The sequence below is a fragment of the Microbacterium gilvum genome (assembly GCF_039543865.1).
Lineage (GTDB): Bacteria > Actinomycetota > Actinomycetes > Actinomycetales > Microbacteriaceae > Microbacterium > Microbacterium gilvum.
The window spans coordinates 279878-334820 of record NZ_BAABKO010000003.1 but is presented as its reverse complement, the minus strand read 5'-3'; the positions used below and the strand labels follow the sequence as shown (position 1 = coordinate 334820).

The window sequence follows — 54943 nt, the reverse complement described above, 5'->3', positions numbered from 1 at the left end:
GGCAAGCACCTGCTGCACCGCATCGGAGAGCACACCCTCCACACGCACCTGCGCATGGAGGGCGAGTGGCACGTCTACCCGCCCGGCGGGCGATGGCGGCGCCCCGCCTACCAGGCCCGCGCGATCGTCTGCGCGGACGGCGCCGACACGGTCGGCTTCGAGCTCGGGATCGTCGAGCTGCTCCGCACGCGCGACGAGGACAGCGCCGTCGGCCATCTCGGGCCCGATCCGCTCGGGCCGGATTGGGACCCGGACGAGGCGGCGCGTCGGCTCTCTCTCGACACCCGCGCGGCTCACGTCGCCCTCCTCGATCAGCGCAACGTCGCCGGGTTCGGCACCGAGTACGTCAACGAGCTGCTCTTCCTGCGCGGCATCGCGCCCACGCGGCGCATGGCCGACGTCGACACCGCGGCGCTCGTCGATCTCGGCGCCCGCACGATCCGCCGCAACGTCGACCAGCCGCAGCGGTCGTTCACGGGCGACGCGCGGCCGGGGCGGCGGATGTGGGTCTACGGCCGCGAGCGCCGGCCCTGCCTGCGATGCGGGTCCCCCGTCCGCAAGAGCGCGATGGGACCCGACCCGACGCGCGAGCGGCTCGTCTACTGGTGCCCCGTCTGCCAGCCCGCGGAGTGATCCTGCCATGTCGGGTCGGAGCCCCTGCGCGCGGCGGGGCCGGGCGCTAGCTTCGGTCTCATGACGAACTCCGCCGCAGCCGCCCACTTCCGCGCCAAGCTGTCGCTCGAGACCGACGCGTCCGACGTCCGCGCCGACCAGCTGGCCGGCGCACCCTTCGTCCTCGTCGACACGCGCTCGCGCGAGGCATGGGATCAGGGGCACGCCGTCGGCGCCGTGCATCTCCCCACGCGCGAGATCGAGGCGCGCGCCGCAGCCGAGATCCCCGCCGGCACCCCCGTGGTGGTGTACTGCTGGAGCCCCGGCTGCAACGGCGGCGACAAGGCGGCTCTCGCCTTCGCCCTGCTCGGCTACGAGGTGCGGCTCCTCATCGGCGGCTTCGAGTACTGGGCGCGCGAGGGCTACCCGGTCGAGGACGCCGGCGGACCGGTCGTCCGCGCCGTCGATCCCCTCGTCGGCCCCGTCGGCGCTCCCGCCTGCGCCTGCTGAGCACGCACGCACGACGACCCCGGCCTTCGGCCGGGGTCGTCGTGCGTGTCGGGGTCGTCAGGCGGCGAGCAGGAAGCCCTTGCGGTCGGTCGCGACCGCCTCGCCCTGACGGATGGTGATGTCGTCGCCGATGAGCGATCCGGCGGCGACGCGCGCTCCCTCTCCCACCGACGTCCGCACGCCGATGTGGGCGTTCGCCCCGATCATGGCCCCCGGCCCGATGTGCGCTCCGGCGTCGATCATGGCCTTGGGCCCGATCAGCGCATTGGCGTCGATCCAGGCTCCGCTCGCGATGCGCGCGCCCGCGGAGATGCGCGCACCCGGTTCGACATACGCCCCCGCCTCGACACGCGCGTCGGGGTGGACCTTCGCTCCTGTGGCGATGAGCCCCCGACCGTTCACGTGCTTGCGGTAGCGCAGCAGCTCGCCCTGGTCGTTCTCGATGTCGACGTAGTTCTTACCCACGATGCCCTTCTGCGGCCCCTGGTGAGGCCGGACACCTGCGACAACGAGCGGCCCCCACGGGATATTCCCGTGAATGGACATCGCCCGTCGCCCGCAGCCGCCTCGGCCGTCGGGAGCCTCGATTGCGGTGGTCCGATGCGGCGCGGGGCAGCGGATGGCCGCCCGTGCGGTCGCCGCGTAGGCTGGCGAGATGACGCAGGGCAGGGGTTCCGGGGGTCGCGCGCGCGGACGCGCGCCGAAGCCGTCCGGGCGCACGCCGAAGCGCGCCGCGAGTCCGCGCCGCTCCGTCTCGCCGGACCCCGCTCCGGCCCCCCTCGCTCCGGGCGTCCTCCGTCTGGGCGCCGTGCCCGGTGCGACACCGGGGCGGTGGATCGACCGGTGGAACGAGCGGATGCCCCGCATCGCCCTCGAGCTCGTCCCGCTCGAAGCCGACGATGCGCGCCGCGCTCTCGACGAGCGCAGGGTCGACGCCGCCATCGTCCGCCGGCCGATCGACGAGACGGGCCTCCACGTCATCCCGCTCTACGACGAGGTGCCCGTCGTCGTCGTCTCGGTCGATTCCGAGCTCACCGTCGTCGACGAGCTCACGCCCGACGACCTCGCCGGCAGCGTCGTCCTCGTTCCTCGCGACGACGTCCTCGGCCCCCTCGACCTCCCCGGCACGGTCGCGCCCTCTTTCGAACCGCTCGAGACGACGGCCGACGCCATCGCGACCGCGGCGACGGGCGTCGGCGTCGTCGTGGTGCCGATGTCCCTCGCTCGGTTGCATCATCGACGCGACGTGACGTACCGGCCGCTCGCGGGCGGGCCGCTCTCTCCCGTCGCGTTCGCGTGGCTCCGCGACCGCGACGGCGACGATGTGCAGGCGCTCGTCGGCATCATCCGAGGGCGCACGGCGAACTCCTCGCGCTGACCGCGATCCGGCGGCGGCGTCGTCATGCCGAGGCACGCGCCGTCCGCCGCACGAGAGCCGCGGCGGCGATGACGACCGCCACGACGATCGCGGCGACCCCGATGGCGGTGTCTGCCGGCTCCCCCGCGAGGCGCCCCACGGCGAGCCACGCGAGCCCCCATGCGAGGGCCGCGGCCGGCGCGACGCGGCCCCGCCCCTGCCATCCGATCGCGATGCCGACGACGGCGACCACCGCGAGCACGACGACGCCGACGACCGAGGCGAACGCCGCCCAGTCGTCAGGAGCCGTCTGGGTCAGCCACGCGGCGACGTTGGCGACGGTCGCGAGCGTCACCCATCCGAGGTGGAGACCCGTGACCCCGTCCACGAGGATCGCCGAGACGACGCCGCGGCCGGGACGGCGGACGATGCGCCGGAAGGTCAGACCGAGCACGGCCGCGAGCGCGGCGATGACGACGACCGTCATCGGGAGGGTCGTGAACTGCGCCGCGAGCAGCCACAGGCCGTTGAGGACCTCCGTCGCGGCGATCCACCACCCGAGGCTCCGCTGCCGCTCGCTGTCGCGCTGGCCGGGGAGCGCCTGCCAGACGGCATAGGCGATGAGCCCGGCGTAGATCGCCGTCCAGATCGAGAAGGCCTGGCGTGCGGGCGCGAGGAAGCTCGCGTCGGCGTCGAGTGCGCCGCCCTGCAGCTCCTGCACGGGCGTGCCGCCGAGAAGCCCCGTGCCCACCATGGCGGCGATGATCATGAAGGTGGTCGCCGAGAGGACGGCGACCTGGCGGAGGATGTCGGACGAGCGCGTCGCGGTCATGCCGTCACGCTAACGACCGCTTCGCCCGCGCTCACGGGCTTGACAGCGGCGCCTCAGTCGGGAAGGCCGACGGCGAGCCGCACCTGCTCGTCGAGGTACTCGTCGAGCGGCCGGAGGAATCCTGCCGGCGACCACCGGACGAGGAGGCGTCCGTCGCGCCACGACAGCGGACCGTCCGCCCCGCCCGCCGCCACGCGGTCGACGTCGACGGGCCGCCAGTCGAGATGGAAGGTCTCGCCCTCGGCGAACCCCCCGCGGAACGCCATCGCCCGCAGCTCCGCTCGCTGCCGCTGCGACTCGGCGGCATAGCCGCGGCGCACCTCCTCGGCCGCACGCAGGATGGTCCCGGTGGCGGCGAGCAGATCGTCCCCGACGAGCAGGACGCCGAGATGCCGTGCGGCGCCGACCCGCACGATGCGGGGGCGCGCGCCGAGCGCGCGCACGACGCGGCCCCGCTCGACGAACGACCCCAGGCCCTCCTCGGGGACGCCGTCGAGCCGCGCGCGGGTCGCGGCGAGCAGGGCGGGCAGGTCGTCCATCCGGCCACCCTACCGGCGGCGCGGGAGAGGCCTGTCGGGACCCGAGGAGAGGAGCCGTCGCGTCAGGCCGCGGTCGGCCCGCCGTCGCCGCGCGCGAGCAGCTGGAGGGGTGCGACGGGAGCGGGCCGCTCTCCGTGCAGCTCGCGGTGGAGGCGCTCCATGCGGTCGTCGAGCTCGGCGGCCGTCAGCGCGGCGTCGCGGAGGCTGTCGGTGAGACGTCCCGGCACCTGCTTGTCGTACTTGTAGTAGATCTTGTGCTCGAGGCTGGCCCAGAAATCCATCGCGATCGTCCGGAACTGCACCTCGACGGGGACCTGGACCGGCCCCGTCGAGAGGAAGACCGGCACCTCGACGATGGCGTGCAGGCTCTTGTACCCGTTGTCCTTGGGGTTCGCGATGTAGTCCTTCACCTCGCGGACCGTGATGTCGTCCTGCCGGACGAGCAGCTCGAACAGCCGGTACGCGTCGGTCACGAAGCTGCACGTGACGCGGACCCCCGCGATGTCGAGGATGCTCTCCCTGATGGCCGCGATGGACGGCTCGAGGCCCTTGCGGTCGGCCTTCTCCGCGATGCTGTCCATCGTCTTCAACCGGCTCGAGACGTGCTCGATGGGGTTGTACGCGTGCGCATGCTCGAAGTCCTCGCGGAGGATGGAGAGCTTCGTCTCGATCTCGCGCATCCCGAAGCGGTACTCGTTGAGGAACCGCTGCATCTCGTCACGGAGGGCTCGAGCCTGCTCGAGCATGTCGTCGTCGACGGGAGTCGGGCTCATGGTCACCACGCTAGCGCCGGGCACTATGCGGCGGCTGTGAGACCGCACGCGACGCGCTACGGTGGCGCCATGGGCACCCTCTACTACGGCGCATCGGCGTCGCCGATCCACATCGAGGACCGCGCGCTCGCGCACCTGAAGGTCGTCATCATCTCCAAGCTCCGGCGCGACGAGAGCTTCGCCGTGTCGTGGCGCCATCCCGAGGACCAGCCGGCCGGTCGCAGCACCATCTGGGTGCACCCCGCGATCCCGGTCCGCTTCGAGTTCGACGAGCCCGTCGCGCCCGAGCTCAACCGCGAGTGGCTCGAAGAGCTCGCGCAGTCGGCGAACGCGCTCGGCGGCATCACGCTCGTCGAGGAGCACATCATCTCCCCCGACGAGGCGTGACGGCCTCCGGCGCTGTCAACCCCCTTCGCCGACGTCCGCCCGCCGCCGAGGCTGGTGCGACCGGCGAGACGAGGAGGCGGCGCGATGAAGGCGCTCACGTGGCAGGGACGACGACGGATCGAGACGAGCACGGTGCCGGACCCCCGGATCGAGGAGCGGACCGACGCGATCATCCGCATCACCTCGTCGGCGATCTGCGGATCGGATCTGCACCTGTACGAGCTCATGAAGCCGTTCCTCGACCGGGGGGACATCCTCGGGCACGAGGCGATGGGCGTCGTCGAGGAGGTCGGCGCCGACGTGCGGGACCTGCGCGTCGGTCAGCGCGTCGTCGTCCCCTTCAACATCGCGTGCGGCGACTGCTTCATGTGCCGACGCGGCCTGCAGTCGCAATGCGAGACGACGCAGGTGCGCGAGCACGGCACGGGAGCCGCGTTGTTCGGGTACACGAAGCTGTACGGTCAGGTGCCGGGCGGCCAGGCCGAGCTGCTGCGCGTTCCGCTCGCCGACCACAACACGATCCCCGTCGGCGACGACCTTCCCGACGACCGCTACCTGTTCCTCAGCGACATCCTGCCGACCGCGTGGCAGGCGGTCCAGTACGCCGACGTGCCGGAGGGTGGGACGCTCCTCGTCCTCGGCCTCGGGCCCGTCGGCCAGTTCGCAGCCCGCGTCGGCGCGCACCTCGGCCGGCGTGTCATCGCCGTCGACCCGGTGGCCGAGCGGCGCGCCCTCGCGCGTGCGCACGGCGTCGAGGCGTGGGAGGACGCGGACCTCGACGAGCGGATCGCCGACGAGACGGCCGGCCGCGGGGCCGACTCGGTCATCGACGCCGTCGGGCTCGAGGCGCACGGCTCGCCCGTGGTCCACGGCCTGCACGCGGCGATGGGGGTCCTGCCCTCGGCTGTGTCGAAGCCCGTCATGGAGCACGCGGGTGTGGATCGCCTCGCGGCCCTCCACCGCGCCGTCGACCTCGTCCGTCGCGGCGGGACGATCTCGATCTCCGGCGTGTACGCGGGAGACGCCGACGTCATGCCCATGAAGACGCTGTTCGACAAGCAGGTGACGCTGCGGATGGGCCAATGCAACGTGAAGCGCTGGACGGATGCGCTCATGCCGCTCGTCGAGGCGGACGACGACCCGCTCGGCACCGAGCGCCTCGTGACGCACCGCGGCGGCCTCGACGAGGGCCCCGGACTCTACGAGACCTTCCAGAGGAAGGACGACGGCTGCATCAAGGTCGTGCTGCAGCCCGCACCCTGATTCCGACGATCGTCGGAATCGCTGTCGCTCAGACGGCGTCCGTCGCGTGCGGGTCGTCGGTCGGCTCGATCGGCTCCGGCATGATCGTGAGGCCCGACGGGCCGCTCGCCGCCTTCATGAGCTCATCGAGCCACAGGCGGTTGAGCCGCGGAGAGCGTCCGCCCGAGAACTGGAACTGCAGGGGCACGGAGGGGTGGAGCCAGAACGACCGGCGCCCTGTCCCCTCGCCGAGGGAGGCGTCGAACATGAACGGCTCTGAGCGGCGCAGCTTGTTCATCACGACGATGCGGAGGTGTGCGAGCGCGCGGTCGTCGATGTCGACGGAGTCCCCGCCGGAACCGTAGATGAATCTGCCCATGCCGCGAGCCTATCCGCCATCGCGCGCGGCGTCTGGTGGTCAGAGCGCGTCTGCGGGACCGCTGCGGTCGTCGTGGATCTCTCCGCGCCATGCGCCGGTCGCCTCGTCGCGCTCCTCGATGAAGGCCTTGAACCGCTCGAGATCGCGCTGCGCCTGCCGGCTGTCGACACCGAGCGCGGCGCCGAAGGTCTCGAACACGCCGTCCGGCTCCCACACCATGCGCAGGCGGATGCGCGTGCCTCCGTCGACGGGGGCGAAGTCCACACGGCCGACGTGGAAGATGCCGTCCGTGCTCTGCCAGACGATGTGGTCGTCCGGCACCTGGTCGACGACGTCGGCGTAGAAGTCCTCCGTGCGGCCGCCGATGCGCACCGACCACCGCGAGCGCACGTCGTCGATCTGGCGGACCGACTGCACGGCGCCGAGATACTCGGGGAACGTCTCGATCTGCGTCCACTGGTCGTACACGCGCGCGACGGGTGCGGCGACGTCGATCTCCGCGGTGAGCGCGGTGGCCATGATGACTCCCTCCGGGGCCGGCGAAGCGCCGTCCCTTGTCCCCGCCCGATGCTACGAATCGCGCCGGGCGCCGCGACACGGGTTGACGATCGAGGCGATCCGCTATATCACCGCTCGGCTACCGCGGCACGCGACGCGGGTCAACCGCCTGGGCGGCCGGCCGACGCCGGCATAGCGTCGTCGACATGCGCACATCCGAGAGCTCCCGCGACACGTCCGGCATGCGGGCCGTGTTCTGGGTCTGGGCCGCCATCGTGGGCGGCGGCCTCGCGGTGATGATCGCCCTGCCCCTCCTCGGCCGCTGAGAGGAGACGTCATGCGACGCATCGCCGACCACGGCCTGTCACTCCTCTTCCTCGGCCTCTTCCTCGCCGCGATCGCCGGGCAGGCGGTCGTCGGGCTCGCCAACGAGAACGAGGAGCTCGTGCGGCACGGCCGCCCTCCCGTCGGGCTCGGCGAGTTCGTGACCTCGTCCTCGTTCCTCGTCGACGTCGCGGAGAACTGGCAGAGCGAGTTCCTGCAGTTCTTCCTGTTCATCCTCGCGACGGTCTGGCTCGTGCAGCGCGGATCGCCCGAGTCGAAGAAGCCCGGTGACGCAGGCCCCGGCGACGATCGCAGTCAGCTCGTCGGCCGGCACGCGAGCGCCGACTCGCCCCGGTGGGCGCGCATCGGCGGATGGCGCACGGCCGTCTACGGCAACTCGCTGCTGCTGGTCATGGGCGCGGTCTTCCTCCTCTCCTGGCTCGCACAGTCCCTGGCGGGCGTCGTCGTCGCGAACGAGGAGGCCGCCGAGCACGGCGAGGCGCCGATCGCGTGGATCGACTACGTGACGGGTCCGGAGTTCTGGAACCGCACCCTGCAGAACTGGCAGTCGGAGCTGCTGGCGGTGGGATGCATGGTGGCGTTCTCGATCTACCTGCGCCAGCGCGGTTCGGCGGAGTCCAAGCCCGTCGGGGCGCCGCACGCGGAGTCGTCCATCGAATCGGAGTGAGACGATGGCGGGATGACCGCGACCCTCGTCGCCGGCGGCCTCGCCGGCGGATACGGCCACCGCACGCTCTTCGACGGCGTCGACCTCACGGTCGCCCCCGGGGACGTCGTCGGCGTCGTGGGCGTCAACGGCGCCGGCAAGTCGACGCTGCTGCGGATCCTCGGCGGCGTCCTCGCGCCCCAGGCGGGAACGGTCGCGATCTCACCGCCCGACGCCTTCGTGGGGCTGCTGCCGCAGGAGCACGAGCGCGTGCCGGGCGAGACCGTCGCCGCCTATCTCGCGAGGCGGACCGGGTGCGCGCAGGCGACCGCCGACATGGACGCCGCGGCGACCGCGCTCGCCGACCCCGAGGCGGCCGACGCCGACGCCTACGCGGCCGCGCTCGACCGCTGGCTCGCGAGCGGCGCCGCCGACCTCGACGAGCGCATCCCCGCCGTGCTCGCCGAGCTGGGCCTCCCCTTCGACGGAGAGACGGCGCAGACGGCCCTCATGACCTCGCTCTCGGGCGGCCAGGCCGCGCGCGTCGGCCTCGCGGCGCTCCTGCTCTCGCGGTTCGACATCGTGCTGCTCGACGAGCCGACCAACGACCTCGACCTCGACGGGCTCGCGCGCCTGGAGCAGTTCGTGCACGGGCTCCGCGGCGGCGTCGTGCTCATCAGCCACGACCGCGAGTTCCTCTCCCGGTGCGTCACGCGCGTGCTCGAACTCGATCTGCCGCAGGCCTCGCACCGGGTGTACGGCGGCGGATACGAGGCGTACCTCGAGGAGCGCGCGACGGCTCGACGCCATGCCCGCGAGGCGTACGACGAGTTCGCCGACAAGAAGGCCGACCTCGTCGCCCGGGCGCGCGTGCAGCGCGAGTGGTCGAGCCAGGGTGTCCGCAATGCGCTCCGCAAGGCGCCCGACAGCGACAAGATCCGCCGGCGCGCCTCGCAGGAGTCGTCGGAGAAGCAGGCCCAGAAGGTCCGTCAGATGGAGAGCCGGATCGCGCGCCTGGAGGAGGTGGACGAGCCGCGGAAGGAATGGCAGCTGCAGTTCTCCATCGGGAGCGCCCCTCGCTCATCGAGCGTCGTGGCGACGCTGTCGAACGCGGTCTTCCGACGAGGGTCCTTCGCGCTCGGACCGGTCTCGCTGCAGGTCGACGGCGGCGACCGCATCGGCATCACGGGCCCCAACGGCGCGGGCAAGACGACGCTGCTGGCGGGCCTGCTCGGGCGCATCGCGCCGGACGAGGGCGCGGCGAGCCTCGGTGCGAGCGTGCGCATCGGCGAGATCGACCAGGCGAGGGCCCTGCTGCGCGGCGACGGTCCGCTGCTGTCGCGCTTCGAGGCGGCCGTGCCGTCGCTCGCCGGCGCCGAGGCGCGCACGCTCCTCGCGAAGTTCGGACTCAAGGCCGATCACGTCGACCGGCCGCTCGGCGCCCTCTCACCCGGCGAGCGCACACGAGCCGGCATGGCCGTGCTGCAGGCCGAGGGCGTCAACGTCCTCGTGCTCGACGAGCCGACCAACCACCTCGACCTCGCGGCGATCGAGCAGCTCGAGCAGGCGCTGGACGCCTACGACGGCACCCTGCTCCTCGTCACGCACGACCGCCGCATGCTGCAGCACACCCGCGTCGACCGCCGGTGGGAGGTCGACGCGGGTGCCGTGACGGAACGCTGATCAGGCGCCGACGAGCTCGCGCAGGCGCGTGGCCAGCTCTTCGCTCGTGTGGATCTCCTGCTCGGCGTTCTCGGTCAGCAGCGCGAGGGCGTCCGTCGCCCCCAGCGCCTCGACGGGGATGATGATGCCCTGGTACGCGGCCATCTCGTAGTGCTCGTTGCCGAGAGCCGCCGACAGGGCGATCTGGTCGCGCAGGGGCTTCGCCGCCTTCCCGAGCAGCGTCTCGGCCTGACGGCTGATGCCCTTCGTGCTGGGCGACGCCGCGGTCGACTCCGGCAGCTCGAGCAGCCGGAACACCTTCTCGAGGTTGTCGATCTGCTGCCGCGTCTCGTCGGCGTGGTGGCGGAAGAGCTTCTTGACGTCCGCTGACACGGACGCCTCCTCCAGCTCGCCCAGGGCGGCGAGCGAGTCGTGCTCCATCGTGAGTGCCGTGCGCAGCTGCATGCGCAGCAGGTCCTCCGGCGTCTCAAGTGCGGTCTGGCTCATGCGTCCTCCTTCGATCGGAACGTGCGCGTGCGACGCTAGGCCGACGAGCGCACGCTCTCCCACGGGGTTGCCATCCGCGACTGCCGCCTGCTATCAGCGCGGAAGGGGCGCCGGGCGGTCCTCACACGGCCGCCGGGCGCCCCGATGCGCGAACCCGTCAGTCGACGGGCTCCGTCTGAGTGCGGATGTACTGCACGTCGCGCTCGCTCAGCGTCGCGCCGTCGTCGATCAGTGCGCCCGTCGCGTTCGCGATCTCCTGGCGCACCGTTCCGACGAGCGGCGCGGAGGGGTACTCCAGCAGCACGTTCCGCGTGTCGATCGAGAGGTGCGGCCACCACTCGTTGATGGGAGGCAGTTCGTCGGCCATGACAGCTCCTTCCGTCGGTGATCGCACGGTAGGCGCACGGATCGGCACCGGGCCATCCGATTGACACGCACGCGTGCGCGGTGCTAGCGGCGCCGCCCGTTACGTCCGCGCGAACGCCGCCACGCGCGCGATCGAGAACGGGGTCGCCGCCTCGCGCGCGATGAGCGCGCGCTCGGCGGCGAGCGCGTCGGAGTACGACCCGCCTGCCGAGAGCAGGCCCTTCGTCGCGGCCGGCGCCGTGGGCCCGGCACGGCGGATGGACGACACGACGTCGCCGACGGCCTCATCGAGCCCGTCGGCCGGGGCCATCCGCTCGACGAGGCCCCAGTCGAGGGCGGTCGCGGCGTCGATGCGCCGGCCGGTCAGCAGCAGGTCGCTCGCACGGCGCCCGCCGATCGCGCGCGGCAGCAGCGCCGTCGCCCCGCAGTCGGGCACGAGGCCGATCGCGCCGTAGGCGGGGGTGAACGTCGCCCCCTCGACCGCGACCGCGATGTCGCTCGCGAGGAGGATCCCGATCCCCGCCCCAGCGACGATTCCGTTGACGCGGGCCACGACGGGCTGCGGGATGGCGGCGAGCGCCTCCATGGCGCGGTTCGCCGCACCGACGAGGTCGAGCATGTACGCCGACCTGTCGTCCGCGCCCGCCATAGCCTGCACGTCGCCGCCCGCGGTGAAGGCGCGCCCCGACCCCGTGACGACGACGACCTCGGCGCCAGACGAGGCGGCACGGAGCGCGGCGTCGGCGAGCGCGGTCGCGACGGGGATGTCGAGGACGTTGAGGCGCTCCGGGCGGTTCATCGTGATCGTCGCGACGCCGTCGGCGACCTCGAGCAGCACGTCGTCCATGGGGTTCCCCTCTCGGCCGCATCCCCTCTGACGCGGCCCCGGCCATCCTGCCACGTGCCGCCCCTTCCCCCGACGACGGCCACCGGGGTAGCGTCGGAGACGGGCGCGACGCGGCGCCCGGACGACCCAGGCGCCCACGAGGCGCCGAGGAGGGAACGGGTGGGGCGATGGAGCTCGCGGGCGCATCCGCTGTCGTGACGGGAGGCGCGTCGGGCCTCGGCCTCGCGACCGCGAGACGCCTTTCTGCGGAGGGGGCGCACGTCGTCGTGCTCGATCTCCCGGCCTCCGCGGGCGACCGGGCGGCGGCGGAGATCGGCGGCGCCTTCGTCCCCGCCGACGTCGTCGACGACGCGCAGGTGGACGCGGCGCTCGACGCCGCCGTCGCCCACGGCCCCCTGCGTGCGCTCGTGCACTGCGCGGGCGTGCTCTCCCCCGTCCGCGTCGTCGAGCGCGACGGCTCCCCCGGCTCGCTCGAGGCGTTCGAGCGGGTCGTGCGCGTCAACCTCGTCGGCACCTTCAACGTGCTCCGCCTCGCGGCGGCGCGGATGGCCTCGAACGATCCCCTCGACGGCGAGCGCGGCGTGTGCGTGCTGACGGCGTCCGTCGCGGCGTTCGAGGGCCAGATCGGCCAGATCCCCTACTCCGCGTCGAAGGCGGGCGTCGCGGGCATGACGATCGTCGCGGCGCGCGACCTCGCCTCGAAGCTCATCCGCGTGGCGACGATCGCGCCCGGCACGTTCGACACGCCCATGCTGGCCGCCCTCCCCGACGACGTGCGCGCCGGCCTCGCGGCGGCCGTCCCCCATCCCTCCCGTCTCGGCCGGCCGGAGGAGTACGCGGCCCTCGCGGCGCACATCGTCGCCAACCCCATGATCAACGGGGAGACCATCCGCCTCGACGGCGCCATCCGGATGCCGCCGCGATGACCGCGCTCCCCGCGCGCGTGGCACGCTGGAGACATCCCCTCACGACCCCGGAGGCCCGCCGATGACCGTCGTCCACCCCGTCCGCACGTACCGCAGCGACGAGCCGCTGCCGCGCGAGGAGCAGCTCGCCTGGAGGATCGCGGAGGTCGCCGCCGACCCGGTCGCGGTCCCGGACGAGACCGTCGACATGGTGATCAACCGGGTCATCGACAACGCCGCGGTCGCCGCCGCGTCGCTCACGCGGGCGCCCGTCGTGTCGGCACGCGCGCAGGCGATGGACCATCCCGTCTCGCGCGGCGGCCACGGCGCGGCCGTGACGGGCTGCGCGCTCGACGCCCGCACGAGCCCGGAATGGGCGGCGTGGGCGAACGGCGTCGCCGTGCGCGAGCTCGACTACCACGACACGTTCCTGGCGGCGGAGTACTCCCACCCGGGCGACAACATCCCGCCGATCCTCGCCGTCGCGCAACACGTCGGGGCGGATGGCGCGGCCCTCGTGCGCGGCATCGCGACCGGATACGAGATCCAGATGGACCTCGTGCGGGCCATCTCGCTGCACCGCCACAAGATCGACCATGTCGCGCACCTGGGCCCCTCGGCCGCCGCGGGCATCGGCACCCTGCTCGGTCTCGCGACGGAGACGATCTTCCAGGCCGTCGGGCAGGCCCTCCACACCACGACCGCGACGCGGCAGTCGCGGAAGGGCGAGATCTCGACGTGGAAGGCGCATGCGCCCGCGTTCGCGGGCAAGATGGCCGTCGAGGCCGTCGACCGCGCCATGCGCGGGCAGACGAGCCCGTCGCCGATCTACGAGGGCGAGGACGGCGTCATCGCGTGGCTCCTCGACGGGCCCGAGGGCCGATACTCCGTGCCGCTGCCCGCTCCGGGGGAGCCCAAGCGCGCCATCCTCGACTCGTACACGAAGGAGCACTCCGCCGAGTACCAGGCGCAGGCGTGGATCGACCTCGCCCGCCGGCTCGGCGCCGAGAGCCCCGAGCTGCGCGACCCCGAGAACGTCCGCTCGATCGTGCTGCACACCTCGCATCACACGCACGTCGTCATCGGCTCGGGATCGGGAGACCCGCAGAAGTACGATCCGACGGCATCGCGCGAGACGCTCGACCACTCGATCCCGTACATCTTCACCGTCGCTCTGCAGGACGGCGGATGGCACCACGTCGACTCGTATGCGCCCGAGCGCGCCGCGCGGCCCGACACGGTCGCCCTGTGGCAGAAGGTGACGACGGCGCTCGACGACGAGTGGACGCGGCGGTACCACTCCGACGACCCCGACGAGAAGGCGTTCGGCGGCCGCGTCGAGATCGCCCTCGCCGACGGCTCGACGATCGGCGACGAGATCGCCGTCGCCGATGCCCATCCCCTCGGCGCCCGGCCGTTCGCGCGCGCCGACTACGAGAGGAAGTTCCGCAGGCTCGCGGAGCCCGTGCTCGACGCAGCCGAGATCGAGCGCTTCCTCGACCTCGCCCGACGTCTGCCCGAGCTCGCACCGGCCGAGGTCGCCGACCTCTCCCTCGTCGCCCGCGCCGGCGTGCTCGACTCCGTGCCGTCGCCGAGGGGGCTGTTCTGATGACCGCGTGCACGGCGCAGGAGATCCGGGGCGCTCGGGAGCCGGGAGGCGTTTCCGCACACGGATCGGACCGGGATCTCCTGCGGTGTGTCCGCGACGGCGGCGGCTTCCCACCCGCGTCGACGTCGGAAGGAGACCGCTGATGCTGTACGCGCAGACCCCCGCGCACGAGAAGCGGCGCCTGTTCCGCGATGCGCTCGCCTCGGGCGAGCTGCTGCGGCTCCCCGGCGCGTTCAACCCGCTCTCGGCACGGCTCATCGAGCGCAAGGGCTTCGACGGGGTGTACATCTCGGGCGCCGTGCTGTCGGCCGACCTCGGCCTGCCCGACATCGGCCTCACGACGCTCACCGAGGTCGCGCAGCGCGCGGGTCAGATCGCGCGCATGACCGAGCTGCCCGCGATCGTCGACGCCGACACGGGCTTCGGCGAGCCCATGAACGTCGCCCGCACCATCCAGACCCTCGAAGACGCCGGTCTCGCGGGAACCCACATCGAGGACCAGGTCAACCCCAAGCGCTGCGGCCACCTCGACGGGAAGGAGGTCGTCGACCTCGCCACCGCGACCCAGCGCATCCGCGCCGCCGCCGATGCGCGTCGCGATGCGAACTTCCTCATCATGGCGCGCACCGACATCCGTGCCGTCGAGGGCCTCGCGGCGACGATCGACCGCGCGAAGGCGCTCGTCGACGCGGGCGCCGACGCGGTCTTCCCCGAGGCCCTGCGCGGCCTCGGCGAGTTCGAGGCCGTCGCCACGGCGCTCGACGTGCCCGTGCTCGCGAACATGACCGAGTTCGGCAAGAGCGCGCTGTTCACGGTCGACGAGCTGCGGGCCGCCGGCGTGCGGATGGCGATCTGGCCGGTCTCGCTGCTGCGGATGGCCATGGGCGCCGCGGAGCGCGCGCTCGACACGCTGCTCGCCGACGGCGCCCTCGACACGCAGCTGGGCGCCATGCAGCACCGCGCCGACCTCTACGACCTGATCGACTACCAGGGCTACAGCCGATTCGACGCGGGGGTGTTCGACTTCACGGTCGAGCGCTGACCGGCGCGACGCACGGGACACGACGCAAAGGAGCGGACATGACGGACGAGATCAGGAGGGGCCTCGCGGGGGTCGTCGTCGACGAGACGGCGATCTCGAAGGTCAACCCCGAGACGAACAGCCTGCTGTACCGCGGCTACCCCGTGCAGGAGCTCGCCGAGACGCAGCCGTTCGAGGCCGTCGCGCATCTGCTCTGGCACGGCGAGCTGCCGACGGGCGACGAACTGGCCGCGTTGCGGGCCGAGGAGCGCCGGCACCGCCCCCTCGCCCCCGACGTCAAGGCGATCGTCGACCTCACGTCGCTCGGCGCGCATCCCATGGACGAGGTGCGCACGGCCGTGAGCGCGCTCGGCGCCGACGACCTCGCGGGCACGGGCACGGTCCTCGACGCGAGCGGATCGCACGACGACAACCTCGCGCGCAGCGTGAGGCTGTTCGCCGCCCTGCCCGCGATCGTCGCCTACGGGCAGCGGCGCCGGCGCGGGCTCGGCCCCGTCCACCCGCGCGACGACCTCGACTACGCGGCGAACTTCCTGTGGATGACGTTCGGCGAGGAGGCCGACCCCGTCGTGGTGTCGGCCTTCGAGCGCTCGATGATCCTCTACGCCGAGCACTCGTTCAACGCGTCGACGTTCACCGCCCGCGTCGTCGCCTCCACGCTGAGCGACCTGTACTCGGCCGTCACCGCCGCCATCGGCGCGCTCAAGGGGCCGCTGCACGGCGGCGCGAACGAGGCCGTCATGCACGTGCTCCGCGAGATCGGCACGCCCGACGAGGTCGGGCCATGGCTCGACCGCGCCCTCGCCGAGAAGCGCAGGATCATGGGCTTCGGGCACCGCGTCTACAAGAACGGCGACTCACGGGTCCCGACCATGAAGCACGCACTCGTCGCGCTCGCCGAGCACGTCGGGCGCCCCGACGTGCTCGCGCTGAGCGACGCGCTCGAGCGCGAGTTCGTCGCCCGCAAGGGCATCCATCCGAACCTCGACTACCCGTCGGGGCCGGCCTACGACCTGATGGGGTTCGACACCGCGACGTTCACCCCGCTGTTCGCGGCCGCGCGCGTGACCGGATGGACGGCGCACATCCTCGAGCAGCAGGCCGCGAACGCGCTCATCCGCCCCTTGTCGGCCTACGTCGGCCCCGACGAGCGCCACGTGCCGGGATCTGCGGGCGGGTGAACGGCACGGGCCGCATGCGCGAGAAGGTCGTCATCGCCGCAGGAGCGCGCACGCCCGTGGGGTCGTTCGGCGGCGTCTTCGCCGACACCGACGCGCACCTGCTCGGCGCCGCCGCCGTGAGCGAGGCGCTGCGACGCGCAGGGGTCGACGGCGCCGACGTCGACGAGGTCGTGATGGGCTGCGTCGGCCAGTACGGCCCCGACGCCTACAACGCGCGACGCGTCGCCCTCGCGGCGGGACTGCCCGACCGCGTGCCGGCGCTGACCGTCAACAGGCTGTGCGGGTCGGGCGTCCAGGCGATCTGGTCGGGCGCGCAGGAGCTGCTCTGGGGCGGCGTCGACGTCGTCGTGGCCGGCGGCGACGAGAGCATGTCGCGGACGCCCTTTCTGGCGTACGGAGAGCGCGGAAATGCGCGGCTCGGCGATCGCGCGCTCCAGGACGGCACGCTCGCCTACCTCGTCGACCCGTTCAGCGGCCGCCACATGGGCACGACGGCCGAGAACGTCGCCGAGCGCTACAGCGTCTCGCGGGCCGAGCAGGACGCCTTCGCCCTCGAGAGCCAGCGGCGCGCGGCGTCGGATGGCGCGCAGGCCGCGTTCGCGGACGAGATCGTCGCCGTGCGCACGGCCGGGCGCTCCCCCGTCGAGGTCGCGCATGACGAGCATCCCCGCCCCGAGACGACGTCGGAGGCGCTCGCGCGGCTGCGACCCGCCTTCCAGGAGGGCGGCTCGGTGACGGCCGGCAACTCCTCGGGCGTCAACGACGGCGCGGCGGCGACCGTGCTGCTGCGCGAGGCCGACGCGCGGGAGAGGGGGCTGCGCGGACTCGCGACGATCGAGGCGGTCACGACGGCCGGCATCGACCCCGCGCTCATGGGCTACGCCCCCGTGCTCGCGCTCTTGCGGCTCTGGGAGCGCACGGGTCTCGCCGCGGACGACGTCGACGTGTTCGAGGTGAACGAGGCGTTCGCCGCGCAGGCGGTCGCCGTCATCCGCGACGCCGGCCTCGATCCCGAGCGGGTGAACCCGTATGGCGGCGCGATCGCGCTCGGCCACCCCGTCGGCGCGACGGGCGCCATCCTCACGGTGCGCGCCGCCCTCGACCTGCACCGCCGCGATCTCGAGCTCGCCGTCGTGACGCTGTGCATCGGCGGCGGCCAGGCCATCGCGATGCTCCTGCGCCGGTGGGACGGCTGATCAGATGCGGTACGAGGACTCGTCCTCGCGGTGCAGGTGGCGGTACTCGCCCTTGAAGTAGAGGAGGGGCGTGCCCTCGCCGTGCCAGTCCTCGGGGCTGAGCTCGACGACGCGTCCGACGACGATCCAGTGGTCCCCCGCGTCGTACTCGGCCCACAGCTCGGCGTCGACCCACATGAGGGTGCTCGCGATGACTGGGTCGCCCGATGCGGCGGCGTTCCAGTCGATGCCGGCCCACTTGTCCGTGCCCTTGCGCGCGAACTGGCTGGAGACGCCGATCTGCTCGCTCTCGAGGACGTTGACCGCGAAGCGGCCGGTCTCGCGGATGCGGGGCCACGTGGTGGACGTCTTCATGACGCTGAAGGAGACGAGGGGCGGATCGACCGAGACGCTGTAGAACGACTGGCACGTGAACCCGATGGGCTCTGCCCCGTCGTGACCCGTCACGATCGTGATGCCCGAGGCGTAGTGGCCCAGCGCGTCGCGGAAGCGGCGCGCGTCGATCGCGGGCGCCTCGAGTGCCGTCTCGGTCATGCTGCTCCTCCGCGTCGGGGCCGGCGTCTCCGGCCCTCCCGAGTATGGAAGGTCCGCGGCGCGGGCGGGTGCGGTGTTGCGGGAGGTTTCACCGCCTGACGGCGTGTGACGCGCGAAGCCGTCTGCGCCGCCACGTCGGCGGGTCGATAGGTCGCTCCATCGGGAGAGCGCATTCCTGCATGCACGTACCAGGTCAATCACCCGATCAGGTTTCTCCTGGGATCAAGATCGACGGAAATTAACACGAGACGGCCCATCCGACGCACGTCGACGCGGCGCATTCTGGAACCACCTCAGCCCCCGCACGATGGAGTGACCGTGACAGACGCCCTGCTCGCGACCGCCGCGCCCGACGCGGCGATCCCCCCGACCGTCTCGGCCGGGCACGCGATCGTCCGCTCGCTGGAGGCGCACGGCATCCCGCGCGCCTACGTCGTGCCGGGAGAGAGCTTCCTCGAGGTCCTCGACGGCCTGCACTCCTCCTCGATCGAGACGATCGTCTGCCGTCAGGAGGGCGGAGCGGCGTACATGGCAGAGGCGGAGGGCAAGCTCTCCGACCTGCCCGGCGTCGCCATGGTGACCCGCGGACCGGGCGCCGCGAACGCCCTCGTCGGGCTCCACACCGCCTGGCAGGACTCGACGCCGCTCATCCTCTTCGTCGGTCTCATCCCGAAGGACCATCGCGACCGCGAGGCCTTCCAGGAGTTCGACATCCACGGCTGGTTCGACAAGGGCGCCAAGCGCGTGCTCGTCCTCGACTCCGCGGAGCGCGCCAGCGAGACCGTCGCGGAGGCGGTGTTCGCCGCGCGCTCGGGCCGGCCGGGACCGGTCGTCGTCGGCCTTCCCGAGGACGTCATCCGCGAGCACGTCGACGCCTCCGTGCACCCGCCCATCCCCGTGGCATGCGGCGGCATCGCCGGCCTCGACGCCGCGGCCCTCGTCGACGCGCTCGCGCAGGCGGAGAAGCCCCTCTTCGTCACGGGCGGCAGTGACTGGACCCCCGAGTCGGCCGCACAGCTCACGGGATGGCTCGAGCGCCAGGGCGTCGCGGCCGCCGCGGAATGGCGCACGGAGGGGGTCGTCGCCTTCGATTCGCCGTCGTACGTCGGCCCCATCGGCTACGGCCGCCCGAAGCCGACCTTCGACCTCTTCGAGGAGACCGACCTGCTCGTCTTCATCGGCACGGTCCCGGGCGACGTCCTCACGAGCGGCTACATCGCACGGCAGGGATGGCACCGGCGCAACTTCCTCGTCTCGATGGACCCGCTCCTTCGCGGGCGGTCGGGTGCCGTCTCGCACCAGATCGTCGCGAAGCCGCCCGCGTTCGTCCGCGACCTCGTCGCGCTCGACATCCCGGCGCGCCCGCAGTGGGCGGCGTGGACCGCGCGGATGCGGGCCCAGCAGGAGCGCTTCGCCGCCCTCCCCGCCGCCGGGGCGTCGGGACCCGCTCGCATGGACACCCTCATGGCCGTGCTCGTGCCGCAGCTCGACGACGACGCCCTCGTCACCTTCGGCGCAGGGGAGCACACGAACTGGGCGCACCGGTACTTCCCGACGCGCGCGTACCCGGCCATGGTGAGCGCGGGCAACGGGTCGATGGGCTACTCGGTGCCGTCGGCCGTCACGGCGGCGCTGCGTTTCCCCGGCCGGCAGATCGTGACGATCGCGGGCGACGGCGAGTTCCTCATGAACGGCCAGGAGCTCGCGACGGCACGCCAGCACGGCGCCGCCCCTCTCGTCGTCGTCATGGACAACCAGGAGTACGGCACCATCCGCACGCACCAGGAGCGGCACCATCCCGGTCGCGTCTCCGGCACGCAGCTCGTGAACCCCGACTTCGCCGCGATGGCGACCGCCTTCGGGGGCACGGGCTTCCGGGTCGAGCACGACGCCGACGTGCCGGATGCCGTCGCCGGCGCCCTCTCCGCCACACGGGAGGGGCGCTTCGCCCTCATCCACCTCATCGTCGGCCAGCGCGAGCAGGCCTACTGAACGGGCTCATCCGAGCCGTCACCGGAAACACACGAAGGAGAATCCCATGAACGCTCCCGCAGCGACCCTCGAGTTCGACGCCGATGCCCTCGACTTCGCGCAGGTGCCGGTCTGGTACGACCGCCACCCCTCGCAGGCCGAGGGGGAGGACGACTGACACCGAAAGGCCATCCGCCTGCCGACCCCACATCTGATTCCGCGTTTTCCGGTGTGCTTTCGTCCAACGGATATCCGTTGGACGAAAGCACACCGGATTTCGGGTGAACGGGTGGGCTTTCGGCACGGAGATGTGCGCTCGAGGAGGACGAGGAGGCGCTCGTCGAAGCGCGCCTTGTCAAGGCCCTCACGGGATGGCGCACCGCGCGGTTGCATGGAGGCAACCGATGAGAAGAGGTGCGACATGAGCGACACGCAGCGGCCATCCGACCCGGGCACCGGCCACCCCTCGCAGGCGGAGGGAGAGGATCCGGACCGTCCGCTCGGCGCCCCGGACCCGCGCGAGGACGACCACCCCTCGCAGGCCGAAGGCGGAGACGACTGACACCGAAAGGCCATCCGCCTGCCGACCGCACATCTGATTCCGCGTTTTCCGGTGTGCTCTCGTCCAACGGATATCCGTTGGACGAGAGCACAGGCCGGGTCAGAGCGCGGCGATCGTCCAGGCGGCGACTTCGCGGGATGAGCCCGGATCCAGCACCACGAGGTCGTCACCCGAGTTGAACGCATCGGGCGGGCAGGTCATCGGCTCGACGGCGAGGCCGGAGCGGTGGCCGGAGCCGCCGCCGGGCAGATCGGCGGTATGGATCTGGACCCATGGGCACCGGTCATCCCAGGTCATGCGCACGCCCGCGCCGTCGGGGGCGGTGAGCCGCACGCTCGCCGCGCCTTCTGCGTCGCGCGCGAGGCCCGTGAACGCGTGGTCGATCTCGGCTGCGCCGATCGGGCGGTCGACGCGGAAGTCGAACCGATCCGCGTCGACCGACACGGAGGCCGTGCCCGTCGGCGCGAGCCGGTCGGGGGTGACTTCGAGCACGGTGTCGGCGGGCAGCTCGAGCGTCCAGTCGTCGACGACGCCGGCGCCCGCCACGAGGTAGGGGTGGGGGCCGGTGCCGAACGGCGCGCGCGTCGCGCTCGCGTTCGCGGCCGACACCGTCTGCGTGAGCCCCGTCTCGGCGTCGAGGGCGTAGGTCGTCGTCACGGTCACTCGCCACGGGTACGCATCCTGCGGGGCGATCGTCGCCGCGAGCGTCACGGACGAGCCCGTCTCGGCGACGACGGAGAAGTCGGCCCACGACAGCAGGCCGTGGAGTGCGTGGCCGCGCGCCGGCTCCGTGAGCGCGAGCTGGAACTCCGCGCCGTCGAAGGCGTAGCGGCCGTCGACGACGCGGTTGGGCCAGGGCGCGAGCGTCGTGCCGCGGTACGCGGGGCGCACCTCGGCTGCGGCGAACGGCACGACGAGATCCCGCCCCTCGAAGGTGAGGGCGCGGAGCGATGCTCCGACGCTCGCGACGGCGGCTTCGTAGCCGCCTGCGCGGAGGATGTGCTGCGTTCCCGAGACGTCGGCGTGCGTGGTCATATCGTTCCCTCGTCGGATGTGCGCGCTCACATGGCGCGGATGCCAGTATCGCGTGCGCCGGCCGTCGACGCGAACCGACGCCATCCGTGCGCGACGCTGCGTCAGGGCGGGGCTCCGTGAGCGCCGTGTGAGGATCCCGCTCCGCTCCCGTATGGGTTCCGTGAGGACCCGGGAGACGACGGTGCCGGCGGTGTTGCATCGGGACGTGCGCCCGACCGGGCGCCCGGCCCCCGCTGGCCGCACGCCTTCCGAATGGAGTCGCTGTGCTCGACGTCGCCTACCTGCTCGGTGCGCTCGTCCTCTTCCTCGTCGTCGGACTCGTCGCGAAGGCGGTGGAGCGGCTGTGATCGCCTTCGCCGCGATCGCGGCCGCGCTCGGCGTGTCCGCCGTCGTCTACCTCGTGATCGCGCTCGTGAAGCCGGAGCGGTTCTGATGCCGTGGCTCCTCGCCCTCGCGGGCCTCGCCACCGTCGCCGTCATCCTGGCGGTGCTGTACCGTCCCCTCGGCGACTACATGGCGCGCGTCTACGCGTCGCCGCGCGACCTCCTCGTCGAGCGCGGGGTGTACCGCCTCGTCGGCGTGTCCCCGCGCTCCGAGCAGACCTGGCAGGCGTACCTGCGCGGGGTGCTCGCGCTGTCGGCCGTGGGCGTCGTCCTGCTCTACGCGCTGCAGCGCGCTCAGCCGCTCCTCCCCCTCGCATTCGGGCTCCCCGCCCCGTCGGAGGACCTGTCGTTCAACACGGCGATCTCGTTCGTCACGAACACGAACTGGCAGTCGTACTCGCCCGAGCAGACGCTCGGGCACACCGTGCAGGCCGCGGGCCTCGCCGTGCAGAACTTCGTCTCCGCCGCCGTCGGGATGGCCGTCGCCGTCGCCCTCGTGCGCGGCTTCGCGCGGCGCTCGTCCGGCACGCTCGGGAACGTGTGGGTCGACCTCGTGCGCGGATGCGTGCGCATCCTGCTGCCGTTCTCCCTCGTCGCGGCGGTCGTGCTCCTCGCGGGCGGAGTCGTGCAGAACCTCTCCGGTCTCACGGAGGTGCAGACCCTCTCGGGCGGCGCGCAGGCCATCCCGGGCGGCCCCGTCGCCTCGCAGGAGGCGATCAAGCTGCTCGGCACGAACGGCGGCGGGTTCTTCAACGCGAACTCGGCCCATCCGTTCGAGAACCCGAGCCCGTGGACGAGCCTGTTCGAGGTCGTTCTCATGCTCGCCATCCCGTTCGCCCTCCCCCGCGCCTTCGGGCGGATGGTCGGCGACGACCGGCAGGGCCTCGCCGTCGCGGCCGCCATGGCGGTGCTCTTCACGGTCTCGCTCGCGGCGCTCACCGCCTTCGAGCTCGCCGGCTCGGGAACGGCGCCCGAGCTCGCCGGCGGCGCCCTGGAGGGGAAGGAGACGCGCTTCGGGGTGATCGGCTCGACGCTCTTCGCCTCCACGAGCACGCTGACGTCGACGGGGGCTGTGAACGCCATGCACGACTCGTTCACGGCGCTCGGCGGCATGATGCCGATGATCAACATGATGCTCGGCGAGCTCGCGCCCGGCGGCGTCGGGTCGGGCTTGTACGGGATGCTCGTCATCGCGATCGTCGCCGTGTTCATCGCGGGACTCCTCGTCGGGCGCACGCCCGAGTACCTCGGGAAGAAGATCGGGCGGCGCGAGATGACGCTCGCGAGCCTGTACATCCTCGTGACCCCCGTGCTCGTCCTCGTCGGGACGGCGCTGAGCCTCGCCGTCCCCGGCGTCCGCGACGACGTCGCCTCGACGTCGATCGCGAACCCCGGCGTGCACGGATTCTCCGAGGTGCTCTACGCGTTCACGTCGGCCGCCAACAACAACGGCTCGGCGTTCGCCGGCCTGACGGCGAACACGCCGTGGCTCAACACGGCGCTGGGCGTCGCGATGCTGCTCGGGCGCTTCGTGCCGATCGCGCTCGTCCTCGCCCTCGCCGCGTCGCTCGCCGCGCAGGCCGCCGTCCCCGCGACGGCCGGCACGCTCCCCACCCATCGGCCGCTCTTCGTCGGCATGCTCGTCGGCACGATCGTCGTCGTGACGGCGCTCACCTACTTCCCCGTTCTCGCGCTGGGTCCCCTGGCGGAAGGGCTGCTGTGATGACCACGATCCTGAAGGAGGCGCCCGCCGCGGCGCCTCGCACCCGCGCACGCGGCCTGTCGGCCGCGCAGCTGCGCGACGCCCTCCCGGGTGCCGTGCGCAAGCTCGACCCGCGCACGCAGTGGCGCAACCCCGTCATGTTCCTCGTCTGGGCGGGTGCGGCTCTCACGACGGCGATCGCCGTCGCCGAGCCGTTCCTCGGCGGGCCGGAGGCCTCCGGCGGCACCCCCGTGCCGCTGTCGTTCACCCCGGTCATCGCGGGATGGCTGTGGCTGACGGTGCTGTTCGCCAACCTCGCCGAGTCGGTCGCGGAGGGCCGGGGGAAGGCGCAGGCCGACACGCTGCGGCAGACGCGCACGAGCACGATGGCGCGACGCCTCACCGCGTACCCCGCCGATCCCGTCGACATCGAGGAGGTGCCGTCGTCCGAGCTGCGGCGCGGAGACGTCGTCGTCGTCTCGGCGGGCGAGCTCATCCCCGGCGACGGCGACATCGTGGAGGGGATCGCGAGCGTCGACGAGTCGGCCATCACGGGAGAGTCCGCGCCCGTCATCCGGGAGTCCGGCGGCGACCGCAGCGCTGTCACGGGCGGAACGCGCGTGCTGTCGGACCGCATCGTCGTGCGCATCACGTCGAAGCCGGGCGAGACGTTCGTCGACCGGATGATCGCGCTCGTCGAGGGCGCGTCGCGTCAGCGCACGCCCAACGAGATCGCGCTGAACATCCTGCTCGCGAGCCTGTCGATCGTGTTCGTCGTCGTCGCCCTCGTGCTGAACCCGATCGCGTCGTTCGCGGCGGCGCCCGTCAGCATCCCCGTGCTCGTCGCCCTGCTCGTGTGCCTCATCCCGACGACGATCGGGGCGCTGCTGAGCGCCATCGGCATCGCGGGCATGGACCGCCTGGTGCAGCGCAACGTGCTCGCGATGTCGGGGCGCGCCGTGGAGGCGGCCGGCGACGTCACGACGCTGCTGCTCGACAAGACGGGCACCATCACCTACGGCAACCGGCGCGCGGCGGCGTTCGAGACCGTCGGCGGCGCCCACGCGGACGAGCTGGTGCGGATGGCCGCGCTGTCGTCGCTCGCCGACCCCACGCCCGAGGGCGCGTCGATCGTCGAGCTCGCGAGCACGCAGGGCGCCGACGTCTCCCCCGCGCCCGGCGAGGTCGTGCCGTTCACGGCGCAGACGCGCATGTCGGGGCTCGACGCGGCCGACGGCACGCGCATCCGGAAGGGGGCGGGGTCGGCCGTCCTCGCCTGGCTCGAGGAGGACGGCCGATGCGTGCCGTCCGACACGCGCGCCCCGTTCGACGCGATCGTCGACGGCATCGCGCGGTCGGGCGGCACGCCGCTCGCCGTCGCCGTCAAGGACGCCGACGGGAACGGCAGGCTGCTGGGCGTCGTCCACCTCAAGGACGTCGTCAAGGACGGGCTCGGAGCCCGGTTCGCCGAGCTCCGCGCCATGGGCATCCGCACCGTCATGGTCACGGGCGACAACCCGCTCACCGCCGCGGCGATCGCGCAGGAGGCCGGGGTCGACGACTACCTCGCCGAGGCGACCCCCGAGGACAAGCTCGCGTACATCCGGAGGGAGCAGGAGGGCGGACGCCTCGTCGCCATGACGGGCGACGGCACGAACGACGCGCCGGCGCTCGCGCAGGCCGACGTCGGCGTGGCGATGAACTCGGGCACGTCGGCGGCCAAGGAGGCGGGCAACATGGTCGACCTCGACTCCGATCCGACGAAGCTCATCGACATCGTGCGCATCGGCAAGCAGCTGCTCATCACGCGGGGCGCGCTCACGACGTTCTCCATCGCGAACGACATCGCCAAGTACTTCGCGATCATCCCCGCCATGTTCATGGGCGTCTTCCCGCAGCTCTCGGCCCTCAACATCATGGGACTGCACTCCCCCGCGTCGGCCGTGCTCTCGGCCGTCGTCTTCAACGCGCTCGTCATCGTCCTGCTCATCCCCCTCGCCCTGCGCGGGGTGCGGTTCCGCGCGGGCGACGCGTCGAGCATCCTCGGCCGCAACCTCGCCGTCTACGGCGTGGGGGGCGTCATCGCGCCCTTCGCGGGCATCTGGGCGATCGACCTCGTCGTCCGCCTCCTCCCCGGTTTCTGACCCGCATCCGAACAGGAGCATCCATCCCATGCGATCGACCATCCGCGCCCTCTGGGTCGCCGTCCGCACCCTCGCCCTCGCCACCGCCGCCCTCGGCGTCGGCTACACGCTGCTCGTCACGGGTCTCGGCCAGCTGCTGCTGCCGGCGCAGGCGAACGGCTCCCTCGTGGCCGATGCCGACGGCGACGTCGTCGGCTCCGCGCTCATCGGGCAGTCGTTCACCGACGCCGACGGCGAGCCGCTGGCGGAGTACTTCCAGCCCCGGCCGTCCGCGTCCGGCTACGACCCGGCCGCATCCGGCGGGTCCAACCTGGGGCCGGAGAACCCCGACCTCGTCGCCGCGATCGCGGAGCGCCGCGCCGAGGTCGCGGCCTTCGAGGGCGTCGCCGCGAGCGCCGTCCCCGCCGACGCCGTGACGGCGTCCGCGTCCGGCCTCGACCCGCACATCAGCCCTGCCTACGCGGCCATCCAGGTCGACCGCGTCGCGGCGGCGCGGGGCCTTTCCCCCGAGGTCATCGCCGACCTCGTCGCCGCGCACACGAGCGGGCGCGTGCTCGGATACCTTGGGGAGCCGACGGTGGACGTCCTCGCGCTCAATCTCGCGCTGGACGAGCAGGAGGGCTGACATGACCGGACGCGGGCGGCTGCGGGTGCTGCTCGGCGCCGCGCCGGGGGTCGGGAAGACGTACGCCATGCTCGAGGAGGGCCATCGGATGGCCGCCGAGGGCGCCGACGTCGTCGTCGCGGTCGTCGAGACGCACGGCAGGGCGGCGACGGCCGCGATCGCCGAGGGACTCGAGACGGTGCCGCCGCGCCGCGTCGCCTACCGCGGAGTGGAGCTCGCCGAGATGGATCTCGACGCCGTGCTCGCGCGGCGGCCCGACATCGCCCTCGTCGACGAGCTCGCGCACGCCGACGCGCCGGGGTCGCGGAACGCGAAGCGCTGGCAGGACGTCGAGGAGCTGCTCGCGGCGGGGATCGACGTCGTCTCGACCGTGAACGTGCAGCACATCGAGTCGCTCGGCGATGTCGTGGAGGGTATCACGGGCGTCGTGCAGCGCGAGACCATCCCGGACGCCGTGCTGCGCGGCGCCGACCAGGTCGAGGTCGTCGACCTCGCCCCCGCGGCGCTGCGCGACCGGCTCTCCGGCGGGCTCGTCTACCCCGCGGAGCGCATCGACGCGGCCATGTCGAACTACTTCCGGCTCGGCAACCTCACGGCGCTGCGCGAGCTCGCGCTGCTGTGGCTCGCCGACGAGGTCGACCAGGCTCTCAAGACCTACCGGGCCGAGCACGGCATCCGCAGCCGGTGGGAGGCGAGAGAGCGGGTCGTCGTGGCGCTGACGGGCGGTCCGGAGGGCGAGACGCTGCTGCGCCGCGGCGCGCGGATCGCCGCCCGCTCGGCGGGCGGCGAGCTGCTCGCCGTGCACGTCACGACGCAGGACGGGCTGCGCGCCGCCGACCCCTCGGCGCTCGCCCGCCAGCGCGAGCTCGTGGAGACGCTCGGCGGCACGGCGCACCAGGTCGTGGGCGACGACGTGCCCCGATCGCTCGTCGCCTTCGCCCGCTCGGTCGACGCGACCCAGCTCGTCATCGGCGTGAGCCGCCGCAGCCGGCTCGCCGCCCTCCTCACGGGGCCGGGGATCGGCGCCACCGTCATCCGGGAGTCGGGCGACATCGACGTGCACATCGTGTCGCACGCCGCGGCGGGCGGCGGCTTCGCGCTGCCTCGCCTGGGCGGGGCGCTCACGGCGCGGCGCCGCATCGCGGGCTTCGCGCTCGCGCTCGTCGCGGGCCCCCTGCTCACGTGGCTGCTGACGGCGCTGCGCACCCCCGAGTCGATCACGAGCGACGTGCTGAGCTACCAGCTGCTCGTCGTGGTCGTCTCGCTCGTCGGCGGCATCTGGCCCGCCCTCTTCGCCGCCGTGCTGTCGGGGCTCACCCTCGACTACTTCTTCGTCGACCCGCTCTACACGGTGCACGTGCACGAGCCCCTTCACCTGCTCGCGCTGTTCCTCTACGTCACGATCGCCGTGCTCGTGAGCGTCGTCGTCGACACGGCCGCACGCAAGACCCGCGCTGCGCGCCGTGCGGCGGCCGAGTCGGAGCTGCTCGCCGCCGTCTCCGGAAGCGTGCTGCGCGGCCAGGGAGCCGTCCAGGCGCTCGTCGAACGGGCGCGGGAGGCGTTCGGGCTGACGGGCGTGCGCCTCCTCTCGGGCGACGAGGTCGTCGCGACGAGCGGCGAGCCCGTCCCCGACGGGCGCAGCACGGCCATCCCCGTGGGCGACCGGGCGGCGCTCGAGCTGCACGGGCCGGACCTGCGCGCCTCGGAGCGCCGGCTGCTGTCCGTCGTCGTCGCGCAGCTGGCGGCGGCGCTCGACCGGCGCGACCTCGCGGAGGCGGCGAGCGAGGTCGAGCCGCTCGCCGCGTCGGAGCGGGTGCGGAGCGCCCTCCTGTCGGCGCTCAGCCACGATCTTCGCCGCCCGCTCGCGTCGGCGACGGCGGCCGTGGGCGGGCTGCGGATGGCCGGGGCCGCGCTGTCGGACGACGACAGGGCCGAGCTGCTCGCGACGGCGGACGAGAGCCTCACGGCGCTCGCGACGCTCGTGACCGACCTGCTCGACGTCTCCCGGCTGCAGGCGGGCGTCCTCGCCATCTCCGTGTCGCCCGTCGATGCGGCCGACGTCGTGCTCCCCGCGCTCGACGAGCTCGGCGCCGGGCCCGACGCCGTGGAGCTCGACCTCGATGCCACGGCGCCGCCCGCGCTGGCCGACCCCGTGCTGCTGCAGCGCGTTCTCGTGAACCTCCTCGCCAACGCCCTCCGCCACTCGCCGGAGGGGTCGCGCGTGCGGGTGACGACGAGCGCCTTCGGGGGACGCGTCGAGATCCGCGTCGTCGACCACGGGCCCGGCATCCCCGCAGAGCGCCGCGACGAGGTGTTCGTGCCGTTCCAGCGTCTGGGCGACACCGACAACACCACGGGACTGGGCCTCGGGCTCGCCCTCTCGAAGGGGTTCGCCGAGGGGATGGGCGGCTCCCTCTCCCCCGAGGACACGCCGGGAGGCGGCCTCACCATGGTGGTGTCGCTGCCCGCGTCGCCTAGCGTGGAGATCTCATGAGGATCCTCATCGCCGACGACGACCCGCAGCTCGTCCGCGCCCTCCGCATCACCCTCGCCGCGAAGGGCTACGAGGTCGTCACCGCCGCCGACGGCGCGCAGGCGATCGCGGCAGCCGTCGACCGCAGGCCCGACCTCTTCCTCCTCGACCTCGGCATGCCGCAGCTCGACGGCCTCGAGGTGATCCAGGCCATCCGCGGATGGTCGGAGGCGCCCATCCTCGTCGTATCGGGGCGGGCGGGCGCGGCCGACAAGGTCGACGCCCTCGATGCGGGGGCCGACGACTACGTCACGAAGCCGTTCGCGATCGAGGAGCTGCTGGCCCGCATCCGGGCGCTCACGCGCCGCGTGCCGTCGCACGACGCCGAGCCGACCGTGCGCTTCGGCGATGTGACGGTCGACCTCGCGGCCCGCATCGTCACGCGCGAGGTCGACGGATCGCCGCAGCCCGTGCGCCTGACGCCCACGGAGTGGCAGGTGCTCGAGCTGCTCATCCGCCACCCCGGGAGCCTCGTCACACGGCAGACGCTGCTCACGAGCATCTGGGGTTCCGAGCACGTGACCGACACCGGGTATCTGCGGCTCTATCTGTCGCAGCTGCGCAAGAAGCTCGAGGTCGATCCCGCGGCGCCGCGGCATCTGCTGACCGAGGCGGGGATGGGCTACCGGCTCGTGCTCGACGGCTGACGCCGTCCACCCGCCGTTCACCCGCGACGCCTACCGTCGCCGCGATGCGACGACAGGGGATGCGCCTCGACATCCAGGGGCTGCGTGCGATCGCGGTGCTCGCGGTGCTGCTCGACCACGCCCGCATCCCGGGGTTCGCGGGCGGCTACGTCGGGGTCGACGTGTTCTTCGTCGTGTCGGGGTTCCTCATCACGGGGCACCTGCTGCGGGAGCTCCGCGAGCACGGCCGCATCCGGTTCGCGGCGTTCTGGGCGCGCAGGGCGCGCCGTCTGCTCCCCGCCGCCCTGTCCGTGCTCGCGGCGACGACCGGGGCGGCCCTCGTGCTGATGTCGCCGCTGCGGCTGGAGACCGTGCTGCACGACGCCGTCGCGACGGCGCTGTACGTGCCGAACCTGCGGTTCGCCGCCCTGCAGACCGACTACCTCGCGGGCACGGAGCCCTCGCCGTTCCAGCACTACTGGTCGCTCGGCGTCGAGGAGCAGTTCTACCTGCTGTGGCCGCTCGTGCTCGCGGGCCTCTGGCTGGCGCTCCGACGACGGACGGCCGGCCCCGGCATCGGCCTGGGCGTCGGCATCGGCGCGACCGCCGTGCTGTCGTTCGCCGCCTGCGTCGTCGTGGGCGCGTCCTCGCAGCCCTGGGCGTTCTTCTCGCTGCCGACGCGGGCGTGGGAGCTCGCCGTCGGCGGCCTCGTGGCGTGGGCGGGGATGCGACGGGGCGCGCGGGAGGGCGGTGTGCGGGAGGGCGGTGCGCGCGAGCGGATGGCTGCGGTCGCCGCGTGGGCGGGGCTCGCGGCGATCGGGGCCTCGGTGGCGGCCTTCGACGCGGCGACGCCCTGGCCGGGTCCGGCGACGCTCGCGCCCGTGCTGGGGACGGCGGCCGTCATCGCGTTCGGGCAGGCGCAGGGAGGGCCGGCGGCGCTGCTGAGCGTGCCGCCGGCGGTGTTCGTCGGGGGGATCTCCTACGCGCTGTACCTCGTGCACTGGCCGATCATGGTGCTCGTCGCCGAGCGGATGGCGCCGGGCAGCGAGCTCACGGCGGGCGCGGGCGCCGCCTGCATCGTCCTGGCGGTGCTGCTCGCATGGCCTCTGCACCGGCAGGTCGAGGAGCGGTTCCGCCGGCCGCGGGTCGCGGGGCGCCCCCGCGCCGATGCGCGCGCGCTCGTCGGGGCGCTCGCCGCGTCGCTCGTGCTCGTCGCAGTGCTCACCGGTTCGCAGGCGGCGGTCGCGCTGCGCCCGCTCGATGCGGGGCGCTCGGCTCCGACCTCGGCGGAGCTCGCCCCGCTGCCGTCGGGCACGCCGTTCGTCCCGGACAACCTCGCCCCCGCTCTCGCCGACGCGGCGGCGGACACGGGCGAGGTGTACGGGAACGGATGCCAGCAGGGGAGGTCCGCGGCGGAGCTCGTGACGTGCGACGTGGGCGAGGCGGATGCCGACGTGCAGGTCGCGCTGTTCGGGGACTCCCACGCGGGTCGGCTGTTCCCTGCTCTCGCCCGCGTGGCGGAGGAGGAGGGCTACCTGCTGCGGACGTACCTCAAGAGCGGCTGCCGCTCGCTCGAGACCGAGGCGGGGTGGGAGGACGCCCGACCGGACTGCGCGCAGTGGCGGGAGGAGGCGCTCACCGCTCTCGAGGCCGATCCGCCCGATGTCGTGGTCCTGGCGAGCCATGTGCCTCCGATGCCGGGCCGCGACCCCGCGACGCTGCAGGGGCGGTGGGAGGCGGGCGTCGCGGCGGTGCTCGACCGCCTGCCGGAGGAGTCGCGGCCCGTGCTCGTGCAGGACAACCCCGGGCTCGCGTTCTCGGCGCCGCTGTGCCTGTCGTCGCACCTGTCGTCGGCAGCGTCATGCGGGGCGGAGCGCGACGAGGCGCTGAACGCGCCCGTGCGCGCCGCGATCGCCCGCGTCGGGGAGGCTGCGGGCGCGCCCGTCGTCGACACCGTGGATCTGATGTGCGACGCCGAGCGGTGCCCGGCCATCATCGGGGCGACGCTCGTGTACTCCGACGACCACCATCTGACGGCGACGTTCGCCGCGCAGCTGGCGCCCGCGATCGGGGCCGGGATCGAGGAGGCGCTCGCCGTCAGCGCGGCGGCGCCGTCGACTCCCTGATGATCAGCTCCGTCCCGAGCTCGACCTTCTGCGACGCCAGCGGCCTGTCGTCGGACAGGTCGATGAGCATCTCCGTCGCGAGCGACGCCATCTCGGCGAGGGGCTGCCGCACGGTCGTGAGCGCGGGCGCCAGCCATCCGGCGAGCGGAAGGTCGTCGTAGCCGACGACAGACAGATCGTCCGGGACCCGCAGCCCGAGCTCGTGCGCCGCCCGCAGCACCCCGAGTGCCTGCGCGTCGGACCCCGCGAAGACGGCGGTGGGGCGGTCGCTCCGGCGCAGCAGCTCGATGCCGTGCTCGTGCCCGGCCGGAACCTCGAAGCTGCCCCACCGGATGAGCTCCGGCACGACGTCGAGGCCCGCCTCCGCATGGGCGCTCCGGAACCCGTCGACGCGCGCGCGGCTGCAGAGCACGTCCTCGGGGCCAGAGATCATCCCGATCCTCGTGTGCCCCAGCTCGATGAGATGCCGCGTCGCCGCGAGGCCACCGCTCCAGTTGTTGGACCCGACGGTCGGCACGCCCGCTGGCGTCTCCCCGTCCGTGTCGAGCACGACGAAGGGGATGGACCGCGCCCGCAGCTGCCGCCGCTGCGTGTCGTCGAGGCGCGAGAGCACGAGCAGCACGCCCCGCGTGCCGCGCGCCGTGATGCTGTCGATCCACTCCTGCGGCGGCCGATGCGAGCCGCCGAGCTCGGTGAGGACCACGCCGACGCGGTGGGGTGCGGCCGCGCGCTCCACCCCGACGATGATCTCCTGCGCCCACGTGCTGCCGAACTCGTGGAACACAAGGTCGAGCAGACCCCTCGTGCGCGTCGGCGAGTCGGCGCCGACGGGCTTGCGGTAGTCGTACCGGGCCAGCGCCGCCTCGACCCTGGAGCGCGTCTCGGGGGCGACGTCGCTGCGCCCGTTCAGGACGCGCGACACCGTCGGCACCGACACCCCGACCTCCTGCGCGATGGTCGCGATCGTCGCACGTCCTCGAGCCATCTCGACCTCTCCCGGACCGGCACCTCCCGTCCATCCTAGGCGAGCGTCCGGCACGGTCCCGCGCCCCGTCACGGCAGCTCGACGCGCAGCTCCGCCGGCCCCGCCTGAGCCTCGAACCGGGCCGACCGGCCGCCGGCCCGCACCTCGAACGCGCCCGCGAACGCGCGCAGTGCGATCCGGCCGTCCGCGTCGGTCCGCAGTCGCGCGGGGGCGAGCCACCACTCGCCGCGGATCAGCGAGCGCAGCGCGTCGTAGGCCGGCTTGGGCATCCCGTCGCGGCGGATGAGCCCGCTCGGCGCGCCGAGCCATGCCGTCTCGTCGTCGAAGCCCCAGTACGTCACGGCCTCCACCGACGGATGCGCGACGAGGGAGCGGTAGTGCCGGACGATCTCCTCCGCCTGCCTCTCCTCGCCGTCCGGCGTCGACGGCCAGTCGTCCACGACGTGGTCGTTGAGGTCCTCGATCTCGGCGGGCATGAGCGCCCCCGACACGAGCGACGTCTCCGTCCAGTGCAGCGGCAGCCCGAACCGCGCGAACCGCTCGCTGACCTCGGCCGCTCGCTCCTCGCCCCGGTACCCCTGGTGCATGTGCGACTGCAGCCCGATCGCGTCGATGTGCACGCCCGCGTCGAGCACCTCCTCGATGAGCCGCTCGTAGTCGGGTCCGAGATCGAAGTCGTTGAGGACGAGCTGCGCACGGGGGTTCGCGGCGCGCGCCTCGTCGACCGCCAGGCGGATGAGCTCCACGCGTCCGTGCTTCTCGCACAGCCGCGAGACGGCGTTGCGGATGCCGTCCGGCTCGTTCTCGAAGCGCGGCATGATGACCGCCTCGTTGACGACGTCCCAGGCGTCGATCAGCCCGGCGAAGCCGCCGACCTCGCGGCGGATCCGCCCGCGCAGGGCGGCCTCCGCCTCGTCGAGGGGGAGCCTGTCGACCCACGGCGCCTTCACCGTGTGCCACACGAGCGGATGGCCCTTGAGCCGGACGCCGCGATCGGCCAGATCGCGCGCACGCCGCCTCAGCTCGGCCTCCCCCGTGCGGCCGCGCTCCGGCTCGTACCTGCCCCAGTACACCGTCAGGGTCGCGGTGTCGAAGAGGTCGAGCCACCTGGCCAGCATCGCGTCGCCGCCGGAGCCGGGGGCCGTGCATCCGAACGCGAACGCGTGGCGGAGCTGCACGACCTCGACATCGGCGTCGGCGAGCGGCGCGCCCTGCGCGTCCACGATCCGCACGACGGCGTCGGTCTCGCGATGGCGCAGGCCCTGCGGGGCTGCGGTGGCGGTGTTCATGCGACAAACCTCTCTCCCACGTGCTCCTCGACGGGGCGGGCGACGACGCGCAGGAGCAGCGCGAAGACCCAGGCGGACAGCAGCAGCGCGGCCTCCGACGCGAGCGCGACGACGGCGACGGCGACGAGTGCGAGCGACGCGAACGCTAGCGACGCACGCCACTGCGTGAACGCCGTCGACGCCGCTATCCGGGCGGCGTCGCGCGCGCGGAACGAGAAGTACGCGGTGATCACGAGCAGATGTCCCGACCAGAGCGCGAGCGCGGCGAGCAGGGCGATCGCCGCGCCGCGCAGCCACGCCCCGCCCGGCACGTCGGCGGCGGCGACGATGTCGACGACGAGGAGCGCGGCGGCCGCGAGAGCCGGCGCCCACCACCGCAGCACGTCTCCCGTGTTGCGCGCGAGCCCGCGCCAGAGCGCCCGCGCCGGCCGCAGGTCGCGTTCGACCTGCCATGCACGCTGCGCGTAGAGGGCCGCCGACAGCGCGGGGGCGACCGGCACGAGCGCGACGACCCACAGCACGGCGACCCCGACGGAGGGCGATGTCCCCTCCACGCGGCCCAGCACGACCCACGCCGCGAGCGTGGGCGAGCAGAGCAGCGCGAGGAAGCCCGCGAGGACCATCCACCGGTACACGACCGCGGACGCGCGGGAGAGCACGCCGGTCCCGACCTCGTCGACGACCCCGGCCATCCGTCAGCCCTTCACCGAGCCGAGCATGACGCCCGACACGAAGTAGCGCTGCACGAACGGATACACGCAGAGGATCGGGATCACCGTGAGGATCATCGTCACCGACTGGATGTTCGCGTTGAGGTCGGCCGCCGTGCTGCCGACCGCCGCGCTCTCGCTCGCCGTCGTCGACGCGCCCGCGATGAGGTTGCGCAGGAACAGCGTCACGGGGAACAGCTCGTTCTTGTCGAGGTAGAGGAACGCGCCGAACCAGTCGTTCCAGAACGCCACCGAGTAGAAGAGCACCATCGTCGCGATCACGGCCTTCGACAGCGGCAGCACGATGCGCGTGAAGATCCCGAACCATCCGAGCCCGTCGATCTGCGCGGCCTCCTCGAGCTCGGTGGGCAGGTTCTCGAAGAACGACTTCATGACGAGCAGGTTGAACACCGAGATCGCGCCCGGCAGCACGATGGCCCACATCGTGTTCTTCATGCCGAGCGACGAGATGAGCACGTAGTTCGGCACGAGCCCGCCGTTGAAGAACATCGTGAACACGGCGATCCCGATGAGCAGGGCGCGCCCGCGAAGGTGGTGCTTGGCGAGCACGTACGCGTAGCTCGTCGTGAGCGCCATCGCGATCGCGGTGCCCACCACCGTGTAGAGCACGGTGTTGCCGTAGTTGCGCCAGAACATCCCGTTGCCGATCACGGCGGCGTACGTGTCGGTGTTGAAGCCGACGGGCCAGAAGCTCACGAGGCCCGCCTTGATGGCGCCGGAGGAGCTGAAGGACTGCGCGATCACCGTGATGAACGGGTAGAGCATCGCGAGGCACACGCCCACGAGCAGCGCCGTGTTGACGATCGTGAAGACGCGGTAGCCCAGGGAGTCCCTGGTGCCGGCGGTGCGCGACGGTGCGCGGGGGGTCAGGGTCACCACAGGCTCGTTCCCACCATTCGTCGGGACAGGTAGTTCGCGCCGAGCACCATCACGAGGCCGATGAGTGCCTGGAAGAGTCCGATGGCGGCGGCGTAGCTGAGGTTGTTCGACACGAGGCCGACGCGGTAGAGGTACGTGGAGATGACGTCGCCCGTCGAGTAGGTGAGGGGGTTGTACAGGAGCAGCACCTTCTCGAACCCGACGTTGAGGAACGACCCGATGTTGAGGATGAGCAGGGTGATCATGGTGGGCCGGATCCCGGGGAGGGTCACATGCCAGATCTGCTGGAGGCGGTTCGCCCCGTCGATGCGGGCGGCCTCGTAGAGCGACTCGTCGATCGTCGTGAGGGCGGCCAGATAGAGGATGGTCCCCCATCCGACGGTCTGCCAGGCCTCGGACGCGACGTAGACGACGCGGAACCACTCCGGCCTCTGCAGGAACGGGATCGCCTCGCCGCCGACGGCCGTGATGATCTGGTTGACCGTGCCCTGCAGCGACAGGAGCTGCATGACCATGCCCACGACGATGACGACGGAGAGGAAGTGCGGCAGATACGAGATCGACTGCACGACCCTCTTGAACGCGTGCTTGCGCACCTCGTTGAGCAGGAGGGCGAGGATGATCGGGAGCGGGAAGCAGACGAGGAGCGTCAGCCCGCCGAGGATCGCGGTGTTCGCGAAGACCTGCCAGAAGGCGGGGTCCTTCACGAACATCTCGACGTAGCGCAGGCCCACCCACTCCTCGCCGAAGATGCTCCCGCCCGGCCGGAACCGGCGGAACGCGATGACGTTGCCGAGCATCGGCGCGTACCGGAAGATCGCGAAGAAGACCAGCGGCAGCAGCGCCAGCGCATAGAGCTGCCAGTCGCGACGCAGCGCCTTCCGCCACGGGGTGCGGCCCCCGCGGCGCGCGCCGCGGCGCGAGGGCCCGGCGGTCGTGATGACCCTCGTGGTCGTGGCCCCCGGCGGGGCGGATGACGGGTTCGCGGCGAGCGCCGCGCCCGTGGTCGTCGATGTCATGTCGTCGTCCCTTCGACGCCTCCGGCCGCCGCGGGGGCGGCGGCCGGAGAGCGGGTCAGCCGTTCTGCTCCGCGAAGCGCTCGCGCGCGCCGTCGATGAGGTCGACGTAGGTCGTCATGCCTGCGGCCTCGAGCTCCGCGACGTAGGCGTCCCACTCCGACAGGTCCCTGTCGCCGAGGATGAACTGCAGCGTGGCCGTGCGCACGGCGTCCGACAGCGGCGTCGACAGCAGCGATGCCTGCTCGAGCTCCGCCTCGTCGAGCGGCGCCGGCGGGTTGGGGTCGCGCGGCGTGCGCGTCGACAGCACGGTGTCGATGTACTCGACGAACTGGGGGGCGTTGTACGACTCCTTCAGCGCGCGCGACTCGGTCGACCCTGCGAGCACGTCGTTGGCCCATCCGAGGTCGGTCTTGATGTCGGTGGCGCCGTCGGGGTTGATGTTGAAGTCGTCGTACGAGTACTCGGGCTTCAGGGTGATCGTGCCGTCGGCCGCCTTGTCGTACGTCTCGCCCTCGACGCCCCAGCGCAGCATCTCGCGGGCGTCCGGGTTGTAGTAGAGCCAGTCGAGGAACTGGAGCGTCGCGACGAAGTTCGGCGACTCGGCGATGTCGGCGCTCAGCATGAAGCCGTTCCAGAAGTTGCGCGGCTCCACGAGCATCCCGGCCTCGCCGCCCGGAGGGGCGATCTGCACGAGCTCGTACTGGCCGGCGCCCGCCGTCTCGTCGAGCGCCGTCGCGAACTCGTTGACCGTGCCGTTAGAGCCGGATGCCGCGAACACGCGGTCGGCAGCCATCTTCTCTGCGACGTCCGCGGCGCCGCCGCCGGCGTCGGCCGCCGTGAACGACTCGGTGTCGAGCAGCCCGTCCTCCACGAGCCCGTGGAAGAACTCGACCATGTCGCGGTACCCCTCCGACGCCCCCGCGTACTCGAGCTCGCCCGCCTCCTCGTTCCAGATCGTGCCGTCTCCGAAGCCCCATCCGGCCTGCGTGCCGAACGCGTGGGCGGCGTAGTTCAGCATCGACTGCCCCTCGAATCCGTCGGCCAGCGGCGTGGAGTCGGGATAGGCCTCCTTGATGAGCTCGAGGCCCGTGCGCAGGTCCTCCCAGGTCTCCGGCGCGGGCGCCCCGACCTCGTCGAAGACGTCCTTGCGGATGATCATCGAGAACACGGGCACCGACACCTCCTGGAGGCCGGGCAGCATGTAGTACTTGCCGTCCGACTGCTTGAGGCGGTCGATCATCTCCCCGAGGTCCCACTCCTCGACGTACTTCCGGAAGTTCGGCATGTACTCGATGTAGTCGCTGATCGGGAGCACGGCGCCCGAGGAGACGAACGGCTCCTCCTCCCCCGTGTAGACGAGGGGGATGACGGTGGGCGCGTCCCCCGCGGAGATGAGCAGGCTGCGCTTCTCGGTCGCGTCGCTGAAGGGGACGTGGGTGAGCTCGAGCGCCACCCCGGTGCGCTCCTCGATGACGTCGAAGACCTCCCAGTCGTCGGTCACGGGGACCTCCGGCCAGTCGGTCCAGAGCATCGAGATCTCGAGGGGCTCGGTCGCGGTGAACTGCTCGTCGGCCGCGAACTCCTCCATGGCGCCGACCGACTGCGCCTCCACATCGATCTCCGTCTCGCCGTCGCCGCCCGCGCTGCAGCCGCCGATCGCGAGGGCCCCCGCCATCGTCGCCGCAAGGACGGCCGTGCGCGTCGCCGTGCGCCTCTTCATGGATTGCACCGTGTTCTCCTCATCGAGATGGGCTCCGAAAGTTTCGACACTGTCATCGATACTTTTTGGAGCCTAGGGAGCACCGCAAATGTTGTCAATAGCGACAATCACGCTGGACGCACGGAGCGGCCGAGGGGACACCGCGGCCGCCGTCGCGTGCACGGTGCGGCGCGGCGGGCGTGCGACGCGGCGCAGCGGGTGTGCGGCGCGGCGGGTGCGCGGCGCGGTGCGGTGCGGCCTCAGGCGGACTCGCGCAGCACGAGGCGGTGCGCCACCGTGCGATGCTGCGGCGACTCGCCGTCGCGCAGGGCCGCGGCGAGCGCGAGGGTGTCGCGCGCGACCTCGTCGAAGTCGACGGCCAGGGTCGTGAGGGTGGGGGCGACGAGCGCGCCGATCGTGAGCCCGTCGATCCCCGCCACCCGGATGTCCCGCGGCACGTCGAGACCGGCGTGCCGGCACGCCGACAGGACGCCGAGCGCCATCAGGTCGTTGAACGCGACGACGGCGTCGGGAGGACTCGCGCGGCGCACGGCCTGCGCGGCCATCGCGGCGGCGTGCTCGGCGGTCGACGCCGATGCGTGCAGCAGCTCGGCGGGCGCGCCGTGCCGGGCGAGGGCGTCGCGGATGGCGGCTCCGCGCGCGCTCGGGGCGCCCTGTGCCGAGGCGTCCAGCACGAGGGGGCGGCGGACTCCGTGGGCGACGAGATGCGCCGCGAGCGCGTCCACCGCGCGCGTCGGATCGAGCCGCACGGACGCGTGCACCGTGTCGCCGCCCGGATCGAGCTGGATGAGCGGGGTCGCGCCGAGCCCGTCCTCCCAGCCCGCTGACCGCTCGCCGAGGTAGCCCACGACGACGTCCGCCTGGTCGCGGAGCGAGGCCAGCAGCCGGTCCGCGTCCTTCGCGAGGCCGATGTCGACGAGCATCACGTTCCATCCCTCGTCGGCCGCGAGGCGGACGACGGTCGCCGCGAGCTCGGGCGAGTAGGGGTTGCGCAGGTCGTTGACGACGAGCCCGAGCTGACGCTCCCCGCCGGTCACAAGGCCGCGCCCGAAGCGCGACGGACGGTAGGCGAGCCGCTGCGCCGCATCGAGCACGCGCCGCTTCGTGTCCGCGCTGATCCCGGGCAGGTCGTTCATCGCCCGGCTCACGGTCTGCCGGGAGACGCCGGCGGCCTCCGCGACGTCGACGATCGTCGCCCGCGCCCCTCGCGCCATCCGCCGCCCTCCTTCCCGCCTCGGAGCCCGACACACTCCCACCTGACCGCAGCTCCCCTCCCGATCTTTGCCCAACGGATACCCGATTGCCGATCGCACACGCGATCACGCCGTATCGGATGGCCTCTCGGCGAACGGATGCCCGTTGGGCAGAGACGGGCGGGCGGGGACTGCGGGGTCAGGAGCGGAGGTCGAGCCAGGCGACGTCGTCCGGCGAGAGGTCGACCGACAGCCCCTGCATCGACGACCGCGTCTCGGCGATCGAGCGCGGTCCGAACAGCGGGAACGTCGGGAACGGCTGGGCGAGCACGTACGCGAGGGCGATCGCCGTGGCGGGCACGCCCCGCTCCTCCCCCAGCTGCTCGGCACGCCGGAGCCGCTCGAAGTTGGCGTCGCTGTAGTAGCAGCGCACGAGCTCGGCGTCGCTCGTGTCATCCGGTCGCGCGCGCCCTGTGAAGAACCCGCGCGCCTGCGACGACCAGGGCAGCAGCGGGATCTGCCGCTCCTCCAGCCAGCGCTTCGACGCGGCATCCGTGACGTGCACGCATCCTTCCCACGGCACGTCGTAGGCCTCCGCGAGGCCGAAGTGGTCGCTCACCACCGAGAATCCCTGTCGACCGTTCGCCCGCGCATACGCGTTCGCCTCGTCGATCCGCTCGGGCGACCAGTTCGAGCCGCCGAAGACGCGGATCCGCCCGGCTCTGGCGTGCTCGTCGAGCACGTCGACGAACTCGCCCACCGGGATCGAGGGGTCGTCGCGGTGCAGCATGTAGATGTCGGCATAGTCGGTGCCCTGCCGCTCGAGGCTCTCGAGAAGCTGACGGGAGACCGACTCGGGGTCGCAGTGCGGCGTGTGGCCCCCCTTCGTGATGACCACGACGTCCTCCCGGATGCCGCGGTTCGCGATCCAGCGCCCGAGCCTCCGCTCGAGCTCGCCGCCGCCGTAGATGTAGGCCGTGTCGAAGACGTTGCCGCCCTGCTCGACGTAGTTGTCGAACATCGCCGAGGCATGCGCGAGGTCGGGCTGGTTGTCGACCCCCATGACGAGCCGCGAGACGCGCTTGCCGACGCCGTCGATCTCGCCGTACCGCATGCTGCCCTCCGACCGCCGGAGGGTGCCGCGCAGCGGGCGGATGTCGGCGTCCTCCGACTCGAACGGATACCGGAGGCCGATCGCCGCCCGCCACCGGTCGAGCGTCCGCGACGTGGCGAGCGTCTCCGCCGTCGTCATCTGCGGCACCTCGAGGGATCCCTCGCGGAGGGCGCCGACGACCGCCAGCGCCTCCAGACCGTAGGCGTGCGCCGCCTCGATCTCGACGAACTCGACGCCGCCGTCGACCGTCACGACCTCGATCGCCGTCGCTCCGGCCGGCGTCCACGGCTCGGCGACGCGGATGCGCCCGGTCGACCCGTAGATCGACACGACGTTCTCGTCGGAGGCGTTCACCCCCGCACGGAGGCTCGCCGTGATGCCGCCCCGGTAGACGGCGCGCGCGACGGTCCACTCGTCGACGCCGGTCGGGCCGATCGAGCCGGTCGCCTCGAGCTCCACGGGCTCGGAGGCGTGCCGTCCCGTCGCGGCGTCGACGACCGCCGCGGCGAAGGTGACGGGGTACCCGCCCACGTCGAGGATGCCCCCGCCTGCGACCCGCGGGTCGAACAGCCGCCCCCTGCGCTCGCCGACCCGGAAGGCGAACGCCGCGTCGATGTGGGATACCTCTCCGATCGCCCCACGGCGGACGAGGTCGAGCACCGCGGCGGTCTGCGGGTGGAAGCGGTACATGTACGCCTCCACGAGCGGCACGCCGGCCTCACGCGCGGCATCGACGAGCGCCATCGTCGTGCCGCTGTTGACCGTGAGCGGCTTCTCGCACAGCACGGCCTTGCCGGCGTCGATCGCGGCGAGGGCGAGGGCGGGATGCGCCGTGTGGACGGCGGAGACGTAGACCGCCTCGACACGCGGATCGGCGAGCGCGTCATCGTAGGAACCCGCTGTCACGGTCTCCGCTCCGCGGTCCTCCGCCTCGTCGGCGAAGGCGCGGGCACGGGCAGCGTCCGAGCTGCCTGCGGCGACGAGCGCACCGCCGCCCGCGGCGAGGCCGTCGAGGAAACGACGCGCGATCCCCCCGGGGCCGAGCACGGCCCATCCGCCGAAGCCGGTCTGCGTGTCGTCGTCTGCGAGTCGTGAAGAGGTCACCATCGTCCTTTCGAGCGTTCCGTGAACGTTCACGGCGCTGCAACTCTAATGAGTGCCTGCCACGTGGTCAAGAGGATCGTGAACGCTCACGGCGGCAACAGGAAAGAGCCCTCCCCGGCAGCGGGGAGGGCTCGTCCGCGAAGGACGTCAGGCGGCGCGCAGCGTCGGCTGCGCAGCGCGCCGGCGCTGCTCGACGAACCCGTCCGACAGGTCCATGCCGCGGTTGGAGTTCGCGCTGTCCATGAGGTGACGCAGGAGGTCGCCGTCGAGACGCCCCGACTCCTCCTCGATCGCGAAGCGCAGCATGAGCGCGGCGTGCACCCACACGGTCTCCCGGCGCCCGTCGTCGTCTTTCCAGGACATCGAGAAGGACTCGCCGCGACGCAGCTTCGTCAGCGTCACCTTCTGGACGTGCTCGAGCAGGGCGTCATCCACCTCGATCGCCTGTTCGCTCGTGCCGTAGAACATCGTGCCCATCTCTGCTCCTCCGTTCAGCGAAACCCGATCCGGCGACCCGTCGCTCTTTCGCCGGCACGGTCGACTTTAGTAGGCCAGCTAGCAAATCAGCAACTGAGACGTACAGTGGCAAAGTGATTTGCTACGATCGTCGGATGCGACACGCGACACCCGACGCGTCCTCGTACTGGTACGGCTCCGGGGACGAGGAGGCCACGGCGGCTGCGCTCCTGGCGGCGCTCCGCGACTACCGCACGGCCGAGGCCGACCTCCAGCGGCGCACACGGGCCGAGATGGGGATGACCGAGAACGAGCTCCTCGCAATCGGACTCATCTCGCGTGCGAGCCGCGCGGGCGCCGAGCTCGCCCCCGGCGACCTCGCCCGCGAGCTCGGACTCTCGACCGCCTCGATCACAGGGCTCCTCGACGGTCTGGAACGCGCCGGCTACGTCGAGCGCAGGAGGCACCCGACCGATCGCCGTCGACTCATCGTCGCGCCGACGGCGCTCGCGGATGCCGACCCCCGCGCGACGCTCGGCCTCGTCCACGAGCGAATCGTCGACGCCGTCCACCAGCTCACGCCGGACGAGGTCGCAGGGGCCTCCAAGTTCCTCGAGCACATGACGCGGTCGGTGCGGGAGATCCTCGTCGCGACCGAGGCGGTCGCGATCGTCCCCGATGCCGACGCTGTCAACCCCTGACGACGAGGCGTAACGCGCCCTAGCCTGGGACCTCCGACGGAAGGAGGACGCCATGGGTGGAGACGGACACAACACGCAGGGCACGCCCGGTGAGGACGAAGAGGCCGACACGGCCTCGGGTGGTGCACCGGAGGACGAATAGCGTGTCGCCGCGGGGGCTGTAAAGCCCCTGCGGCGCACGCCGCCCCGCCCCTAGCGTCGGCGGCATGAGCCGTCTCGCCATCGTCACCGCGTCCGACTCCGGCATCGGCCGGGCCACTGCCATCGCGCTCGCCCGATCCGGGATGGATGTCGGAATCACCTGGCATTCCGACGAGCATGGCGCGCACGAGACGGCCTGGCACGTGCGCGACGCCGGCCGCCGCGCCGTCGTCGCCCGATTCGACGCCACGGCACTGCACGACGTGCCGGGAGCGATCGATGCGATCGCCGACGAACTGGGCGGCATCGACGTGTTCGTGAACAACGCGGGCGGCGGGGGCGGGACAGCGTTCCTCGACCTGCCCCTCGACGAGTGGCGGTCCACCGTGGCGCTCAATCTCGACGGCGCGTTCGCGGGCATGCAGGCCGCCGCGCGACGGATGGCCGCAGCCGGGAACGGCGGGCGGATCATCGCCGTCACGAGCGTGCACGAGCACCAGCCCCGTGTCGGCTCCGCGGCGTACGTCGCCGCCAAGCACGGGCTCGGCGGGCTCGTGAAGACGATGGCGCAGGAGCTGGGCGCCCACGGCATCACGGTGAACGCCGTGGCCCCGGGCGAGATCGCCACGCCCCTCAACGACATGACCTCCGAGAGCGCGGACACCACCGTCCGTCCCGGGATCCCGCTGCGCCGACCGGGGAAGCCCGAGGAGATCGCGGCGACGATCGCCTTCCTCGCCTCCCCCGAAGCGGCCTACGTGACGGGCGCCAGCTGGGCGGTCGACGGAGGCATGCTGCAGATGGGCCCTCAGGCCGGCTCGCACCTCGAAACGGATGCATGGCGGGAGGGATGAGCGGATCGGGCGTGCCCCTGACCCCCCGACCCGTGCACGCCCGACCTGCGGAATAACGGTACCCGACTTCTCACCGGGTCGTGAATCCGACCGCCTTGTGCGTCCCGTCGCAGAACGGCTTGATGGCCGACACCCCGCAGCGGCACACCGCGATCGTGCGCCGACGACGCTCGATCGGCTGCCCGTCCTCACCCTCGAGCTCCATGTCGCCGCGGACGAGGAGCGGTCCGTCGGGACACGCTGTGATGCGCACGTCGCCGCTCGTCATGCCGCTTCCTGCCCACGCAGCGACGTTCGGCCGTCCCGCCAGGCGTTTAGCATGGCCGCACCGGCGAGGCCGTCGACCACGAGGCACGCGGATGCGCCGAAGAGGATGTCGTCGAGCAGCTCCGGGCGCTCCTCCGCGAGCGACCCGGCGAGGTCGCGGCCGGCGATCTGCTCGTGCACGGCGTCCGCCTCCACGTGCTCGTCGAAGTACTCCGCGACGTCGTCGCCGAACCCCACGCGGCGCAGCCCCTCCGCGTAGAAGCGGTTCGGGATCGACGAGGTCATCTCGAACGCGGCGAGGTGGCCGACGACGGCTCCGACCAGCCGCCGGTTCAGCCCGAACAGCGACATCGTGTTGAGCGAGGCGAGCGTGATCGCCGGCACGCGGTCGACGTACGCGCCGTACGCGTCGGAGAGGCCGGCGCCGCGCATCGCCCGGGCGAACAGCGTGGCGTGCACGCGATCCGGCCGTCCGCCGCCGTACTCGTCGGATTGGATCTCGACGAGCGCCGCCTTCGCGGATCCCGAAAGACGGGGGATGGCCCAGGAGTGCGGATCGGCCTCGCGCAGCGTGTAGATCGAGCGCTGCACGAGGAACTCCCGCGCCTGCTCCTGCGTCGCCTTCTTCGCGAGGAAGCGCGCAAGGCTCGGACCGCCGTCCTCCGCCGTCAGCGCGAACAGCGCGTCGGCGACGTCATCGCGGCGCGGCGCGGGGCGTTCGGGCTGCGGGACGACGGCGCGCAGACGCTCCTCGAGCGCGCCCTCCAGCACTGCCCGTGCCCGCAGCAGATCGGGGTCCCATTCGCGCGCGGCGTCGAACGCCTCGATGCTCCCGTAGGCGCTCGCGTAGAGAGCGAACAGCGCGAGCTGCACGTCATCGTCCTGGAGGATGTCCGTGCTCGACCCGACCGCGTGCACGGCGACGTCGACGACGTCGCGGCACGGCCCCTCCTCCGCGAGCGCCGCGATCACCCGCTCGCTCAGCGGACCGCGCGCGCGGAAGGGCACGGTGGCAGCGAAGGGCACGGCGGCGCGAGATGTCGTGGGGGCGGCGGTCGTGGTCATGGAGAACTCCTCGGAAGCGGGGGCTCGTCCACGGTGTCATCGACGACGTCCGCCCCGCGCGGGGTTGACCGTCGCCCGCTCTGCCGGTACGCGAACGTCCGCCGCTCAGACCCGCCGGTACTCCGCCGAGACGGGGCAGCCGAGCGGATCGGCCGCGGCGAGGCCGACTCGGTTGAGGTAGGCGATCACGATGGCGTAGGACCGCAGCAGCGACGTCTCCGTGTACGGCACGCCGTTGCTCGCGCAGTAGTCGCGCACGATCTCGCGCGCGCGGCCGAGGTGCGGGCGCGCCATGCTCGGGAAGAGGTGGTGCTCGACCTGGTGGTTGAGTCCGCCGAACAGGACGGTGGCCCACCAGCCGCCGCGGATGTTGCGCGACGTGCGCACCTGCTTGCTGAAGAAGTCGAGCCGCGCATCGGCCGCGATGACGGGCATCCCCTTGTGGTTGGGGGCGAACGACGCTCCCATGTAGATGCCGAAGACGGCGACCTGCACGCCGAGGAAGGCGCAGGCCATCCCGAACGGCAGCAGTGCGAACACGGGGACGAGGAGGAGCGCGAAGCGCACCACGAGCATCCCCAGCTCGATCCACCGCCCCTTCACGGGCCCGCGTGCGACGAGGTGGCGGATGCTCTGCACGTGGAGGTTGATCCCCTCGAACGCGAGCAGCGGGAAGAAGAGCCAGCCCTGGCGGCGCGTGATCCACCGCCGCAGCCCCCGTGCCTCCGCGGCGTCCTCCTCGAGGAAGGAGATCGTGTCGACGGCGATGTCGGGATCCTTGCCGACGCGGTTCGGGTTGCCGTGGTGGCGCGTGTGCTTGGCGTCCCACCAGCCGTAGCTCATTCCGACGACGGCGACGAGCACGCGGGCGAGCCTGTCGTTGGCCGGGCCGCTCGCGAGCACCTGGCGATGCGCCGCCTCATGGGCGACGAACGCGATCTGCGTGAGGACGATGCCGAGCGCAGCCGCGATGAGGAGCTGGAACCAGCTGTGGCCGAGGAGCACGAACCCGGCGGCGCATGCGGCGAGCGCCAGCGCGAGCCCGGCGCCGACGAGGCCGTAGAACCACGGCGTCCGGCGGAGCAGGCCGAGCTCGCGGACGACGGCGGAGACGTGGGCGTACGCCTTCGTCGGCGCGGGGAAGTCGGTCGCGCGGGCGTAGGTCTGCCGGACGGGGCCCAGGCGGGCGGGAGAGGAGACGACGGTGGAGGCCATGGACCGGACCTTCTTCGGTCGTGACAGCGCGCTGCCGGTGCGGAGCCAAAGGCGGTCGCCGATCGCTGCCTCCACCGTAGGTCATCCCACATGCGGCAGGCGGCATGTCAAGCCGGAGCGGCGATGACGCCCGCCGGGATAGCGTGGCGGGCATGATCCGGCCGCATGACCTCGCCGACTGGGCGGCCGACTACGCCTACGCCGTGCGGCGGCAGGCGTCGTCGCTGCTCCCGGGCGCGGGCGCCGACGCCTACCGGGACGGCTACCGCGCACCCGTGGTGGTCGTGCCCGGCGTCTACGAGTCGTGGCGGTTCCTCCGCCCGCTCATCCGCGCCGTGCATGCGCACGGCCATCCGGTGCACGTCGTCGACCCGCTCCGCAGCAACCGCGTGCCGGTCGCGGCGGGCGCGCGGCTCGTGGGCGAGCGGATCGCGGAGCGCGGGCTCATGGGGGCCGTGCTGCTCGCGCACAGCAAAGGAGGGCTCGTCGGCAAGCACGCGATGTCGTTCGGGCCGGTCGCCGACCGCATCGCGGGGATGGTCGCCGTCGCCGCGCCGTTCGGCGGTTCCCGCTACGCCCGGCTGTTCCTCACGCGCACGCTGCGGGCGTTCTCACCGCGCGATGCGACGATCCGCCGATTGGGAGGGGCGCTCGCGGCGAACGAGCGGATCGTGTCGATCTCCGCGCGGTTCGATCCGCACATCCCCGAAGGAAGCGTGATGCCGGGAGCGCGCAACGTCGTGCTCGACCGCGGCGGGCACTTCCGCATCCTGGCCGACCCTGCGGTGCTGCGCGAGGTGCTCGACCTCGGCGCGCGCGCAGCGGCGCACGCATGAGACGAGGTCAAGGCAGCGCGTGCTCGTGGACGGCCGTGGAGAGGCTCGCGCCGTTCAGCTCGAGGTAGAGGTGACCCTCCGTCACCGATACCGTGAGGGCGTTGCGCCGCTCGATGAGCGCGGCGGCCGCGTCGACGAACCCCGCGTCGAAGCTGCGCAGCACGATGGCGTCGGAACGGTGGATGGTCTTCCCCTCCCATGACGCGAGGAGCTTCACCGGGTCGCGGTGCGTGTACACCCGGGTGCGGCCGCCGAGCTTGCTCGCATAGTGGAGCCGTTCCGCGTCGGGGGCTCCCACCTCGATCCAGGCGGCCACCGCGCCCGTCAGGTCGCGGACGACGACCGCAGGCTCGTCGGTCGACGAGATCCCCTCGCCGAAGCGGATGCCCTCCTCGTACTCGAGGCAGTAGGCGAGCACGCGCGTCACCATGTAGGCGTCGGTCTCGGAGGGATGCCGCGCGGCACGCAGCGCCAGCTCGTCGTAGACGCCGCGGTCGACATCGGCCAGCTGCACCGTGAAGGTGTGGATCATCGCGCCGATCGCCATGGCATCCGAGCCTACCGGCGTCGGGACCGCGACCCCGCCTCAGGGCCGGTCGACGAAGTCGTACTCCTGGAAGGCCTCCACCTCGGTCGCCCACCGCGTCGCGACGAACTCGCGGTGCAGCGGATGGGCGTCGTAGGCGTCGTACGCGTCCTGATCGTCGAACAGCATCGAGAACTGCCAGTCGAGGTCGCTCTTCGCGCTCACCTGCCGGCGCACCGTGAAGTCGCGCACCCCTGCGATGACCGTGAGCGTCTCGCGCGCCGTGTCGAGGAAGAGCGCCTCCTCGGGCGATCCGGCGGGGTGGCTGAGACGGAAGACGACGGTGTGCAGGATGGCCATCCCCTCATCCTCGCAGGCGCGGCACCCAGCACGGCACGCGATCGCGATACGCGCGGAAGGCGTCGCCGAACCGCGCCTCCAGATCGGCTTCCTCGAGCGGGCGCACGGCGGCGTTCCACACGAGCGAGCCGGCGAGCGCATAGGCCACGGCCATCCACGACCCGATGAGCAGGCCGACGGCCGCGCCCTGCGCGATGCCCGCCAGCGCCATCGGGTTGCGCACGAACCGGTAGGGGCCGGCGATGACGAGGCGTCGGGCCGTCGCCGAGGGGAGGGGCGTTCCTGCACCGCGCGAGGACATCGTCCACCCCGACCACGCACCGAGGGCGCTCGCGACCACGAGGAGCACGCCGCCAGCCACCCGGAGCGGGACGGGGAACGCCACGTCCAGCCCCCAGCGCCGCTCGATCCACAGGATGGCGAGAGGCGCGACCACGAGGAACAGCCCCCAGAACCCGACGATCTGCCGCGCCGTACGCGCACGGTGCACGCGCCGCGTCGCCTCGCGCGCGACCCGGATGGCGAACGGTCCTACGAGGATCCGCTCGGCGGGCAGCCGCCCCGTGAGGACGAGCGCAGCCGCGGCGAGGGAGCCCGCTGCAGACGCGACCATGAGCAGCGCGCCCCATCCTGCGGCCTGCGAGGCCGTGGCGTAGACGGCCATGCCTGCGGCGACGAGCACGGTCCACGCGGCGGCGGCGACGACGGCGGGACGCCACGCGCATGCGGCGAGCACGGAGGCCACGACGAACAGCGGCACGTCGAAGGCGGCCATCGACACAGCGTCGATCCCTCCGAGCGTCGCCCGGCGGATCGGCGGCATCGTGAACACGGCCGCCCACCACGCAGCCCCGGCGACGGCCTGGAACGCGAAATACGCGCGGCCGTGGCTCGCCGTCAGGCGGGCGACGCCGCGTGCGGGTCGGACGCTCGCCATGAGGCGAGCCTAGACGGGCCGCCGGTCGGGAGAGTGCGGCGGGCGCCTCGGGCGCGCCCGCCGCTCCCGGGATCGCCGTCAGGGCACGGGCGAACTCGGGACCGCATCGGCAGAGGGGGAGGTGTGCCGAGCGGATTCCATCCTGCCGCGGGCGAAAGTCACTCGAGGCGGCTCGGGGTGGGTGCGGGTCACCCAGGAGAAGGCGGGGCGGGAGGCGCCGGCACCTCCACCGCCCCGCCCGACGACGGCCCGGACCACCGCACCGTCGTCGCTGCGAGGGGGCGCGTGCAACCCGCGCTCACCGCCCGCAGGCCGGTGGCCCCGGCGAGCCGGGGCTCCGGGTCAGTTGAAGGCGTCCTTGACGTCGTCTCCGGCCTTCTTGAGCTTCGCCTTCGTCTGGTCGGCGTGGCCCTCGGCCTCCAGCTTCTCGTCGTCGGTCGCCTTGCCGGCGGCCTCCTTCGCCTTGCCGCCGAGGTCTTCGGCTGCGTGCCTGATCTTGTCGTCGAGTCCCATGGATGCTCCTTCCGTTGACGTGGCATCCACGATGCCTCGCCCCGGGCCGTCCGCGGAGGGGGTTGGCAGGAGCGCGGCGATCGGTTATCGCCGCGCTCCCGTCACACGGCGACGGCCTCGGGCGTGAGGACGACTCCGCCGAGCTGGTTGGCCTCGTCGGTCATGCCGACGATCCACCGCATGTTGAGCTCCGGCGGCTCCGGCTCGTCGAAGTCGAACCGCAGGGGGATGGCCGGATGCACCCAGATCGTGGTGCGTCCCGTGGGCCCGCTGCCGCAGGGGTGGGTCCAGGAGACCGCGAAGCTCTCCTGTCTGCGGAGCTTCGAGATGATGACGACTTTCAGATGGGAGAGGGCCCGATCGTCGATGCTGATTCGCGCTCCCCCGCCGTTTCCGTATGTGAGAGTGCCCATGATCCCGACGGTACGCCGGATGCCCGCCGACATCCTGCCCTTGACAGGGGCAGGGGGCTTCGGGGCGGGGCTAGGAGAAGTGCAGCGCGTTGATCCCGAAGCCGGGCAGCGGGCGGAGCACGAAATCGGGCCCGACCGCCTCCTGCACGACCACCTCGACGGTGTAGTGGACCTCGGCGGCGAGCAGATGGCCGGAGTAGGCCGCCCCGCCCTGCTCCTTGACGCCCGCCGCGATGTGGAGGTGGACGGAGGGGCGGCCATCCGCCAGCCCGATGGACCCCGACCCGACGCCCTCGAGGTAGGTCACCTCGACCTGCTGCGGGAGCGGGGGCTCCGGGTCGGCGACGGGCTCGGTCGCCGCGATGAGCCGCGCGCTGCGGAACGCGCCGAAGAACTCCACCGTCGCGGCACGGACCCCGATGCGCTCCGCCCACGCGGAGACGGTGCCGACGAGCTCCTCGCCGGGCTCGAGGACGAGCACCCACCGGCGCCCGGCGACGATCTGCGCTGACCGCACGTCAGGCCGCCTCGGAGCGGGACGCCCGCGTCGGGAGGATCGCGATATCGGCCATGCGACCAGCCTAGGTGTCACGGAGGGATGGGCCGGGACGACGAAGCCGACGGCCCCGCTCGAGGGCGGGACCGTCGGCTTCGTCGGTGGCGATCAGGCGCCGCAGACCTCGGTGAGCTCGGTGGAGGCGTCCGTGAGCTCAGTGGTCGTGGCGGTCATCGCCTCCGTCGCCTCGGTGAGGGCGTCGACGTCGGAGGTGTCGATCGACGCCATGTCCTGCAGCTGGGTCGTGAGGTCGCTGAACGCGCCGGCGAACTTCTCGTAGACGGGCTTCACCTCGTCGTTGGTGATGTCCTCGCCGAGGCTCGAGATCTCCTCGTCGACGGACGCGATGAGCTCGTCGATGGCGTCGGCGTCACCCGACAGGGCGGCGCTCTGCAGCTCGGCGCCCTGCGCGTTGAGCTCCTCGGTGCCGTTCGTGAGGATGTCGCACGCGTCGGCGACCGACTGGCCGCCGGCCGAGCAGCCGGCGAGGACCGGGAACAGGGCGAGGGCCGCGACGGCGGCCATGGTCGTGGTGCGTGCGGTGCGGATGGGCATGTGATTCTCCTGTCGTCGGAACGAGACGGGCCGCCCATGCCGCGCAGCGCAGCGCGCGCACGACGTCCCCCCTTCCTCGACCGTATCCCACCGCGGTCCGCAGACGCGGGGTCGCAGTACCCGTTGCGGTGCCCGCGTGGTCATGCTCTTCTCCGGCAGCACGCGCAGCCCGGACGGGGCGGGGCGGGGGCTCAGCGCCGCCGCATCGCCGAAGCGAGGTATCCCGTCGTCCCCACGAGCACGGCGCAGTAGGCGACGAGCCACCAGGGCACCGGCCAGGCGTCCGGCGTCACGGCCTCGGGGATCTCCGTCGCGTCGATGCGCTCGGCCGTCACGAGGATGCGGTGGCTGTTCACCCCGAGGGGCGTGCAGGTGACGAGCGTGAGCAGGTCGCTGCCCGCGACGGGGCGCAGCGCGTCGACATCCGTCGGGAGCACCACCTGCACCTCGGTGACGCGATACGCGAGCGTCTCGCCGTACACGTCAATCTCGATGACGTCGCCGTCGTCCATCTCATCGAGGCGCGTGAAGAGCGTCGCCTCGGTGAGTCCCCTGTGGCCCGTGAGCACGGTGTGCGAGCCCGCCCCGCCGATGGGCAGCGACGTCCCCTGCAGGTGTCCGACGCCTTGGCGCAGGACGTCGGCCGCGGTGCCGTGGTAGATCGGCAGGTCCACGTCGATCGACGGGATCCGGATGCGGGCCATCGTGCCGTCGCCCGCATCGAGGAGCGACCAGTACGGGTCGTCGGCGTCGATGACCGTCTCCTCCGTGATCGCGCCGAACGGGTCGGGGATGGCCCCGCCTCGGAGCAGATCGTTGTACTCCTCGGCGTCGGCGAGTCGGTCGGCCCTGTCCTCGGGGGCGAGGGCGCTCACCGCCTCCGTGTAGCGGTCGCCCGCCGCGGCCTGGATGCGGTCGGAGAACCAGGATGCCGCGGCGGGATACAGCATGGTGGCGCTGCCCAGCAGCACGAGGAGGGCGATGAGCACGGCCGACCACCGGTGCCGTCGGCGCGCCCGCGCGAGCGAGGCGCGCGTCGGGGCGACGGCGGTGCGGCTCGTGCTCATGGCTCCCTCTCGTGGCGGAGGGGCCGCCCGTGCGGACGGCCCCTCGGATGGCGTCGCGTCAGGCCGCGGCGCGGGCGCTCCGGCGTCGCACCAGGGCGATGCCGACGGCGAGCAGCACGGCCGCGAGGCCGCCGCCGATGAACAGGCTCGGACCGGCGCCGCCCGTGAGCGGCAGCTGGAACGGCGGGACCTGCTCGTTGGCGACCGAGATGGTCGTGCTCGCGGTGCCGCCCTCGACGACCGTCACCGCGATGGGGTCGGCGTCGAGCACGTAGCCGAGCGGGGCGACCGTCTCGACGAGCGTGTAGTCGCCTGCCTTGAGGTCCACCGTCGCGAGACCGTTCTCATCCGTGACGATGTGCGCGACGACCTCGCCGGCCGCGTTGATCACGTCGAACTCGGCGCCCGCGAGCGTGAGGCTCGTGTCGTCGGCGGAGTGCTTGAGCACCTGCAGGCTGCCCCACGAGGTCTTCACGGGCACCGACTCCTGGCCGTGGTCGTGGTTCGGGTCATTGACGAACACCGTCGCGCTGTTCTCGATCGCGCCGTCGCCGAGCGCGTTGATCGTCGTGTCGAGCACGATCGTGACGGCAGCACCGGCGACCGTCTCGAGCTTGTCGAGGCCGCTGGCCGTGAACGAGACGGCGAAGGACGGCCCCGGCGTGATCGTGTAGTCGGCGGGGTCGAGGACGAGGCCGTCGACCGCGACCGTGGCGCCGACGTAGGTCAGCCGCGGGTCGAGGGTGTCGGTGATCTCGTAGTGCGTGAGGCTCTGACCGTCGACGGCGGCAGGCACGGTGGCCGTGATCGTCCAGCCGATGTGGTCGCCGATGACGTACGCGTCGGAGTCGTCGACGGTCTTCGTCGGCGCCTCGGTGACGGTGTTCTTCGGGTAGACGTGCACGTCGTACAGCCAGTCCCCGTCCACGGCGAGCGGGATGGTGACGAGGAACGGCGCACCGGTGATCGTGACGCCGTTATCGCCCGTGTCGGTCTCCGACACGAGGTAGAGGCCGACCGGCAGGTCGCCGAACACGGCGTCGCCCGCGGCGTCCGTGGTCTGCGACTGCGCGGCTCCGAGCGTGTGGTCGGCCTGCACGGAGGCGGCCGTCAGCCCGTCGATGTCCTGCCAGTCGGCGGGGTCGGTCAGGTCGATGTCGGTGACCTGCTGCACTGTGAACGTGACGCCGGCGAGCGGCGTGAGCCCGGTCGTGTCGACCTGGGTGCCGTCGTTCGGCAGGCCCGTCGCGACGTCGGGCTGGGCGAACTTGTGCACGCTGATCGAGCCGGTCGCGTCGGGGTCGATGTTCTGCGCGGCGCTCGCGGGTGCGACGGCGCCGAGCGCGAGCACGGCGCCGAGCGCCGCCGCGCCGACGGCCGCTGCGAGGCTCCGCAGGCGGCGAGGAGGATGTCCGGACATGGTGCCCGTTCCTTTCGTGGAGAGGGTGGTGAGGTCGTATCGGATGGCGGTGGTGCCGCCGGATGGCGGTTCCGCCGGATGGCGGTGGCCGACCCGCGAGCGCGGTCGGTCGGGGCTGCCGCGCGCGCGGCAGAGCGGACGGAGGCCGGCGGGAGCCGGTCACTCCCCCGATGACGCGCGCCGTCGCAGGACGACGACGAGCCCGATGAGGAGCCCCGCCGCGACGATGCCGCCGCCCGCGAGGAGGTAGGGGGTGGATCCGGCTCCGCCTGTGAGCGGCAGGGTCGGCACGGCGACGTCGCGGTTCACGAAACGGTAGATCTCGTGCGCGCCGCGGGCGACCGTGGCCGTGCCGTCGGATTCGACCCAGTTCGCGGGGTCGTCGAGCGACGCGGGGTCGTCGGGATCGCCCGTGAAGCGCTCGATCGCGATCTGGACGTACGTGCCCTCGTAGGCGGGCGCCGAGGGGTCGTCGATCTCGGCCAGGTCGTAGGCCGCGTCGCGGTCGACGACCATGGTGTTGGCGGCTGTCGGCTCGTCGTCGCCGTCGACCGTGAGCGGCTCGGCGTCGGCGGCCTGCGCGGTGAGGTCCCACGCCGACGGCTCGGCCGTGCCGCCGTTCGGCGACTCGACGATCTTCAGGACCGTGAGGCTGCTGACGCACTCGACGGTGTTGACGACGGCGACCGTCTGCTGCCCCGCCCGGATGGCGACGTCGACGGCGAGTGGCTGCTCTGCGTCGATCGACGCCCCCGACGCGATGGCGCTCTGCACCGTGCACCCGGCGAGCGCGTGGTCGATCGTCGTGGTCTCGTCGAGCGACACGACGTCGCCCGCGGCGAGGCCCGTCGTCTCGGCGCCCCAGGGCGTGGCGACGGGGCCGTCGCCCGCGTCGACGGTCAGCTGTGCCGAGAGTCCGTCGGGCTGGTCGCCGTCGGCGAAGGTCTCGCCGTCGACGACCCAGGTCTTGGTCACGATGAGGCTCGCCTCGGCCGGCTCGTTGACGATGACGCACTCGAGCGCCTGCCCGGCGGCGGTCGCGGGCACGGTCAGCTCTCCGGTCGCGCCGTCGCCCTCCGCGACAGTCGCACCGCTCTGGTCGGTGCAGCTCCACGTCGACGTGTACTGGTCGAGCGCGGAGGCCGCTCCTGCGGCCATCCTCTCGGAGAACGTGTAGGTGGCACCCGGGTCGACGTCGACGGCCTCGATCCGCTGCGGCTGCTCGCCCACGGCGCTCCCGCTCGTCGTGGCGGCGCCGATCTCGGCGCCCTGTGCGCCGGCGAGGGAGAGGACGAACTGGTCGTCCTCGTGCACGCGGGCGACGACATCCTTCACGATCGTGAGCTCAGCG

General features: G+C 72.5%; 57 protein-coding genes (2 of these 57 cut by a window edge). 24 read left to right on the top strand and 33 right to left on the bottom strand.

Translation table 11 applies throughout. The features are described from left to right. On the top strand, positions 1-633 hold the 3' portion of the coding sequence (locus ABD998_RS10755) for a DNA-formamidopyrimidine glycosylase family protein (protein WP_345438941.1). It extends 147 nt beyond the left edge of the window; the window shows 633 of its 780 coding nt (coding positions 148-780); its start codon lies off the left edge, out of view; the stop codon is at positions 631-633. A gap of 60 nt (positions 634-693) precedes the next feature. Next, complete coding sequence (locus ABD998_RS10750; RefSeq protein ID WP_345438939.1) at positions 694-1122, top strand: rhodanese-like domain-containing protein; 429 nt, start codon at positions 694-696, stop codon at positions 1120-1122. A 57-nt stretch (positions 1123-1179) separates the two neighbouring features. Here ABD998_RS10750 and ABD998_RS10745 read toward each other — a convergent pair whose 3' ends face one another. Then, positions 1180-1587: a DapH/DapD/GlmU-related protein gene (locus ABD998_RS10745; protein WP_345438937.1), complete on the bottom strand. Its 408-nt coding sequence runs from the start codon at positions 1585-1587 to the stop codon at positions 1180-1182. 190 nt (positions 1588-1777) lie between these two features. On the opposite strand from ABD998_RS10745, the gene ABD998_RS10740 reads away from it, so the two are divergent. Then, positions 1778-2500: a LysR substrate-binding domain-containing protein gene (locus ABD998_RS10740; RefSeq protein ID WP_345438935.1), complete on the top strand. Its 723-nt coding sequence runs from the start codon at positions 1778-1780 to the stop codon at positions 2498-2500. A gap of 22 nt (positions 2501-2522) precedes the next feature. On the opposite strand, the gene ABD998_RS10735 is transcribed toward ABD998_RS10740, so the two are convergent. The 3 genes from ABD998_RS10735 to ABD998_RS10725 all read right to left on the bottom strand — a co-directional run bounded on the left by ABD998_RS10735 (position 2523) and on the right by ABD998_RS10725 (position 4623). Beyond that, positions 2523-3311: a tryptophan-rich sensory protein gene (locus ABD998_RS10735; protein ID WP_345438933.1), complete on the bottom strand. Its 789-nt coding sequence runs from the start codon at positions 3309-3311 to the stop codon at positions 2523-2525. Positions 3312-3364: 53 nt separating this feature from the next. Beyond that, a complete protein-coding gene (locus ABD998_RS10730) occupies positions 3365-3850 on the bottom strand; it encodes a glutaminase (RefSeq protein WP_345438931.1) in 486 nt (161 codons plus the stop codon). A gap of 62 nt (positions 3851-3912) precedes the next feature. Further along, positions 3913-4623, bottom strand: coding sequence for a GTP pyrophosphokinase (locus ABD998_RS10725; protein ID WP_345438929.1), 711 nt, complete (start codon positions 4621-4623; stop codon positions 3913-3915). 69 nt (positions 4624-4692) lie between these two features. Here ABD998_RS10725 and ABD998_RS10720 point away from each other — a divergent pair, with 69 nt between their 5' ends. Continuing rightward, positions 4693-5010: a DUF7882 family protein gene (locus ABD998_RS10720; protein WP_345438927.1), complete on the top strand. Its 318-nt coding sequence runs from the start codon at positions 4693-4695 to the stop codon at positions 5008-5010. An 84-nt stretch (positions 5011-5094) separates the two neighbouring features. Further along, on the top strand, positions 5095-6273 hold the full coding sequence (locus tag ABD998_RS10715; protein WP_345438925.1) for an alcohol dehydrogenase catalytic domain-containing protein: 1179 nt from the start codon (positions 5095-5097) through the stop codon (positions 6271-6273). Positions 6274-6301: 28 nt separating this feature from the next. Here the strand turns inward: ABD998_RS10715 and ABD998_RS10710 are convergent, their stop codons facing one another. Together ABD998_RS10710 and ABD998_RS10705 are read right to left on the bottom strand one after the other, a co-directional pair. Next, positions 6302-6631: a DUF7882 family protein gene (locus ABD998_RS10710; protein WP_345438923.1), complete on the bottom strand. Its 330-nt coding sequence runs from the start codon at positions 6629-6631 to the stop codon at positions 6302-6304. A 39-nt stretch (positions 6632-6670) separates the two neighbouring features. Then, positions 6671-7150, bottom strand: a complete 480-nt coding sequence (locus ABD998_RS10705; protein WP_345438921.1) for an SRPBCC family protein — start codon at positions 7148-7150, stop codon at positions 6671-6673. Between the two features lie 316 nt (positions 7151-7466). On the opposite strand from ABD998_RS10705, the gene ABD998_RS10700 reads away from it, so the two are divergent. Beyond that, positions 7467-8141 carry a DUF6766 family protein gene (locus tag ABD998_RS10700; protein ID WP_345438919.1) on the top strand — a complete coding sequence of 225 codons (675 nt, stop codon included), beginning with the start codon at positions 7467-7469 and terminating at the stop codon, positions 8139-8141. A 12-nt stretch (positions 8142-8153) separates the two neighbouring features. Continuing rightward, a complete protein-coding gene (locus ABD998_RS10695) occupies positions 8154-9803 on the top strand; it encodes an ABC-F family ATP-binding cassette domain-containing protein (protein WP_345438917.1) in 1650 nt (549 codons plus the stop codon). Here the strand turns inward: ABD998_RS10695 and ABD998_RS10690 are convergent, their stop codons facing one another. From ABD998_RS10690 to ABD998_RS10680, 3 genes are all read right to left on the bottom strand, one after another. Further along, on the bottom strand, positions 9804-10289 hold the full coding sequence (locus ABD998_RS10690) for a YciE/YciF ferroxidase family protein (RefSeq protein ID WP_345438915.1): 486 nt from the start codon (positions 10287-10289) through the stop codon (positions 9804-9806). It abuts the gene before it with no gap. 157 nt (positions 10290-10446) lie between these two features. Beyond that, positions 10447-10656, bottom strand: coding sequence for a hypothetical protein (locus ABD998_RS10685; RefSeq protein ID WP_345438913.1), 210 nt, complete (start codon positions 10654-10656; stop codon positions 10447-10449). A 99-nt stretch (positions 10657-10755) separates the two neighbouring features. After that, entirely contained in the window at positions 10756-11502 is a 747-nt protein-coding gene (locus ABD998_RS10680; protein WP_345438911.1) for an enoyl-CoA hydratase/isomerase family protein, read from the bottom strand. Positions 11503-11669: 167 nt separating this feature from the next. On the opposite strand from ABD998_RS10680, the gene ABD998_RS10675 reads away from it, so the two are divergent. From ABD998_RS10675 to ABD998_RS10655, 5 genes are all read left to right on the top strand, one after another. Beyond that, positions 11670-12428, top strand: a complete 759-nt coding sequence (locus ABD998_RS10675) for an SDR family NAD(P)-dependent oxidoreductase (protein ID WP_345438909.1) — start codon at positions 11670-11672, stop codon at positions 12426-12428. 61 nt (positions 12429-12489) lie between these two features. Further along, complete coding sequence (locus tag ABD998_RS10670; RefSeq protein WP_345438907.1) at positions 12490-14016, top strand: MmgE/PrpD family protein; 1527 nt, start codon at positions 12490-12492, stop codon at positions 14014-14016. 142 nt (positions 14017-14158) lie between these two features. Next, on the top strand, positions 14159-15058 hold the full coding sequence (gene prpB, locus ABD998_RS10665) for a methylisocitrate lyase (RefSeq protein WP_345438905.1): 900 nt from the start codon (positions 14159-14161) through the stop codon (positions 15056-15058). 38 nt (positions 15059-15096) lie between these two features. After that, positions 15097-16239, top strand: coding sequence for a bifunctional 2-methylcitrate synthase/citrate synthase (locus tag ABD998_RS10660; RefSeq protein WP_345438903.1), 1143 nt, complete (start codon positions 15097-15099; stop codon positions 16237-16239). A gap of 14 nt (positions 16240-16253) precedes the next feature. Continuing rightward, a complete protein-coding gene (locus ABD998_RS10655) occupies positions 16254-17435 on the top strand; it encodes a thiolase family protein (protein ID WP_345439115.1) in 1182 nt (393 codons plus the stop codon). On the opposite strand, the gene ABD998_RS10650 is transcribed toward ABD998_RS10655, so the two are convergent. Beyond that, the gene (locus ABD998_RS10650) at positions 17436-17969 is read right to left on the bottom strand and encodes a flavin reductase family protein (protein ID WP_345438901.1); all 534 of its coding nucleotides are present in this window, start codon (positions 17967-17969) and stop codon (positions 17436-17438) included. A 318-nt stretch (positions 17970-18287) separates the two neighbouring features. Here ABD998_RS10650 and ABD998_RS10645 point away from each other — a divergent pair, with 318 nt between their 5' ends. Together ABD998_RS10645 and ABD998_RS10640 are read left to right on the top strand one after the other, a co-directional pair. After that, positions 18288-19961 (top strand): thiamine pyrophosphate-dependent enzyme, encoded by a 1674-nt coding sequence (locus ABD998_RS10645; RefSeq protein WP_345438899.1) that lies wholly within the window; start codon positions 18288-18290, stop codon positions 19959-19961. A gap of 400 nt (positions 19962-20361) precedes the next feature. Continuing rightward, positions 20362-20502, top strand: coding sequence for a hypothetical protein (locus ABD998_RS10640; RefSeq protein WP_345438897.1), 141 nt, complete (start codon positions 20362-20364; stop codon positions 20500-20502). Between the two features lie 99 nt (positions 20503-20601). On the opposite strand, the gene ABD998_RS10635 is transcribed toward ABD998_RS10640, so the two are convergent. Continuing rightward, on the bottom strand, positions 20602-21537 hold the full coding sequence (locus tag ABD998_RS10635) for an aldose 1-epimerase family protein (protein WP_345438895.1): 936 nt from the start codon (positions 21535-21537) through the stop codon (positions 20602-20604). Positions 21538-21880: 343 nt separating this feature from the next. Between ABD998_RS10635 and ABD998_RS10630 the strand changes: the two genes are divergently transcribed. From ABD998_RS10630 to ABD998_RS10600, 7 genes are read left to right on the top strand one after another with little or no spacing between them, the layout of a single operon-like run. After that, positions 21881-21970, top strand: coding sequence for a potassium-transporting ATPase subunit F (locus tag ABD998_RS10630; protein WP_345438893.1), 90 nt, complete (start codon positions 21881-21883; stop codon positions 21968-21970). Further along, a complete protein-coding gene (gene kdpA, locus ABD998_RS10625) occupies positions 21970-23643 on the top strand; it encodes a potassium-transporting ATPase subunit KdpA (RefSeq protein ID WP_345438891.1) in 1674 nt (557 codons plus the stop codon). Before ABD998_RS10630 ends, kdpA begins: the two co-directional genes overlap by 1 nt. Then, a complete protein-coding gene (gene kdpB / locus ABD998_RS10620; RefSeq protein WP_345438889.1) occupies positions 23643-25766 on the top strand; it encodes a potassium-transporting ATPase subunit KdpB in 2124 nt (707 codons plus the stop codon). Before kdpA ends, kdpB begins: the two co-directional genes overlap by 1 nt. Before the next feature lie 28 nt (positions 25767-25794). Beyond that, the gene (kdpC, locus tag ABD998_RS10615; RefSeq protein ID WP_345438887.1) at positions 25795-26391 is read left to right on the top strand and encodes a potassium-transporting ATPase subunit KdpC; all 597 of its coding nucleotides are present in this window, start codon (positions 25795-25797) and stop codon (positions 26389-26391) included. A 1-nt stretch (position 26392) separates the two neighbouring features. Continuing rightward, the gene (locus tag ABD998_RS10610; protein WP_345438885.1) at positions 26393-28885 is read left to right on the top strand and encodes an ATP-binding protein; all 2493 of its coding nucleotides are present in this window, start codon (positions 26393-26395) and stop codon (positions 28883-28885) included. Next, positions 28882-29571: a response regulator gene (locus ABD998_RS10605; RefSeq protein ID WP_345438883.1), complete on the top strand. Its 690-nt coding sequence runs from the start codon at positions 28882-28884 to the stop codon at positions 29569-29571. The genes ABD998_RS10610 and ABD998_RS10605 overlap by 4 nt, the downstream gene beginning before the upstream one ends. A 44-nt stretch (positions 29572-29615) precedes the next feature. Then, entirely contained in the window at positions 29616-31676 is a 2061-nt protein-coding gene (locus tag ABD998_RS10600) for an acyltransferase family protein (protein ID WP_345438881.1), read from the top strand. On the opposite strand, the gene ABD998_RS10595 is transcribed toward ABD998_RS10600, so the two are convergent. The 9 genes from ABD998_RS10595 to ABD998_RS10555 form a co-directional block, all read right to left on the bottom strand. After that, positions 31648-32661, bottom strand: a complete 1014-nt coding sequence (locus ABD998_RS10595) for a LacI family DNA-binding transcriptional regulator (RefSeq protein ID WP_345438879.1) — start codon at positions 32659-32661, stop codon at positions 31648-31650. The two genes, ABD998_RS10600 and ABD998_RS10595, sit on opposite strands and share 29 nt — an antisense overlap. A gap of 68 nt (positions 32662-32729) precedes the next feature. Then, positions 32730-33950: an endo-1,4-beta-xylanase gene (locus ABD998_RS10590; protein ID WP_345438877.1), complete on the bottom strand. Its 1221-nt coding sequence runs from the start codon at positions 33948-33950 to the stop codon at positions 32730-32732. Beyond that, complete coding sequence (locus tag ABD998_RS10585; RefSeq protein WP_345438875.1) at positions 33947-34642, bottom strand: hypothetical protein; 696 nt, start codon at positions 34640-34642, stop codon at positions 33947-33949. The genes ABD998_RS10590 and ABD998_RS10585 overlap by 4 nt, the downstream gene beginning before the upstream one ends. Before the next feature lie 3 nt (positions 34643-34645). Continuing rightward, positions 34646-35551: a carbohydrate ABC transporter permease gene (locus ABD998_RS10580; RefSeq protein ID WP_425562972.1), complete on the bottom strand. Its 906-nt coding sequence runs from the start codon at positions 35549-35551 to the stop codon at positions 34646-34648. A 2-nt stretch (positions 35552-35553) separates the two neighbouring features. Continuing rightward, on the bottom strand, positions 35554-36579 hold the full coding sequence (locus ABD998_RS10575) for an ABC transporter permease (protein WP_345438871.1): 1026 nt from the start codon (positions 36577-36579) through the stop codon (positions 35554-35556). A gap of 55 nt (positions 36580-36634) precedes the next feature. After that, the gene (locus ABD998_RS10570; RefSeq protein ID WP_345438869.1) at positions 36635-38299 is read right to left on the bottom strand and encodes an ABC transporter substrate-binding protein; all 1665 of its coding nucleotides are present in this window, start codon (positions 38297-38299) and stop codon (positions 36635-36637) included. A gap of 239 nt (positions 38300-38538) precedes the next feature. Next, positions 38539-39513, bottom strand: a complete 975-nt coding sequence (locus ABD998_RS10565; protein WP_345438867.1) for a LacI family DNA-binding transcriptional regulator — start codon at positions 39511-39513, stop codon at positions 38539-38541. A gap of 178 nt (positions 39514-39691) precedes the next feature. Continuing rightward, a complete protein-coding gene (locus ABD998_RS10560; RefSeq protein ID WP_345438865.1) occupies positions 39692-41710 on the bottom strand; it encodes an aldo/keto reductase in 2019 nt (672 codons plus the stop codon). A 147-nt stretch (positions 41711-41857) separates the two neighbouring features. Next, positions 41858-42187, bottom strand: coding sequence for a DUF7882 family protein (locus ABD998_RS10555; RefSeq protein WP_345438863.1), 330 nt, complete (start codon positions 42185-42187; stop codon positions 41858-41860). A gap of 134 nt (positions 42188-42321) precedes the next feature. Between ABD998_RS10555 and ABD998_RS10550 the strand changes: the two genes are divergently transcribed. Both ABD998_RS10550 and ABD998_RS10545 read left to right on the top strand, forming a co-directional pair. Then, positions 42322-42867, top strand: coding sequence for a MarR family transcriptional regulator (locus ABD998_RS10550; RefSeq protein WP_345438861.1), 546 nt, complete (start codon positions 42322-42324; stop codon positions 42865-42867). 206 nt (positions 42868-43073) lie between these two features. Beyond that, complete coding sequence (locus ABD998_RS10545) at positions 43074-43862, top strand: SDR family oxidoreductase (protein ID WP_345438859.1); 789 nt, start codon at positions 43074-43076, stop codon at positions 43860-43862. Positions 43863-43932: 70 nt separating this feature from the next. Here the strand turns inward: ABD998_RS10545 and ABD998_RS10540 are convergent, their stop codons facing one another. The 3 genes from ABD998_RS10540 to ABD998_RS10530 all read right to left on the bottom strand — a co-directional run bounded on the left by ABD998_RS10540 (position 43933) and on the right by ABD998_RS10530 (position 46409). Next, positions 43933-44130, bottom strand: coding sequence for a CDGSH iron-sulfur domain-containing protein (locus ABD998_RS10540; RefSeq protein ID WP_345438857.1), 198 nt, complete (start codon positions 44128-44130; stop codon positions 43933-43935). After that, positions 44127-45194, bottom strand: coding sequence for an iron-containing redox enzyme family protein (locus tag ABD998_RS10535; protein WP_345438855.1), 1068 nt, complete (start codon positions 45192-45194; stop codon positions 44127-44129). Before ABD998_RS10535 ends, ABD998_RS10540 begins: the two co-directional genes overlap by 4 nt. A 105-nt stretch (positions 45195-45299) precedes the next feature. Next, the gene (locus ABD998_RS10530) at positions 45300-46409 is read right to left on the bottom strand and encodes a fatty acid desaturase family protein (protein ID WP_345438853.1); all 1110 of its coding nucleotides are present in this window, start codon (positions 46407-46409) and stop codon (positions 45300-45302) included. A gap of 152 nt (positions 46410-46561) precedes the next feature. Here ABD998_RS10530 and ABD998_RS10525 point away from each other — a divergent pair, with 152 nt between their 5' ends. Then, entirely contained in the window at positions 46562-47245 is a 684-nt protein-coding gene (locus tag ABD998_RS10525) for an esterase/lipase family protein (protein ID WP_345438851.1), read from the top strand. Positions 47246-47252: 7 nt separating this feature from the next. On the opposite strand, the gene ABD998_RS10520 is transcribed toward ABD998_RS10525, so the two are convergent. The 10 genes from ABD998_RS10520 to ABD998_RS10475 form a co-directional block, all read right to left on the bottom strand. Continuing rightward, a complete protein-coding gene (locus ABD998_RS10520; protein ID WP_345438849.1) occupies positions 47253-47792 on the bottom strand; it encodes a YaeQ family protein in 540 nt (179 codons plus the stop codon). A 39-nt stretch (positions 47793-47831) separates the two neighbouring features. Beyond that, on the bottom strand, positions 47832-48131 hold the full coding sequence (locus ABD998_RS10515) for a Dabb family protein (protein ID WP_345438847.1): 300 nt from the start codon (positions 48129-48131) through the stop codon (positions 47832-47834). A gap of 4 nt (positions 48132-48135) precedes the next feature. Further along, complete coding sequence (locus ABD998_RS10510; RefSeq protein WP_345438845.1) at positions 48136-49068, bottom strand: methyltransferase family protein; 933 nt, start codon at positions 49066-49068, stop codon at positions 48136-48138. A gap of 342 nt (positions 49069-49410) precedes the next feature. Next, entirely contained in the window at positions 49411-49581 is a 171-nt protein-coding gene (locus ABD998_RS10505) for a CsbD family protein (protein WP_345438843.1), read from the bottom strand. A 101-nt stretch (positions 49582-49682) separates the two neighbouring features. Then, positions 49683-49994 carry a DUF7882 family protein gene (locus ABD998_RS10500; RefSeq protein WP_345438841.1) on the bottom strand — a complete coding sequence of 104 codons (312 nt, stop codon included), beginning with the start codon at positions 49992-49994 and terminating at the stop codon, positions 49683-49685. Positions 49995-50064: 70 nt separating this feature from the next. After that, positions 50065-50511 carry a PPC domain-containing DNA-binding protein gene (locus tag ABD998_RS10495; protein ID WP_345438839.1) on the bottom strand — a complete coding sequence of 149 codons (447 nt, stop codon included), beginning with the start codon at positions 50509-50511 and terminating at the stop codon, positions 50065-50067. 147 nt (positions 50512-50658) lie between these two features. Then, entirely contained in the window at positions 50659-51105 is a 447-nt protein-coding gene (locus ABD998_RS10490; protein ID WP_345438837.1) for a hypothetical protein, read from the bottom strand. Between the two features lie 191 nt (positions 51106-51296). Then, positions 51297-52172, bottom strand: a complete 876-nt coding sequence (locus ABD998_RS10485) for a class C sortase (RefSeq protein WP_345438835.1) — start codon at positions 52170-52172, stop codon at positions 51297-51299. Positions 52173-52230: 58 nt separating this feature from the next. Then, the gene (locus tag ABD998_RS10480) at positions 52231-53592 is read right to left on the bottom strand and encodes a SpaH/EbpB family LPXTG-anchored major pilin (RefSeq protein WP_345438833.1); all 1362 of its coding nucleotides are present in this window, start codon (positions 53590-53592) and stop codon (positions 52231-52233) included. Positions 53593-53751: 159 nt separating this feature from the next. Continuing rightward, positions 53752-54943 carry the end of a prealbumin-like fold domain-containing protein gene (locus tag ABD998_RS10475; protein WP_345438831.1) on the bottom strand. The gene runs 1610 nt beyond the window's last position, so 1192 of the gene's 2802 nt are visible here — the last part of the coding sequence; the start codon falls outside the window, past its right edge; it ends in the stop codon at positions 53752-53754.

Coding starts and splice junctions, on each gene's coding strand:
- ABD998_RS10520 (WP_345438849.1), bottom strand. CDS start 47,792: ATGGCGATCGGCGCGATGATCCACACCTTCACGGTGCAGCTGGCCGAT.
- ABD998_RS10720 (WP_345438927.1), top strand. CDS start 4,693: ATGGGCACCCTCTACTACGGCGCATCGGCGTCGCCGATCCACATCGAG.
- ABD998_RS10500 (WP_345438841.1), bottom strand. CDS start 49,994: ATGGGCACTCTCACATACGGAAACGGCGGGGGAGCGCGAATCAGCATC.
- ABD998_RS10695 (WP_345438917.1), top strand. CDS start 8,154: ATGACCGCGACCCTCGTCGCCGGCGGCCTCGCCGGCGGATACGGCCAC.
- ABD998_RS10530 (WP_345438853.1), bottom strand. CDS start 46,409: ATGGCCTCCACCGTCGTCTCCTCTCCCGCCCGCCTGGGCCCCGTCCGG.
- ABD998_RS10595 (WP_345438879.1), bottom strand. CDS start 32,661: ATGGCTCGAGGACGTGCGACGATCGCGACCATCGCGCAGGAGGTCGGG.
- ABD998_RS10655 (WP_345439115.1), top strand. CDS start 16,254: ATGCGCGAGAAGGTCGTCATCGCCGCAGGAGCGCGCACGCCCGTGGGG.
- ABD998_RS10480 (WP_345438833.1), bottom strand. CDS start 53,592: ATGTCCGGACATCCTCCTCGCCGCCTGCGGAGCCTCGCAGCGGCCGTC.
- ABD998_RS10590 (WP_345438877.1), bottom strand. CDS start 33,950: ATGAACACCGCCACCGCAGCCCCGCAGGGCCTGCGCCATCGCGAGACC.
- kdpB (WP_345438889.1), top strand. CDS start 23,643: ATGACCACGATCCTGAAGGAGGCGCCCGCCGCGGCGCCTCGCACCCGC.
- ABD998_RS10505 (WP_345438843.1), bottom strand. CDS start 49,581: ATGGGACTCGACGACAAGATCAGGCACGCAGCCGAAGACCTCGGCGGC.
- ABD998_RS10515 (WP_345438847.1), bottom strand. CDS start 48,131: ATGGCCATCCTGCACACCGTCGTCTTCCGTCTCAGCCACCCCGCCGGA.
- ABD998_RS10715 (WP_345438925.1), top strand. CDS start 5,095: ATGAAGGCGCTCACGTGGCAGGGACGACGACGGATCGAGACGAGCACG.
- ABD998_RS10710 (WP_345438923.1), bottom strand. CDS start 6,631: ATGGGCAGATTCATCTACGGTTCCGGCGGGGACTCCGTCGACATCGAC.
- ABD998_RS10565 (WP_345438867.1), bottom strand. CDS start 39,513: ATGGCGCGAGGGGCGCGGGCGACGATCGTCGACGTCGCGGAGGCCGCC.
- ABD998_RS10660 (WP_345438903.1), top strand. CDS start 15,097: ATGACGGACGAGATCAGGAGGGGCCTCGCGGGGGTCGTCGTCGACGAG.
- ABD998_RS10585 (WP_345438875.1), bottom strand. CDS start 34,642: ATGGCCGGGGTCGTCGACGAGGTCGGGACCGGCGTGCTCTCCCGCGCG.
- ABD998_RS10535 (WP_345438855.1), bottom strand. CDS start 45,194: ATGACCACGACCGCCGCCCCCACGACATCTCGCGCCGCCGTGCCCTTC.
- ABD998_RS10490 (WP_345438837.1), bottom strand. CDS start 51,105: ATGCCCATCCGCACCGCACGCACCACGACCATGGCCGCCGTCGCGGCC.
- ABD998_RS10570 (WP_345438869.1), bottom strand. CDS start 38,299: ATGAAGAGGCGCACGGCGACGCGCACGGCCGTCCTTGCGGCGACGATG.
- kdpA (WP_345438891.1), top strand. CDS start 21,970: ATGCCGTGGCTCCTCGCCCTCGCGGGCCTCGCCACCGTCGCCGTCATC.
- ABD998_RS10510 (WP_345438845.1), bottom strand. CDS start 49,068: ATGGCGAGCGTCCGACCCGCACGCGGCGTCGCCCGCCTGACGGCGAGC.
- ABD998_RS10750 (WP_345438939.1), top strand. CDS start 694: ATGACGAACTCCGCCGCAGCCGCCCACTTCCGCGCCAAGCTGTCGCTC.
- ABD998_RS10640 (WP_345438897.1), top strand. CDS start 20,362: ATGAGCGACACGCAGCGGCCATCCGACCCGGGCACCGGCCACCCCTCG.
- prpB (WP_345438905.1), top strand. CDS start 14,159: ATGCTGTACGCGCAGACCCCCGCGCACGAGAAGCGGCGCCTGTTCCGC.
- ABD998_RS10605 (WP_345438883.1), top strand. CDS start 28,882: ATGAGGATCCTCATCGCCGACGACGACCCGCAGCTCGTCCGCGCCCTC.
- ABD998_RS10670 (WP_345438907.1), top strand. CDS start 12,490: ATGACCGTCGTCCACCCCGTCCGCACGTACCGCAGCGACGAGCCGCTG.
- ABD998_RS10675 (WP_345438909.1), top strand. CDS start 11,670: ATGGAGCTCGCGGGCGCATCCGCTGTCGTGACGGGAGGCGCGTCGGGC.
- kdpC (WP_345438887.1), top strand. CDS start 25,795: ATGCGATCGACCATCCGCGCCCTCTGGGTCGCCGTCCGCACCCTCGCC.
- ABD998_RS10545 (WP_345438859.1), top strand. CDS start 43,074: ATGAGCCGTCTCGCCATCGTCACCGCGTCCGACTCCGGCATCGGCCGG.
- ABD998_RS10485 (WP_345438835.1), bottom strand. CDS start 52,172: ATGAGCACGAGCCGCACCGCCGTCGCCCCGACGCGCGCCTCGCTCGCG.
- ABD998_RS10735 (WP_345438933.1), bottom strand. CDS start 3,311: ATGACCGCGACGCGCTCGTCCGACATCCTCCGCCAGGTCGCCGTCCTC.
- ABD998_RS10550 (WP_345438861.1), top strand. CDS start 42,322: ATGCGACACGCGACACCCGACGCGTCCTCGTACTGGTACGGCTCCGGG.
- ABD998_RS10690 (WP_345438915.1), bottom strand. CDS start 10,289: ATGAGCCAGACCGCACTTGAGACGCCGGAGGACCTGCTGCGCATGCAG.
- ABD998_RS10540 (WP_345438857.1), bottom strand. CDS start 44,130: ATGACGAGCGGCGACGTGCGCATCACAGCGTGTCCCGACGGACCGCTC.
- ABD998_RS10725 (WP_345438929.1), bottom strand. CDS start 4,623: ATGAGCCCGACTCCCGTCGACGACGACATGCTCGAGCAGGCTCGAGCC.
- ABD998_RS10705 (WP_345438921.1), bottom strand. CDS start 7,150: ATGGCCACCGCGCTCACCGCGGAGATCGACGTCGCCGCACCCGTCGCG.
- ABD998_RS10575 (WP_345438871.1), bottom strand. CDS start 36,579: ATGACATCGACGACCACGGGCGCGGCGCTCGCCGCGAACCCGTCATCC.
- ABD998_RS10685 (WP_345438913.1), bottom strand. CDS start 10,656: ATGGCCGACGAACTGCCTCCCATCAACGAGTGGTGGCCGCACCTCTCG.
- ABD998_RS10635 (WP_345438895.1), bottom strand. CDS start 21,537: ATGACCACGCACGCCGACGTCTCGGGAACGCAGCACATCCTCCGCGCA.
- ABD998_RS10600 (WP_345438881.1), top strand. CDS start 29,616: ATGCGACGACAGGGGATGCGCCTCGACATCCAGGGGCTGCGTGCGATC.
- ABD998_RS10700 (WP_345438919.1), top strand. CDS start 7,467: ATGCGACGCATCGCCGACCACGGCCTGTCACTCCTCTTCCTCGGCCTC.
- ABD998_RS10525 (WP_345438851.1), top strand. CDS start 46,562: ATGATCCGGCCGCATGACCTCGCCGACTGGGCGGCCGACTACGCCTAC.
- ABD998_RS10730 (WP_345438931.1), bottom strand. CDS start 3,850: ATGGACGACCTGCCCGCCCTGCTCGCCGCGACCCGCGCGCGGCTCGAC.
- ABD998_RS10610 (WP_345438885.1), top strand. CDS start 26,393: ATGACCGGACGCGGGCGGCTGCGGGTGCTGCTCGGCGCCGCGCCGGGG.
- ABD998_RS10740 (WP_345438935.1), top strand. CDS start 1,778: ATGACGCAGGGCAGGGGTTCCGGGGGTCGCGCGCGCGGACGCGCGCCG.
- ABD998_RS10650 (WP_345438901.1), bottom strand. CDS start 17,969: ATGACCGAGACGGCACTCGAGGCGCCCGCGATCGACGCGCGCCGCTTC.
- ABD998_RS10555 (WP_345438863.1), bottom strand. CDS start 42,187: ATGGGCACGATGTTCTACGGCACGAGCGAACAGGCGATCGAGGTGGAT.
- ABD998_RS10680 (WP_345438911.1), bottom strand. CDS start 11,502: ATGGACGACGTGCTGCTCGAGGTCGCCGACGGCGTCGCGACGATCACG.